Annotated in this window: 54 protein-coding genes (1 of these 54 only partly in view); 32 read left to right on the top strand and 22 right to left on the bottom strand. The window is 62.5% G+C overall.

Annotated features, from left to right (window positions below; genetic code table 11):
• Positions 1-309: 309 nt before the first annotated feature.
• Positions 310-786 (bottom strand): Lrp/AsnC family transcriptional regulator, encoded by a 477-nt coding sequence (locus tag NKI25_RS22010; protein WP_023678347.1) that lies wholly within the window; start codon positions 784-786, stop codon positions 310-312.
• Positions 787-1,041: 255 nt separating this feature from the next.
• Between NKI25_RS22010 and trxB the strand changes: the two genes are divergently transcribed.
• Both trxB and NKI25_RS22020 read left to right on the top strand, forming a co-directional pair.
• The gene (trxB, locus tag NKI25_RS22015; protein WP_352586850.1) at positions 1,042-2,016 is read left to right on the top strand and encodes a thioredoxin-disulfide reductase; all 975 of its coding nucleotides are present in this window, start codon (positions 1,042-1,044) and stop codon (positions 2,014-2,016) included.
• 97 nt (positions 2,017-2,113) lie between these two features.
• Positions 2,114-3,010: a LysR family transcriptional regulator gene (locus NKI25_RS22020; protein ID WP_023719100.1), complete on the top strand. Its 897-nt coding sequence runs from the start codon at positions 2,114-2,116 to the stop codon at positions 3,008-3,010.
• Between the two features lie 104 nt (positions 3,011-3,114).
• On the opposite strand, the gene NKI25_RS22025 is transcribed toward NKI25_RS22020, so the two are convergent.
• Entirely contained in the window at positions 3,115-3,759 is a 645-nt protein-coding gene (locus NKI25_RS22025; RefSeq protein WP_023678344.1) for a TetR/AcrR family transcriptional regulator, read from the bottom strand.
• A gap of 121 nt (positions 3,760-3,880) precedes the next feature.
• Between NKI25_RS22025 and NKI25_RS22030 the strand changes: the two genes are divergently transcribed.
• Complete coding sequence (locus NKI25_RS22030; RefSeq protein WP_352586852.1) at positions 3,881-4,633, top strand: SDR family oxidoreductase; 753 nt, start codon at positions 3,881-3,883, stop codon at positions 4,631-4,633.
• A gap of 19 nt (positions 4,634-4,652) precedes the next feature.
• Here the strand turns inward: NKI25_RS22030 and NKI25_RS22035 are convergent, their stop codons facing one another.
• The 3 genes from NKI25_RS22035 to NKI25_RS22045 all read right to left on the bottom strand — a co-directional run bounded on the left by NKI25_RS22035 (position 4,653) and on the right by NKI25_RS22045 (position 9,044).
• Positions 4,653-5,093, bottom strand: coding sequence for a methyltransferase family protein (locus tag NKI25_RS22035; protein WP_352999358.1), 441 nt, complete (start codon positions 5,091-5,093; stop codon positions 4,653-4,655).
• Between the two features lie 869 nt (positions 5,094-5,962).
• Positions 5,963-8,014: an elongation factor G gene (locus NKI25_RS22040; protein ID WP_023678341.1), complete on the bottom strand. Its 2,052-nt coding sequence runs from the start codon at positions 8,012-8,014 to the stop codon at positions 5,963-5,965.
• A 163-nt stretch (positions 8,015-8,177) separates the two neighbouring features.
• Positions 8,178-9,044 carry an alpha/beta fold hydrolase gene (locus tag NKI25_RS22045; protein ID WP_023678340.1) on the bottom strand — a complete coding sequence of 289 codons (867 nt, stop codon included), beginning with the start codon at positions 9,042-9,044 and terminating at the stop codon, positions 8,178-8,180.
• 144 nt (positions 9,045-9,188) lie between these two features.
• Here NKI25_RS22045 and NKI25_RS22050 point away from each other — a divergent pair, with 144 nt between their 5' ends.
• Both NKI25_RS22050 and NKI25_RS22055 read left to right on the top strand, forming a co-directional pair.
• A complete protein-coding gene (locus tag NKI25_RS22050) occupies positions 9,189-9,788 on the top strand; it encodes a methyltransferase family protein (RefSeq protein WP_352644987.1) in 600 nt (199 codons plus the stop codon).
• Positions 9,789-9,818: 30 nt separating this feature from the next.
• Positions 9,819-10,214 (top strand): (R)-mandelonitrile lyase, encoded by a 396-nt coding sequence (locus NKI25_RS22055; protein ID WP_023678338.1) that lies wholly within the window; start codon positions 9,819-9,821, stop codon positions 10,212-10,214.
• 6 nt (positions 10,215-10,220) lie between these two features.
• Here the strand turns inward: NKI25_RS22055 and NKI25_RS22060 are convergent, their stop codons facing one another.
• Complete coding sequence (locus tag NKI25_RS22060; RefSeq protein WP_352644985.1) at positions 10,221-11,423, bottom strand: pyridoxal phosphate-dependent aminotransferase; 1,203 nt, start codon at positions 11,421-11,423, stop codon at positions 10,221-10,223.
• Between the two features lie 203 nt (positions 11,424-11,626).
• Here NKI25_RS22060 and NKI25_RS22065 point away from each other — a divergent pair, with 203 nt between their 5' ends.
• From NKI25_RS22065 to NKI25_RS22075, 3 genes are all read left to right on the top strand, one after another.
• Entirely contained in the window at positions 11,627-12,520 is an 894-nt protein-coding gene (locus NKI25_RS22065) for an EAL domain-containing protein (protein WP_352458412.1), read from the top strand.
• Positions 12,517-13,371 (top strand): EAL domain-containing protein, encoded by an 855-nt coding sequence (locus NKI25_RS22070; protein ID WP_352622192.1) that lies wholly within the window; start codon positions 12,517-12,519, stop codon positions 13,369-13,371. Before NKI25_RS22065 ends, NKI25_RS22070 begins: the two co-directional genes overlap by 4 nt.
• A gap of 117 nt (positions 13,372-13,488) precedes the next feature.
• Positions 13,489-14,097, top strand: a complete 609-nt coding sequence (locus tag NKI25_RS22075; protein ID WP_352644982.1) for a glutathione S-transferase family protein — start codon at positions 13,489-13,491, stop codon at positions 14,095-14,097.
• A gap of 470 nt (positions 14,098-14,567) precedes the next feature.
• Here NKI25_RS22075 and NKI25_RS22080 read toward each other — a convergent pair whose 3' ends face one another.
• The gene (locus NKI25_RS22080; protein ID WP_023678332.1) at positions 14,568-14,780 is read right to left on the bottom strand and encodes a cold-shock protein; all 213 of its coding nucleotides are present in this window, start codon (positions 14,778-14,780) and stop codon (positions 14,568-14,570) included.
• A gap of 299 nt (positions 14,781-15,079) precedes the next feature.
• On the opposite strand from NKI25_RS22080, the gene NKI25_RS22085 reads away from it, so the two are divergent.
• Positions 15,080-15,406, top strand: coding sequence for a hypothetical protein (locus NKI25_RS22085; protein ID WP_352649072.1), 327 nt, complete (start codon positions 15,080-15,082; stop codon positions 15,404-15,406).
• Positions 15,407-15,458: 52 nt separating this feature from the next.
• On the opposite strand, the gene NKI25_RS22090 is transcribed toward NKI25_RS22085, so the two are convergent.
• On the bottom strand, positions 15,459-16,028 hold the full coding sequence (locus NKI25_RS22090) for a methylated-DNA--[protein]-cysteine S-methyltransferase (RefSeq protein ID WP_352649074.1): 570 nt from the start codon (positions 16,026-16,028) through the stop codon (positions 15,459-15,461).
• Positions 16,029-16,190: 162 nt separating this feature from the next.
• Here NKI25_RS22090 and NKI25_RS22095 point away from each other — a divergent pair, with 162 nt between their 5' ends.
• The 7 genes from NKI25_RS22095 to NKI25_RS22125 all read left to right on the top strand — a co-directional run bounded on the left by NKI25_RS22095 (position 16,191) and on the right by NKI25_RS22125 (position 21,014).
• Positions 16,191-17,012 (top strand): transglycosylase SLT domain-containing protein, encoded by an 822-nt coding sequence (locus NKI25_RS22095; RefSeq protein WP_352649076.1) that lies wholly within the window; start codon positions 16,191-16,193, stop codon positions 17,010-17,012.
• Complete coding sequence (locus NKI25_RS22100; RefSeq protein WP_352757095.1) at positions 17,005-17,493, top strand: GNAT family N-acetyltransferase; 489 nt, start codon at positions 17,005-17,007, stop codon at positions 17,491-17,493. The genes NKI25_RS22095 and NKI25_RS22100 overlap by 8 nt, the downstream gene beginning before the upstream one ends.
• A gap of 351 nt (positions 17,494-17,844) precedes the next feature.
• A complete protein-coding gene (locus NKI25_RS22105) occupies positions 17,845-18,234 on the top strand; it encodes a DUF6152 family protein (protein WP_352757097.1) in 390 nt (129 codons plus the stop codon).
• On the top strand, positions 18,235-18,696 hold the full coding sequence (locus NKI25_RS22110) for a DUF6644 family protein (protein ID WP_352757099.1): 462 nt from the start codon (positions 18,235-18,237) through the stop codon (positions 18,694-18,696).
• 113 nt (positions 18,697-18,809) lie between these two features.
• A complete protein-coding gene (locus NKI25_RS22115; RefSeq protein ID WP_352757100.1) occupies positions 18,810-19,043 on the top strand; it encodes a hypothetical protein in 234 nt (77 codons plus the stop codon).
• 79 nt (positions 19,044-19,122) lie between these two features.
• A complete protein-coding gene (locus NKI25_RS22120; RefSeq protein ID WP_352757101.1) occupies positions 19,123-20,244 on the top strand; it encodes an AAA family ATPase in 1,122 nt (373 codons plus the stop codon).
• Positions 20,245-20,246: 2 nt separating this feature from the next.
• Positions 20,247-21,014 carry a hypothetical protein gene (locus NKI25_RS22125; RefSeq protein ID WP_352999365.1) on the top strand — a complete coding sequence of 256 codons (768 nt, stop codon included), beginning with the start codon at positions 20,247-20,249 and terminating at the stop codon, positions 21,012-21,014.
• Between the two features lie 23 nt (positions 21,015-21,037).
• Here the strand turns inward: NKI25_RS22125 and carB are convergent, their stop codons facing one another.
• Both carB and NKI25_RS22135 read right to left on the bottom strand, forming a co-directional pair.
• Positions 21,038-24,538, bottom strand: a complete 3,501-nt coding sequence (gene carB, locus NKI25_RS22130; RefSeq protein ID WP_352999366.1) for a carbamoyl-phosphate synthase large subunit — start codon at positions 24,536-24,538, stop codon at positions 21,038-21,040.
• Positions 24,539-24,761: 223 nt separating this feature from the next.
• Positions 24,762-25,652: an SH3 domain-containing protein gene (locus NKI25_RS22135; protein WP_352586878.1), complete on the bottom strand. Its 891-nt coding sequence runs from the start codon at positions 25,650-25,652 to the stop codon at positions 24,762-24,764.
• Positions 25,653-25,915: 263 nt separating this feature from the next.
• Here NKI25_RS22135 and NKI25_RS22140 point away from each other — a divergent pair, with 263 nt between their 5' ends.
• A complete protein-coding gene (locus NKI25_RS22140) occupies positions 25,916-28,342 on the top strand; it encodes a DNA/RNA non-specific endonuclease (RefSeq protein ID WP_352999369.1) in 2,427 nt (808 codons plus the stop codon).
• 86 nt (positions 28,343-28,428) lie between these two features.
• Here the strand turns inward: NKI25_RS22140 and NKI25_RS22145 are convergent, their stop codons facing one another.
• Together NKI25_RS22145 and NKI25_RS22150 are read right to left on the bottom strand one after the other, a co-directional pair.
• On the bottom strand, positions 28,429-29,175 hold the full coding sequence (locus NKI25_RS22145; RefSeq protein WP_352648573.1) for a metallophosphoesterase family protein: 747 nt from the start codon (positions 29,173-29,175) through the stop codon (positions 28,429-28,431).
• Positions 29,176-29,269: 94 nt separating this feature from the next.
• Entirely contained in the window at positions 29,270-29,623 is a 354-nt protein-coding gene (locus NKI25_RS22150) for an ArsR/SmtB family transcription factor (protein ID WP_352457526.1), read from the bottom strand.
• A gap of 193 nt (positions 29,624-29,816) precedes the next feature.
• On the opposite strand from NKI25_RS22150, the gene NKI25_RS22155 reads away from it, so the two are divergent.
• Positions 29,817-30,995, top strand: a complete 1,179-nt coding sequence (locus NKI25_RS22155) for an MFS transporter (protein ID WP_352586884.1) — start codon at positions 29,817-29,819, stop codon at positions 30,993-30,995.
• Positions 30,996-31,032: 37 nt separating this feature from the next.
• Here the strand turns inward: NKI25_RS22155 and NKI25_RS22160 are convergent, their stop codons facing one another.
• Positions 31,033-31,491 carry a MarR family winged helix-turn-helix transcriptional regulator gene (locus NKI25_RS22160; protein ID WP_023678314.1) on the bottom strand — a complete coding sequence of 153 codons (459 nt, stop codon included), beginning with the start codon at positions 31,489-31,491 and terminating at the stop codon, positions 31,033-31,035.
• Between the two features lie 197 nt (positions 31,492-31,688).
• Between NKI25_RS22160 and NKI25_RS22165 the strand changes: the two genes are divergently transcribed.
• A complete protein-coding gene (locus tag NKI25_RS22165) occupies positions 31,689-32,480 on the top strand; it encodes an SDR family NAD(P)-dependent oxidoreductase (RefSeq protein ID WP_023678313.1) in 792 nt (263 codons plus the stop codon).
• 11 nt (positions 32,481-32,491) lie between these two features.
• Here NKI25_RS22165 and NKI25_RS22170 read toward each other — a convergent pair whose 3' ends face one another.
• Positions 32,492-33,091, bottom strand: coding sequence for a LysE family translocator (locus NKI25_RS22170; RefSeq protein WP_352648575.1), 600 nt, complete (start codon positions 33,089-33,091; stop codon positions 32,492-32,494).
• Positions 33,092-33,183: 92 nt separating this feature from the next.
• On the opposite strand from NKI25_RS22170, the gene NKI25_RS22175 reads away from it, so the two are divergent.
• A complete protein-coding gene (locus tag NKI25_RS22175; protein WP_352648577.1) occupies positions 33,184-34,053 on the top strand; it encodes a LysR family transcriptional regulator in 870 nt (289 codons plus the stop codon).
• A gap of 53 nt (positions 34,054-34,106) precedes the next feature.
• Here NKI25_RS22175 and NKI25_RS22180 read toward each other — a convergent pair whose 3' ends face one another.
• Positions 34,107-34,760: a dihydrofolate reductase family protein gene (locus NKI25_RS22180; protein ID WP_023678310.1), complete on the bottom strand. Its 654-nt coding sequence runs from the start codon at positions 34,758-34,760 to the stop codon at positions 34,107-34,109.
• 151 nt (positions 34,761-34,911) lie between these two features.
• Complete coding sequence (locus NKI25_RS22185) at positions 34,912-36,279, bottom strand: Nramp family divalent metal transporter (RefSeq protein ID WP_352999372.1); 1,368 nt, start codon at positions 36,277-36,279, stop codon at positions 34,912-34,914.
• Positions 36,280-36,515: 236 nt separating this feature from the next.
• Here NKI25_RS22185 and mntR point away from each other — a divergent pair, with 236 nt between their 5' ends.
• The 3 genes from mntR to NKI25_RS22200 all read left to right on the top strand — a co-directional run bounded on the left by mntR (position 36,516) and on the right by NKI25_RS22200 (position 39,533).
• Positions 36,516-36,971 carry a manganese-binding transcriptional regulator MntR gene (mntR, locus tag NKI25_RS22190; RefSeq protein ID WP_023678308.1) on the top strand — a complete coding sequence of 152 codons (456 nt, stop codon included), beginning with the start codon at positions 36,516-36,518 and terminating at the stop codon, positions 36,969-36,971.
• Positions 36,972-37,196: 225 nt separating this feature from the next.
• The gene (ypfJ, locus tag NKI25_RS22195) at positions 37,197-38,114 is read left to right on the top strand and encodes a KPN_02809 family neutral zinc metallopeptidase (protein ID WP_352567930.1); all 918 of its coding nucleotides are present in this window, start codon (positions 37,197-37,199) and stop codon (positions 38,112-38,114) included.
• Positions 38,115-38,264: 150 nt separating this feature from the next.
• Positions 38,265-39,533 carry a TCR/Tet family MFS transporter gene (locus NKI25_RS22200; RefSeq protein WP_352567929.1) on the top strand — a complete coding sequence of 423 codons (1,269 nt, stop codon included), beginning with the start codon at positions 38,265-38,267 and terminating at the stop codon, positions 39,531-39,533.
• 54 nt (positions 39,534-39,587) lie between these two features.
• Here the strand turns inward: NKI25_RS22200 and carA are convergent, their stop codons facing one another.
• Entirely contained in the window at positions 39,588-40,805 is a 1,218-nt protein-coding gene (gene carA / locus NKI25_RS22205) for a glutamine-hydrolyzing carbamoyl-phosphate synthase small subunit (protein ID WP_352567928.1), read from the bottom strand.
• A 318-nt stretch (positions 40,806-41,123) separates the two neighbouring features.
• Here carA and NKI25_RS22210 point away from each other — a divergent pair, with 318 nt between their 5' ends.
• Both NKI25_RS22210 and NKI25_RS22215 read left to right on the top strand, forming a co-directional pair.
• Complete coding sequence (locus NKI25_RS22210; RefSeq protein WP_352999375.1) at positions 41,124-41,573, top strand: GatB/YqeY domain-containing protein; 450 nt, start codon at positions 41,124-41,126, stop codon at positions 41,571-41,573.
• 56 nt (positions 41,574-41,629) lie between these two features.
• The gene (locus NKI25_RS22215; protein WP_352567926.1) at positions 41,630-42,187 is read left to right on the top strand and encodes a GNAT family N-acetyltransferase; all 558 of its coding nucleotides are present in this window, start codon (positions 41,630-41,632) and stop codon (positions 42,185-42,187) included.
• Between the two features lie 2 nt (positions 42,188-42,189).
• Here the strand turns inward: NKI25_RS22215 and NKI25_RS22220 are convergent, their stop codons facing one another.
• The 3 genes from NKI25_RS22220 to NKI25_RS22230 all read right to left on the bottom strand — a co-directional run bounded on the left by NKI25_RS22220 (position 42,190) and on the right by NKI25_RS22230 (position 45,506).
• Positions 42,190-43,371 carry an MFS transporter gene (locus NKI25_RS22220; RefSeq protein WP_352567925.1) on the bottom strand — a complete coding sequence of 394 codons (1,182 nt, stop codon included), beginning with the start codon at positions 43,369-43,371 and terminating at the stop codon, positions 42,190-42,192.
• A 128-nt stretch (positions 43,372-43,499) separates the two neighbouring features.
• Entirely contained in the window at positions 43,500-43,709 is a 210-nt protein-coding gene (locus NKI25_RS22225; protein ID WP_023678301.1) for a DUF2061 domain-containing protein, read from the bottom strand.
• A 132-nt stretch (positions 43,710-43,841) separates the two neighbouring features.
• Positions 43,842-45,506 (bottom strand): Na/Pi cotransporter family protein, encoded by a 1,665-nt coding sequence (locus NKI25_RS22230; RefSeq protein WP_023678300.1) that lies wholly within the window; start codon positions 45,504-45,506, stop codon positions 43,842-43,844.
• Positions 45,507-45,884: 378 nt separating this feature from the next.
• Here NKI25_RS22230 and NKI25_RS22235 point away from each other — a divergent pair, with 378 nt between their 5' ends.
• The 5 genes from NKI25_RS22235 to NKI25_RS22255 all read left to right on the top strand — a co-directional run bounded on the left by NKI25_RS22235 (position 45,885) and on the right by NKI25_RS22255 (position 51,841).
• Positions 45,885-46,256, top strand: a complete 372-nt coding sequence (locus NKI25_RS22235) for an RcnB family protein (RefSeq protein WP_352450718.1) — start codon at positions 45,885-45,887, stop codon at positions 46,254-46,256.
• Between the two features lie 156 nt (positions 46,257-46,412).
• Positions 46,413-48,374, top strand: coding sequence for a DNA primase (dnaG, locus tag NKI25_RS22240; RefSeq protein ID WP_352683776.1), 1,962 nt, complete (start codon positions 46,413-46,415; stop codon positions 48,372-48,374).
• A gap of 374 nt (positions 48,375-48,748) precedes the next feature.
• A complete protein-coding gene (gene rpoD, locus NKI25_RS22245) occupies positions 48,749-50,770 on the top strand; it encodes an RNA polymerase sigma factor RpoD (protein WP_023678297.1) in 2,022 nt (673 codons plus the stop codon).
• Between the two features lie 207 nt (positions 50,771-50,977).
• The gene (locus NKI25_RS22250; protein WP_352450720.1) at positions 50,978-51,271 is read left to right on the top strand and encodes a GYD domain-containing protein; all 294 of its coding nucleotides are present in this window, start codon (positions 50,978-50,980) and stop codon (positions 51,269-51,271) included.
• Between the two features lie 210 nt (positions 51,272-51,481).
• The gene (locus NKI25_RS22255; protein ID WP_352999378.1) at positions 51,482-51,841 is read left to right on the top strand and encodes a DCC1-like thiol-disulfide oxidoreductase family protein; all 360 of its coding nucleotides are present in this window, start codon (positions 51,482-51,484) and stop codon (positions 51,839-51,841) included.
• Here NKI25_RS22255 and NKI25_RS22260 read toward each other — a convergent pair.
• Positions 51,807-52,064, bottom strand: coding sequence for a DUF2798 domain-containing protein (locus NKI25_RS22260; RefSeq protein ID WP_352683771.1), 258 nt, complete (start codon positions 52,062-52,064; stop codon positions 51,807-51,809). The two genes, NKI25_RS22255 and NKI25_RS22260, sit on opposite strands and share 35 nt — an antisense overlap.
• A 270-nt stretch (positions 52,065-52,334) precedes the next feature.
• On the opposite strand from NKI25_RS22260, the gene NKI25_RS22265 reads away from it, so the two are divergent.
• Together NKI25_RS22265 and NKI25_RS22270 are read left to right on the top strand one after the other, a co-directional pair.
• Positions 52,335-53,015, top strand: a complete 681-nt coding sequence (locus NKI25_RS22265) for a PadR family transcriptional regulator (RefSeq protein WP_352683770.1) — start codon at positions 52,335-52,337, stop codon at positions 53,013-53,015.
• Positions 53,016-53,128: 113 nt separating this feature from the next.
• Positions 53,129-53,419 (top strand): HlyU family transcriptional regulator, encoded by a 291-nt coding sequence (locus NKI25_RS22270; RefSeq protein ID WP_023678291.1) that lies wholly within the window; start codon positions 53,129-53,131, stop codon positions 53,417-53,419.
• An 8-nt stretch (positions 53,420-53,427) separates the two neighbouring features.
• Here the strand turns inward: NKI25_RS22270 and NKI25_RS22275 are convergent, their stop codons facing one another.
• Positions 53,428-55,983, bottom strand: the 3' portion of a protein-coding gene (locus tag NKI25_RS22275; RefSeq protein ID WP_352683768.1) for a polynucleotide kinase-phosphatase. The gene runs 21 nt beyond the window's last position; 2,556 of the gene's 2,577 nt are visible here — the last part of the coding sequence; the start codon falls outside the window, past its right edge; its stop codon occupies positions 53,428-53,430.

Consider the following 55,983-nt stretch of genomic DNA (forward strand, 5'->3'; position numbering starts at 1 on the left):
CGACGCCTCCCTCAGTACGTCGCCTACAGAATCACACACCAACCCGACGCCGCAACTCACAGATGAGTCATCGACGCAACGAAAAGATGTGTGCATCCCCTAGCGTCCTTCACGGGGAGAGGGTAAGGTGAGGGGCAGCCCTAGCCTGTAGCGATTATTATTTGACGCATAGCCACATTTTGTTCTTGCTTTGTGCCGGCAGCTATGCTACTAATTTGGGTATGGTGATGATTTCCACCGACGATCCCGCCCGCCGAGGCGGGTTTTTTGTTTCCGGTTTTTTGTTTCGCAGCCGCTTTGCCTGCTCTCTTAAGCCGAAAACGCCACCAGCCCTTCGTCTTTGACCCGGCGGATGGTCAGCGCGGTTCGCACCGTATCGACATTGGGGGCCGAGGCCAGTTCCTCGATGACGAAGGTCTGGAAGGTGCCGAGATCGCTCGCCACGCAATGTAGCAGGAAATCGGACTCGCCCGACACCATCCAGGCGTCGCGCACGATCGGCCAGCCGCGGGTGCGCTCGGCAAAGGTCTTGAGTTCGGCGTCGGCCTGGTGATGCAGGCCGATCAGACAGAAGGCGACGACGTCGAGGCCGAGCGCCGGAGCGTTGAGCAAAGCGCGGTAGCCGCGGATGATGCCGGCCTCTTCCAGCCGCCTGACGCGGCGCAGGCACGGCGGCGCCGAAATGCCGACGCGGCTCGACAGTTCGACATTGGTCATGCGTCCGTCCTGCTGAAGCTCGCGCAGGATCTTCCAGTCGATGGCATCGAGATCGGCCTTGATCGGCATGGTGGCTTCCGTGATGACGCGAAAGAATCTTTCGCGACTTTGTAATTAAACGACTTTGCTGTCTATTCCATCCGCTGGATCGAGGATTTTTGCATCATCTTGCTGCGGGTTGCTTGTCGCCGTCGCCGGCGCCGAAGCTTTCCGGGGACGAACGGCAACTTGCCTTGCTCGCGTCGCAGGCAACACTTACATTACGCGCAACAATCGACGAGAGTTCATGCCACAATCCATGGCTGCTCCCCGCAGAGGTTTTTCATGATCACCAAGCATGCGCCTGTTCTCATCATCGGCTCCGGCCCCGCCGGCTATACGGCGGCGATCTATGCCGCCCGCGCCATGCTCAAGCCGATGCTGGTCGCCGGCCTGCAGCAGGGCGGGCAACTGATGATCACCACCGATGTCGAAAACTATCCGGGCTTCGCCGAACCGATCCAGGGTCCATGGCTGATGAGCGAGATGCTCAGGCAGGCCGAGCATGTCGGCACCGACATCGTTAACGACATCATCACCGAAGTCGACCTCAACGTGCGGCCGTTCCGCGCCAAGGGCGATTCCGGCACGATCTATACCGCCGACGCGCTGATCATCGCCACCGGCGCGCAGGCGAAATGGCTGGGCATCCCGAGCGAACGGACCTTCATGGGATTTGGCGTTTCGGCCTGCGCCACCTGCGACGGCTTCTTCTATCGCGGCAAGGATGTCGCGGTGATCGGCGGCGGCAATTCGGCGGTGGAGGAAGCGCTCTATCTCTCCAACCTGGCCAAGAGCGTCACCGTCATCCACAGGCGCAGCGATTTCCGCGCCGAGCGCATCCTGCGCGAGCGGCTGCTGCGGAAAGATAATATCCGCGTCATCTGGGACGCGGTGGTCGACGAGATCACCGGCAGGCCCGGCAAGGCGCCGCTGCCGCCATCGGTCGAAGGGCTGAAGCTGCGCAACGTGGTGACCGGGCAGGAGATGCATCTGGTGGTCGACGGCGTGTTCGTGGCGATCGGCCACGCGCCGGCGGTCGAGCTGTTTGCCGGCAAGCTGAAGCAAAAGCCGAACGGCTATCTGTGGACGGCGCCGGATTCGACCCGCACCGATATGCCGGGCGTGTTCGCCGCCGGCGACGTGACCGACGATATCTACCGCCAGGCGGTGACGGCGGCCGGGCTCGGCTGCATGGCCGCGCTCGAGGCGGAAAAATATCTGGCGGGGATCGAGGTTCACCGCGAAGCGGCGGAGTGAATGTTGAACAAGCGGCTGAGAAAAGCCGCGCAAAAGCCTGATTTTTCATTCAGACGCCAAAACAGGCGGACGCCAGAAAACAGGACGAGGGGAAATCATGGCGTTGGATTGGGACAAGCTACGCGTGTTTCACGCCGCAGCGGAAGCGGGGTCGTTCACCCATGCCGCGGAAACACTGCATTTGTCGCAATCGGCGATCTCGCGGCAGGTCAGCGCGCTCGAGCATGACGTCGGCGTGCCGCTGTTCAATCGCCATGCCCGCGGCCTGGTGCTGACCGAGCAGGGCGAGATGCTGTTCCGCACGGCACACGACGTGCTGATGAAGCTCGAAACCATCAAATCGCGACTGACCGAAACCAAGGACCGGCCCTCCGGCGTGCTCAGGGTGACGACGACGGTCGGCCTCGGCGCAGGCTGGCTGACCGAGCGCGTGCAAGAGTTCATCGAGCTCTATCCCGAGGTCAGCCTGCAGCTCATCCTGGCCAATGAGGAGCTCGACCTCACCATGCGCCAGGCCGACTGCGCCATCCGGCTGCGCCAGCCGCAGCAGCCCGACCTCATCCAGCGCCGCCTGTTCACCGTGCATTTCCATCTCTACGCGGCGCCCTCCTATGTGAACAAATACGGCAAGCCGAATTCGATTGCCGAGCTGAAGGCCCATCGTATCGTCACCTTCGGCGTGCCGGTGCCGGCGCATCTGTCGGAACTGAACTGGCTGGAAACGGTCGGCGATTTCGAAGGCGGGCAAAGGGTGCCGACGCTGCAGATCAACGACATATTGTCGATCAAGCGGGCGGTGCAGGGCGGCGCCGGCATCGCCATGCTGCCGGATTACGTGGTCAGCAAGGATTCCGGGCTAGTGCAGTTGCTGCCCGAGACCGAAGTGCCGTCCTTCGATACCTATTTCGCCTATCCCGACGCGATGAAGAACCAGGCGAAGCTGCATGTCTTCCGCGATTTCATCATCGCCAAGGCGCGCAGCTGGTCGTTCTGATTTAATGCATGTCGCGCAAAAGTGTGCAGCGGTTTTGCGATAACGACATGCATCAAACAAGAACCTAAAGCGCGTCGCATCAGGTCGGTCGAACGCAACGCGCTTTAGGAACGCGTATCCGCCAGCGTGCTGGCGCCGTAGCGCAAACCGTCGACCAGCAGGGCAACCATGCGCCGCGCCTGGGCAGGGCCGCCGCCATGTGCCGGCATGGCAAGGCTGGCGGCCGCCCCCAACAGATCGCCCGGCTCGATATCGGCGCGCACCTCGCCGGCCGCGGCCGCTGCCTCCAGCAATGTTTGGAGCGCGGGCCGGAGCCGTTGGTTGAAATAGGCAGGCAAAGTGTCGAAGGCCGGATTGCCTGAGTACAAGGCTGCCGCGAGGCCGCGTTTTGCCGTGATGAAATCCACATAGCGCTGCATCCACAGGGCCAGCGCTTCACCGGGCTCATGCTTTCCGGCCAGGATCGGCGCGGCGTCCGCACAGGCGTCAACCTCGTTGCGGAAGACGGCCACGATCAAGTCCGAGCGCTGTGGAAAGTGGCGGTAGACGGTGCCGACGCCGACGCCAGCCTTTTCCGCGATCTCTCGCACCGGAGCCTCCACGCCGGAGGTCGCGAACACCGCCATGGCCGCCCGGAGCAACGCGTCGATGTTGCGCCGTGCGTCGGCGCGCACGTGCCGATCCGCGCGGTCGCGGGGTTCCAGACTATCGCCTTGATCCGTTTTGCCGTTCGGCGTTTTTTCGCCCATCAAATTACCTCTTGCAAACGGAACCTTGTTCCGGATATATGTGGAACGTGGTTCCGTTTGACTTGTATCTAGCACGGCAAGGCGGTGTTGGCCACACATCGGTGCACAAAAGGAGATTACCATGCAGGACAAACCCGTCGCCCTGGTCACCGGGGCCAACAAGGGCATCGGTCTTCAGATCGCCAAGGACCTCGCGGCGAACGGCCTTACCGTGCTCGTAGGATCGCGCAGGCTCGAGCATGCCGAGGCAGCCGCAAAGAGCATCGGAGAGGATGCCCACGCCCTGCAGCTCGACGTCACCGACCAGGCCTCGATCGCCGCCGCGGCAGAGCGCATCCGCATCGAAATCGGCCGCCTCGATGTGCTGGTGAACAATGCCGGCATCTCCCACGCGGGAAAGCCCGGCACGTTGTTCGAGGAGATCATCAACTCGGGCCGCCCGAGTGTTGCCTCTCTCGACGACGTACGCGCGGTGTTCGAGACGAACGTGTTTGGCATCGTCGCCGTCACGCAAGCGATGCTGCGGCTCCTTCGTGAGGCGCCGGCGGCGCGTATCGTCAACGTATCGAGCGGCGCCGGCTCGCTGACATTGAACGCGGATCCGGCCTTTCCGTACCGCACTTCGTTTGGCGCCGTTTACAACCCGTCGAAGACGGCCGTCAACGCGATGACGCTCGCCTTCGCCATCGAGCTCGAGGAGACCGGCATCAAGGTCAACGCTGCGTGCCCGGGCTACACCGCGACGGAGCTGAACAACTTCGAAGGTCCGCGCACCGTCGAACAGGCCGCGCGGGAGCCCGTGCGCCTCGCGCTTCTCGACGCGAGCGGTCCGACGGGCACGTTCTCGAACGAGGACGGCCCGCTGCCGTGGTGACGTAGCGTTGGAGCCTGCTTCAGCCGCGCCAAGGTGTCAGGCGGGGCAGCCAGCCTGGTACGGCACGGCGGTAGGCCTCGTATTCGTCGCCGTAGCGGCGGGCAAGCGTCGGTTCCTCATATAGTCTCACGAAGGAGATCATGGCGGCCGCGGCGATGACTAGATAGGCGGCGACCGTCCAGCTCGAAAACAGCAGTGCCTGGCCGAGGACGATCGACAGCACGGCGACGTACATCGGATTGCGCACATGGCGGTAGATGCCGCCGACGACCAGCCTTTCGGTCGGCGCGACCGGGGCGGGGGTACCCAGGCCCTCTAGGGCAAACCGGGCAAAGGCGTGCAGCAGTATGGCTGTGCCGGCGACAACCAGCAGCCAGCCCACAGGAACGAAACCGGGCAGTCTCGACCAGGGCAGGCGATAGCGATCGGTCAGCAGCCAAGGCAACAGCCCGGCGACCACGCCGGGCGCTACAGCAAGGAAGATGACGCTGCCGGCGATCGCCGAAGTGGCTCGCTCTCCTTACGGGCGCGGCCTTGAACGGTCTCCTGCAACGCGCTTCAGGTCTTGTCCGGCATGTAACCCAAACCGCTGCACCCTCAGGTCAAGCTCGATGGCGGGCTTTTGGGCGGCATGCACCAGCAAGGTCTGGCTGCCGAAAAAACAAACGCGTGCTGCACGATTCCACGTCATCCTGCGTTTTTCGACTTTCCGAGCAGGAATCGCTGCTGATTCGCGGCCGCGGATCGATTTTTGCCTTGCCGTAGGCTGTATTTCAGCGATTCAACTGGTCCTATTGCGCTTCGGGACGGATTAGACCACAGCCGGCGCCTTTTTGCATGTGAGTGTTGCAAAATAGATGCTTGTTTCTTGGGCATGAAGAGCACATATATAGATCATCTCCTGAGCGCGTTCTCCTCCCATTAGCGCTCTCGAGTGTTCCCCTCTGGAGGTTAGCCTTAACAGGCACTTCCAATCAAACTCAGCCGGGTCTTCATTGATCCGGCTTTTTTGTTGCCCGAAACCAACACATCGCCAGAAAATTGGCCGGAGCGGTCGCGTAACAGTGACATGTAACCTCGGGTAACATGCCGCGGGCGCGCCAAATCGATTAAGCAGAGCACAGGACGCGGTGTGGCTCGTCCGGGGGATGGGGGCATCACTCGGACGACCCGGGCTCAGGCAGCTACCGCGTCCGAACCTTCCTCCGCCGCCAGGCACCGGCGGCAAGCATGCGGCGGACCTGCCGTTTCGCCTCCCACGAAGACGGTCCGCAAGAAACGGCCCCCGGAACATCCGGGCGCCGTTTCCTGTTGGGCCGCAAAGGCAGATCAGGCGGCCTTGCCGTTGGCGTTCAGCGCTTCGTCGGCCAACCGGCCGGTGAGTTCGGCCATGTGGTCGAAGACGGCCCGGTAGCTGGCGACACCCGCCGTGGCCGAGCGCAGCTCGATGATGAGGTCGCCGATCTCGGCTTGCGGCATGGTCGCCTCGACGACGTCCCATCCGGGCCAGTCGGGCCGCGCGTCGTAGCCGAGGATCTGGCCGCGCCGCTGCGGGATCAGAGCGATGATCTTCGACGTCGCATCCGACGGCGTGACGATCTCGACCTTCATCACCGGCTCGAGCAGCACCGGCGAGCACGCGGCCATGCCTTCCTTCATCGCCAGCTTCGCTGCCATCTGGAAGGCCATGTCGGAGGAATCGACCGCATGGTAGGAGCCGTCGGAAAGGTTGACGGCAACATCGACGACCGGGAAGCCGAGCGGGCCGGATTTCAGGTAATCGCGCACGCCGGTCTCGACCGACTGGATGTAGGTCTTCGGCACGACGCCGCCGGTGATCGTATCGGTGAACTGGAAGCCTGACCCGCGCGGCAGCGGTTTGATCTCAATCACGACGTCGCCGAACTGGCCGTGGCCGCCTGATTGTTTCTTGTGGCGGCCGCGCTGCTGCGTCGCTTTGCGGATCGTCTCGCGGTAGGGCACGGCCGGCACATGGCCTTCGACCGGGATCTGGTTCTTGCCTTCCAGCCGCTCGCGCACGACGCGCAGATGCATCTCGCCATGGCCGGACAGCACGGTTTCGGCCGAATCCTGGTTGTGATGCAGGTTGAGCGAGGGATCTTCCTCGGCCAGGCGCTGGATGGCCGCCGACATCTTGACCTCGTCCTTGCGCTCTTTCGGCCGCAGCGCGAAGGCGAAGACCGGTTGCGGCGGCGCCAGCGTGACCAGCGGCTGGATGCCGCCCTTGGTCGAGCTCAGCGTCTGGCCGGTCCTGACGGCGTCCAGCTTGCCGAGCGCGACCGTGTCGCCGGCCTTGGCCGAAGTCAGCTTGACCTGGTCCTTGCCGAGCATCTTGTAGATGCCGGAGACCTTTGCCGTTTCGCCATTGGAAAGGAACAGCTCGGCGGCGTCGGCGACCTGGCCGGACAGGATGCGCGACACAGACAGCTTGCCGCCATGCGCGGTGTGGATGGTCTTCATCACCTGGACCACGGTGGCATTGCCATCGAGAGCGCCGAGGCGCTGGCGCGTCGCCTCGATGTCGGGTGCGTCGTGACGGATCGCCTTCAACAGGCGCAGCACGCCATTGCCCTTCTCGGCGGTGCCGATCAGCACCGGCGTCACCATGCCGTCGCGCAGGTCGGCGGCAAGATCGTCGAAGATCGCATCCTTCGGCGGTTCGATCTCGTCCAGCAATTGCTCCATCAGCCGGTCGTCATGGTCGGCGAGCGTCTCCAGCATGGAAAAGCGCGCCTCGAGCTCGCGCGCCTTGTCGTCGCTCGGGATCTGGGCGACCTCGCTCTCGGCATATTCGCGGTAGATGTAGGCACGCTCCAGAGCGAGGTCGATCGAGCCGATGACGACGCCGTCCTTGCGCAGCGGGATCTGGCGCAGCAGCAATGGCACCGAGCTTGCCGGCTGCAGCATCTTCAGCGTGTCGCGCACACCTGCTATCGCCTTGTCGACCTTGTTCAGGAACAGCATGCGCGGCACGCCGAGATCGTCGAGCTTGCGCATGATCAGCTGCAGGGCAGGGATCTTCTTCTCGTCGGCCTCGGCAACGACCACGGCGACGTCGCAGGCGGCCAGCACCGGCTCGGCTTCGAAGGAGAATTCGATGGAGCCGGGACAATCGACGAAGGTGAACGGCTCGCCCATGAAATCGGTGGTGGCGAAGGTCGCCTCGACGCTCATGCCGTGAGCGCGCGCCTCGGGCGAATGATCGGAAACGGTATTTCCGGACGAAACGGGATTCTGGCGGGGAATGGCGCCTGTACGGGCGAGTATGGCTTCGAGAAGTGTCGTCTTACCGCTTGCGAAGGGACCGACTATGGCAATGCATTTCGGTCCCGTGCGTCGTCCTCCGGCGCGAGTACCCATGGCTGACCTCCACTCAGGCGTTTCCCTGTGAGCGGCGGCCGGCCTGTCGGCCGTCGCGGGCGAGGCTTTTTTCAATTTGCCACCTACCCAAAGGGCATCGTCCCACGGGCAGGCCGGGAGGGCAAGGGATTTGAGGTTGAAGGGATTTGAAGTTGGGGCCGGTTCAGCCGGTGCCGGTTAGGCGCGACGCCAGCGAGGGTGCGTCGACGCGCTGCACCGCCACCGTCTCGGCAAAGCGCGCGAGCAACGGATTGAACAGGTCCGCACGCTCCCAGAAAGGCGCATGCCCGGCGCTAGAGATGATGTGGCAATGCTCCCACAGCGAGCCGTATGCGAGTGTCTCAAAATAGCCGAGCCGGACGAACGGATCGTTCTCGCCATTGACGATAGCGACCGGAAACGCGGCTTGCTCGACCACCTGTCTCTGGTCGGCGCCCTTGCCGGTGAGCATGCCGCGCGTCACCGCGGCGCGCAGCCGGCCGTCGGTGCGCAGGATGGCTTGGCGAAAGGACGGATCGGCGGTGTCGCCGAAGCACAGCGTCTCGAAGCGCTCGGCATCGCGTTCGGAATACGTCTTTTTGGACGCCAGCAGCATGTCCCAATGCGCGTGGAAGCCGCGCAGCATGCCGAAAGGACCCTTCGATACCGGCGGCGCGCCGGTCAGCATCAGCCCGCCGACGGCGCGGTGAAAACTTGCGAGTTCGATTGCCACGTGCCCGCCAAGCGACCAGCCGAAGACGACGGCGCGGCCGATCCCCAAAACATCGAGGAGCTGAGCCGCCGATTGGGCAAGGCCGGCGATGGTGTAGTCCGTCGCCGGATCGCGGGCGTCCGACGATTCGCCATGGCCGGGCAGGTCGAAAGCAATCAACCGATGGGCAGCGGCCAACGGGCTGTCGAACTGACGGGCGAATACGGCGCGCGAACTGCCCGAGCCGTGGATCAGGACAAGCGGGATGCCGGGTCCCGACGACTGGCTGAGGCGCAAATCCGCTTGCGGCGTGCGGATCGTGCGGTGGGAAACGGCCATATCTGGTTTGGACCTTGGGATTGTCTCCAGGTCAACATCGCATGCCGAGGTCACCATGTTGTTTAGAACGGTGGTTAAGAAATGATTTCTCGGCTTGCGCCGGGTATGATGAACGAATCCACCACAGCTAACCCCGGGACCCTGATGATGGAATCCACGCTCGACCTTCTCCTCTCGATCAGCAGCATCGCGACGCTCGGGCAATATGCCTGGTCGATGCGCGCGCATTTCCAGTCGCAGACCATGTCTCAAGGCGCGATGATCATTTCGGCCGTCGTGGTCGGCACGGCGCTGTTCTTTCTTGCCCTGCTGTGGATCGAGCGGCAGCCGGTGGCGGCGAAGATCGGCGGGCTCGCCGTCGAACTGGCAAGCTCGGCGCTGTTCTGGTGGGCGATCTCGGTCTCCCGCAAGGCGCGGCTGCGGTTCGCATTCGATCCTGACAATCCCGACAGCCTGGTGACCGAAGGCCCTTATCTCCATGTCCGGCATCCGTTCTACACGTCCTACATCATCTTCTGGATCGGATGGGGTATCGCGACCTGGTCGGTCTGGGCGGTGGTGCCGGTCGCCGGCATCGTTACGATCTACGTGATCGCAGCCTTGGACGAAGAGCGAAAATTTTCGCGGACAAGGTTGGCCGATGCCTACGACGCTTACCGCACGCGGACCGGTCTGTTCTGGCCGCGTTTTGCCCGCAGCCGGCAGGAGATGCAGCCGGCATCGGACGAAAGTGGTAGGGTCTAAGACACTGGATTGAATCGAGGACTTGCGACGATGAAGATTATTGCCTGCGGCAGCGTGCCGACGATTGTTGCGCCGGAAAAATACTTCACTGGCCGGGTTTTGCAGACGCCGATCATCGAGAAAGAGGCGCCGGCGCGGCTCAGAGCCACGCTGGTCAGCTTCGAGCCCGGCGCCCGCACCCACTGGCACACGCATCCGCTCGGCCAGACGCTCTATGTCACATCCGGTGCCGGTCTCGTGCAAAGCTGGGGCGGGCCGCTGCAGGAGATCAGGGCCGGCGACGTCATCTCCTTTGCGGCCGGCGAAAAGCACTGGCACGGCGCCGCGCCCAAATCGGCGATGACCCACATCGCCATGCAGGAGGCGCTCGAGGGTGTGCATGTCGATTGGCTGGAGAAGGTGAACGACGAGCAGTATGGCGGCTGAAACGTCTCAGACCAGCGCGGCGGTAAAGCGCTGGATGCGCGTGCAGGCCTCTTCGAGCAGAGCCTCCGACGTGGCGTAGGAGATGCGGAAGTTCGGGCCGAGGCCAAAGGCCGAGCCGAAAACAACCGCCACGCCCTCCGCCTCGAGCAGTTCCGAGCAGAAGGTTTCGTCGCTGTCGATCACCTTGCCGCTCTTGGTCTTCCTGCCGATCAGCTGGGCACAGGAGGGATAGACGTAGAACGCACCCTCCGGCGACGGACAGGTGATGCCGCGCGCCTGGTTGAGCATCGAGACGACGAGATCGCGCCGGCCCTGGAAGATCGCCTTGTTCTTCGGGATGAAATCCTGCGGGCCGTTCAGCGCTTCGACCGCCGCCCATTGGGCGATGGTGCAGGCGCCGGAGGTCTGCTGGCCCTGGATCATGTCCATCGCCTTGATCAGCGGCACCGGGCCTGCCGCGTAGCCGATGCGCCAGCCGGTCATGGCATAGGCCTTCGACACGCCGTTCATCGTCAGCGTGCGCTCATAGAGCTTAGGCTCGACCTCGGCGATGGTCTTGAAGACGAAGTCGCCATAGGTCAGGTGCTCGTACATGTCGTCGGTCAGCACCCAGACATGGGGATGCTTCAACAGCACGTCGGCCAGGCCCTTGAGTTCCGCTTCGGTGTAGGCGGCGCCCGAGGGGTTCGACGGCGAGTTCATCAACAGCCATTTGGTGCGCGGCGTGATCGCCTTTTCCAGCACGGCCGCCGTCAGCTTGAAGCCGTTGTCGATCGAGGTGTCGGCAAAGGCCGAGGTGCCGCCGCAGATCGCCACCATTTCGGGATAGCTCACCCAGTAGGGCCGCGGGATGATCACCTCGTCGCCGGGGTTCAGCGTCGCCATGAAGGCGTTGAACAGGATCTGCTTGCCGCCGGTGCCGACGATGGTCTGCTCCGGCCGGTAGTCGAGATTGTTCTCGCGCTTGAACTTTTTCACGATCGCCTCGCGCAGCGGCACAATGCCGGATACCGGCGGATACTTCGTCTCGCCGCGGCGGATGGCCTCGATCGCGGCGTTCTTGATGTTGTCGGGGGTGTCGAAGTCCGGTTCGCCGGCGCCCAGCCCGATCACGTCGCGGCCGGCGTTTTTCAGCTCGCGCGCCTTCTGCGTCACCGCGATGGTCGCGGAAGGCTTTACGCGGGAAAGGACGTCGGCAAGAAAGGCCATGACAGATATCTCCAGAAAGGACCGGCGGGCGAAGGCGCCGCGGCGCCTCTCATGTCGCATCGTCTGGTCAAGCGCAAGCCCAGCACAGGCATTGTCGAATGAGCCAGCGCGCAATGCTGGCAACAATAAATTCACCAACGATCGGTAAAAGCTAGAACGGCAGGGACCGTAGCCGGTCCGCCAGTCTCGCACAGCGAGGAACCGTGACGCGCAGCATCGGGCTTGCCCATATCATCCGCCATGATGACGGCACCGCCAGCGGTGTCTGGGGGGTCTATACGCTGCAAAGCGCGTTCCAGCCGATCTTCGCCTTCAACAAGGGCAAGCTTTCCGTCGTCGCGTTCGAGGGGCTGATCCGGCCGTTCCGCGAAGGCGAGCCGCAGCCGCCAATGAGTTTCTTCAACAGCTGTCCGGCGGTCGACCGCCTGCATATCGAGGCGCTGACACGGACGCTGCACCTTCTGAACGCCGGCGCCTGCCTGCCGCGAGACGCCTCCATCTTCATCAATTTCGATCCATCGGTGTTCACCGACCGCAGCATCGCCGACAAGGCGCTGCGCGACATGCGGCTGGTGCTGCACGAGGCCGACATCGATCCGCGCCGCGTCGTCTGCGAGGTCACCGAGCAGAAATCGGCGTCGCAGGAAACGCTCTACAATTTCGTCGAGGCGCTCAGGGGCAATGGTTTGCGCATTGCCGTCGACGATTACGGCGCGGACGAATCCGACATCAATCGCATCAAGGAACTCAGGCCAGACATCGTCAAGTTCGACGCCGACTGGATCATGACGCTGATGGAGTCTGGTGCCGGCTTCGCCTTGCTGACCGCTATGGTGACAAGCTTCGAAGAGCAAGGCATCCGTACGGTATTCGAGGGCATCGAGACGGGCTGGCAGCTCGAGCTTGCCGAAAAGTCGGGCGCCTCGATGGTGCAAGGCTTCGTGCTGGCACGCCCGGAGCTTGCACCTACCAGCTTTCACGTCTTCGACAAGGCCGGGCAAGCATCAGCGGTGTCGCCCGATAAGGACAAAGTTCCCGCGGCCGTTTCGCCATCGCGGCGGCCGATGCGGGCCTTTGGCCGCAGGGTGGCATCGTGACCGGGCGGGCCGACATGCGGCGCAAGGTCGGCGAAGCGATCTTTGCCGACGAGGTCGGCATTGAATATGGCGTCTACGGCGCATTCCGGCTGAGGAGCGCCTACCAGCCGGTCTTCGCGCCGCGCGGCAGGTTTCTCGCCGCCGTCGCGGTCGAGGGACTGATCGAGCCGCATCGTGCAGGCAGGCCGGTGGCGCCGCAAATCTTCTTCGAAGGTGTGCCGGCAGCGGATCGGCTGTTTGTCGAAACCATGTGCCGGGTGCTGCATTTGCGCAACTTCCGCAACATCGGCGTCGACGGGCTCGACCTGTTCTTCAACTACAATCCGCTGATCAACGATGACCCCGCACGGGCGCTGGCCGAAATCAGGCTGATGACCAGGCATCTGACGGATTTCGGCCTGCATCCCGGCATGCTGGTCTGCGAGATTACCGAGCAGGCGGCCGGCGACAAGGTGCTTGTCAGCCTGGCGCGCGAGATGCGGCGCGACGGCGTCCGCATCGCCATCGACGATTTCGGCACCGGGCATTCGACCGAAGAAAGGGTAGCGCTGGTGCAGCCCGACATCGTCAAGATCGACGGCACCTGGTTCGCAGAATTCTGCCGCCATGCCGCCGCCGAGCGGTTTTTCCGGCCGCTGGTTTCGACGCTGCACGACCGTGGCGCCAAGGTGCTGGTCGAAGGCGTCGAGAACGCCACGCATCTGCGTGTCGCGCTGGATGGCGGCGTCGACCTGCTGCAGGGCTTTTACCTTGCCCGGCCGGCGCTGGCCGGTACGCTGTTTGACGAAGAGCCTCTGTCGATCGACAGGCTGCTTGGCAGGGATAACAACGTCATCCCCTTGTTCGGCTGAATGCATCAGCGGCGCTGATGGTTACGCCAAAACAAATCACTGGATGAAGCCGCCGCTGCCGCGATAGAGGCTGGATCAATCCCTGAGACGGGTGGTTGCGAGCAAGGGGGAGCACCGATGATACTCTATGGAATGATCGACAGCGGCAATTGCTACAAGCCGCGCCTATTGATGGCCAAGCTCGGCATCGCTTTCACCAATGTCGAGGTCAGCTCGCACACCGGCGACACGCGCAAACCCGACTATGTCGCGAAAAATCCGAACGCCATGGTGCCGCTGCTCGAACTCGACGACGGCCGCCGGCTGGCCGAATCCAATGCCATCCTGCTCCATCTCGCCGAAGGCACGCGGTTTCTGCCGGCGGACAAATACGAACGCGCGCTGGCCTATCAGTGGCTGTTCTTCGAGCAATACAGCCACGAGCCTTATATCGCCGTGCGCAGGGCGCTGCTGACCTTCCCTGAAAGAGCCAAGGACGCAACGCCCGAGCGGCTGGCGCTGACGCTGGAGCGCGGCAACAAGGCGCTCGGCGTCATGGACAAGCACCTGGCCGGGAGCAGCTTCTTCGCTGGCAATGCGCTCAGCGTCGCCGACATCGCGCTCTATGCCTATACGCATACCGCCGAGACGGGCGGGTTTCAGCTCGACGCCTATCCGGCGGTGGCCGCCTGGCTGAAAAGGGTCGAGGCCGATCCGGGGCACGTGCCGCTGGAGTGGGTGGGTTGAGTGCAACTCGCCGACTTTGCTGAGCAACGTTGACAATTGGCGAAAGCTTCGGCGAAAGCGTCCTTCTCCCCGTCACTGTACGGGGAGAAGATGGCGGCAGCCAGATGAGGGGCGGCGCCAGCCTTTGTTGTGATGTCGTGCTTGGCCTGGCGAAGGGCAGTCCTGATGCGTCGCGCTGCCCCTCATCGCCCTGCCGGGCACTTCTCCCCGTATAGAGACGGGGAGAAGGAGCTGTATCGCCGGTTTCGCCAATTGTCGGCGTTTAAAATCCAGACAGCAAAAAGGCGGGACAAAATCCCGCCTTCCCATGCTTGGTAGCCTGATCGGGAGCGTTTTGGCCGGGCCGGCAGCAATCTGCTGCTTCGGCTTGTCGGGGTCTTTCGCTCCGGCGCGCTTCTCGCGCGACCGCCAGTACATCCGTGACTTGCCGCGCGCCCCGGGCTATCGCCCGGCGCGCGCCATTCGCAAAATCAGGCTGCCTTGCTCAGAGATCCAGCGGACGACTTGCCAGTGCGGCGGTCCTGCTCGATCTCGAAGTTGATCTTCTGGCCTTCAACCAGGGTCGACAGTCCAGCACGCTCGACTGCGGAGATGTGAACGAAAACGTCCGCGCCGCCGCTGTCAGGCTGAATGAAGCCGAAACCCTTGGTGGAATTAAACCACTTGACCGTACCTGTTGCCATTTCGATAGTCCTTTACGTTTGCTTTAGTTTGACTGGACCGAAACCCAGCCGGTTTGTATCGAGATTTTGGAGATAGAACGTCAGCAAACGCGAATATCGCGAGGCCCGGATCGATCGGCCGAAATATCAATGGACCGCATATAATATGCTTTCGCGCAAAAAACAAGACGGGGCGGAAATGGCGCCGCGGCAACGCCGCCCAACGGCCGCCCCAATCGCGTGAGAGCGTCGTCGCTGCGCGCCTGACGCGGGAGGATCGCGCCGGCTTCGGGCGCGACCGGGTTTTGGGGAGAGGGGCCATGAAAATCGTTCTGCTTGCCGCGTGCCTGACGCTGGTGGCCGCCGAGGCGCAGGCGGTCTCGCGCTACGACCCGACCCGTATGAGCTGCGGTAAGGTGCAGGCGACGATAGCGCGCGAGGGTGCGGTCATCCTGCGCTACAGATCGGCGCGCGTGCCGGGGCTGGCGCTCTACGACCGTTACGTGCGGAGCCAGCAATTCTGCGACATCGGCGAGGTCAGGGCGCGGGCCTCGGTGCCGAGCACCGACACGAATTCCTGCACCGTCTACAAATGCAAGCGGGTGGAGATCGACCGGCGTTTTCGCCGGCGCCTGCTTCCGGATTAGAGTGGGACGAAATGGTGCGCCGGGTGCCGGCCTCGCCTGAATATCAGCACCCCTAAAACCCGAACGACACCTGCGCCGGGGGCGGCGGGCCGACGCGTACGCCTTCCATGGCCAGCATCTTTTCCTTAGTGGCCGAGCCGCCAGGGGCGGAAAAGCCGCCGATCTTGCCGCCGGCGGCAAGGATGCGATGGCAAGGGATGACCAGCGGCACCGGGTTGGCGCCGAGTGCGGCACCGGTTTCGCGCGCCAGCCCGGCATGGCCGGCGCGTTTGGCCAGTTCGCCATAGGTGGTGGTTTCGCCGAAGGCGAGTTTTCGCGCCGCGTCATAGATCGCCAGGCGGAACTCGTCGACGCCGCTGAGATCGACCGGCACGTTGGAGAAATCGATATCCTCGCCGGCGGCGTAGGCCTTGATCGACGCGATCAGCTCGGCAACCCATTGCGGCTCGGGCTTCGCAGGCTGCTCGGCGGCGGCATGGCGTAGCAGCCGGCGCTCGACCGTGTCGCGATTGCGCTGCGGCAGGCAGAGCCGGGTCAGCCCGGCTTCGCTCCAGGCGATACCCATGAAGCCGAGCACGGTTTCGAAGACCGCGTGGCCGGCGGTGGCATGAGAGGCGTGCATGGCGTGCTCCTTTCCGGAATCCTGCGAAGTACAAATCCAGAACAATATCGCATTTCCCGGCCCGGCTCGCCACCCGAAAACCGCCGGCTACCGCGGATTGCCCGAGGAAAGATGCTGGTGTAAGGACTTCTTAACACCCGACGAACCGGACCCGAGCGCCGCTTGCCAGCAAAATTCCTCTTTCCCGTCCTTGCGGCGGTGTTGGCCGTGGCCGCTCTCAGCGGTTGCACCTCGACTTCGCCGGCGACCCCGGCGCCAGCCTTCACCGAAAATACGGCCAATACCGATGCCGGCTTTACGTTGGCGCTGCCCGATACAGTTTCGGTGCTGCCGGAGCCGTCCGGCATCGCCCAGACAGCGGCGCTGCCGATCGAGCCGGCCGCCGCCTTTGCCGGGCCGACGCCGCTGGCGGCAACTACCCCCGCCGTCATGACCGCCAATGCCCAGCCTGTTACCGCGACGGCCGCCGTCGCCATGCCGGTCACCGAACAGACCGCCGCCATGCCCGGCGTTCAGCCGGTCTCCTATACGGTGCCGCAGAACCCGGCCGCACTGGCCGCGATCGATCCCACAGAGGGGCAGTCGAACGCCGGCGGCCGCAGCGAGATCGAGCGGCTGATCGAGAAATATTCCGCGCTTTACCAGGTGCCGGTCGATCTGGTGCGCAGCGTCGTCAACCGCGAGAGCACCTTCAACCCGAAAGCCTATAATCACGGCCATTGGGGGCTGATGCAGATCAAGCACGCGACGGCGCGCGGCATGGGCTATGACGGGCCGGCAAGCGGCCTGTTCGACGCCGAGACCAATCTGAAATATGCGGTGAAATATCTGCGCGGCGCCTGGCTGGTCTCAGGCGGCAACCCCAAGCGCGCCGACCGGCTCTACCAGAGCGGCTATTATTACGACGCCAAGCGCAAGGGGATGCTGGGCGAAACCGGCCTCGGCAGCGATAGCCTGCGCCGCCGCATGCAGCCCGATGCCTGAGCCGCGCCCGCCGGCGCCAAACGACATCCGCCTGCGCAAGATCTTCGACGACACGCTTCTGGCGCCGCGCTGGCCCGAAGGTTTTTTCATGCGCGGCTTCGAAGCCGCCGATGCGCTTGCTCTGCATGCGCTTTTGACCGCGGTGTTCGACGACGGCGCCGATGGACCGTTCGACGAATGGTGGCCGCGCATTTCGGCCGACGCGGAATTCGATCCCGCTTTGTGTTTCCTGGTCATCGACGGCAAGGGCCGGCTGGCGGGCGCGGCGCTCTGCTGGACGAGGGCTTTCGTCAAGGACCTTGCCGTCCATCCCGAGGCGCGCGGCAACGGCATTGCCGAGGCACTGATGCGGCACGCGTTTGCGGTGTTTCAGGCAAGGGGCGCGGCGCATGTCGATCTCAAGACCAATACGGTGGAGAACGCCGCCGCCGTCCGGCTCTATCAGCGGCTGGGGATGGTCGAGGTGGATTGGGCGGGGTGAAGGCGGGGCAAAGCTGGCTTCGGATAAGTGTGTTGATATTCAGCTGAGGCTGCGACGCTCAAAGGTAACGGCATGGATCCTAGGGTCTCCGCGACGTCGCTTCGCTCCTGCTCCGCCCTAGGATGACGAAGGGCACAGTGGCATAAAGGCCAATCGCGGACGTTGGAGATTGGCTGGAAACCTCCCCTCGCTTCGTCGTCCTAGGGCGGAGCGAACGCGAAGCGGGAGCGCAGGCCCTAGGATCCATGCCGTTACCATGGCTGTGGAGCGCAGCGACCCAAAAGGCCTCATGTGATTTGACGCTGCCGCGCGCTGACCTACTCTCCAATGCCGGAACCGAGGAGACGAGCGATGCCGTCGCCTTTCAACAAGATGCGAAGCATCACGCTGGCAGCGGCGGTGATCCTTGTCGCCGTCAGTGCGGCCTATGCCCATCACGGCTGGTCGTGGACGCAGGACGGGTTTTTCGAACTCCGGGGCAAGATCACGGCCATCTACATCGGCAATCCGCACGCCACGCTGGACGTCGACGCGGAGGGCGAGGCCTGGCGGGTGGAGATGGCGCCGCCGTCCCGCACGATCGCCGCCGGCTTCACCGAGGAGGTCGCCAAGATCGGCGACGAGGTGACCGCGATCGGCAACCGCTCGCGCGACGAGAGCGAAAAACGTATGAAGGCAGTCCGCGTCATCGTCGGCGGCAAGACCTACGATGTCTATCCCGACCGCGTGCCGCCGGCCTGAATGGACGGGTTTTTCGCCGGCATCGAGCAACTCGCCTTCGCGCGGGGACTGAAGGCCTCCTTCGTCGCCTACCCCATCGTCAATGCGCTCCACATCCTGTCGATCGGCGCTCTGCTGACCACCATCTGGCTCATGGACCTCAGGATCCTGGGCGCCTTCCGCTCGCTGCCGCAGGCGCCGTTCGTGGCGCTGCTGCGCCGCACCGCATTGGCCGCGTTCGGCGGTGCGCTAGTTACTGGGTCGCTGCTCTTTTCAGTCAGGGCGAGCGAATATGCGGCAATGCCGATCTTCCTCGCCAAGATGACACTCATCCTGCTCGCCGGCGTCAACTTCCTTATCTTCGTGCGCCGCGTAAAAGGCAATGACGAGCCGGCTGGCGGGGCCGTCACCCTCCTGGCGGTGCTCTCGCTGGCGCTGTGGACGTCCGTGCTGTTCGCCGGACGGTTTATTGGGTTTCTCTGACTAGACCGAGCGTCGACGGGATCGCGGGAGGTAGCGAACGAGATGATAATTTCCGCTTGATCTTTCAAATAAACTCGGCCTCAAATCCCGCAGGGGATAGGGAGGGCGAGTCCTTGAATAAACTTCCGAAGAAATTCGTCGGACGAATTGCGCCGAATCTCAGTAAATATCAACGGATTGCGCTGGCTCACCAAAAATCTGAGGTGGTCGAGGATTACACGGTTACCTTGGTCAAGGACATCGTGGTCTGGGTGTTTGGCTACGACAAATACGATGAGCTTACGTCGGAACATCAGATGAAGGTCGCATACAAGGCATTCACTGGGCCGACCAGCGCTGTCGAATGAAATGTGTTTTTGAACAAAATTTGTTGGATGTGGGACGTTGCCTGCGCGATGAAACGAAAACTGTTTTGGGGTTGAACAAATGAAAATAGAGAGCTGCGAGATAGTTGGCCTATTTGACAGAGAAAATAAAATATTATGTAACTTTAACGACGACATAAATATTTTAACTGGTAGGAATGGCGCCGGAAAGACGACTATATTGAAGTTGGTTTGGTACATTGTTAGCGGAAATATTCTTTTTGCTCTTAATGAGATCCCATTCCAAAAGGTTACCGTTGTAACTAATGAATATGAGTGTACTGTCTATCGACTTGGCAGAAATATTTGTAAGATTGAGTTGACAATAGATGGAGTCAAGTCATTTTATGAAGACGGAACCGATGAAGACGATATGACGTATAGTAACGCAGAGGACCACGTAAACCCACTTCTTATCCCAAGAGGAAGCTCTGTATTCTTCCCAACCTTCCGACGAATCGAAGGAGGATTCACGTTAGATTCTCCAAGAGGCGGAGCCTCGAATAATCGCCTAGTCCGTTCGAGAAGCGACGTAGAAGATGCTCTAGTTGCCCTATCGAGGAAGTTGACAAACGAGCCACACGTTTTTGTTTCGGCGATTTCGACCGTAGATATTGTAGGGATATTGCTCCGGCAATACGCCGATTTGTCTGAGATTTCGAACAAGCTGCAGCAAGAAATGTCGCAGGGGATTATCGAAACTATCAAGGATTTTAAATCTGATAAGGCTGACGCTCAACAGATTGACAGCGCGAATAATGTGATTGATCAGATAAGATTAAAAATAGAAGAAATGGAGATAGATCGTGAGAGTATAATGACACCCATTGCAGCGGTTCGCACTCTCGTAGAGCGTCTTTTTCGACATACTGGAATCAAAATAGGAGCTAGATTGAGTTTTGGCGATGCGGCTAGGGCTGTGAACTCGGATGCCTTATCCGCCGGCGAGAAGCAACTTCTCAGCTTTATATGTTATAATGCCTTCTACAAGAATAGTATAATATTCATCGATGAACCTGAGCTAAGCCTTCATGTCGATTGGCAAAGACAATTATTTTCTATACTTGAGAATCAACAGTCTTCTAACCAGTTTATTATTGCTACACATTCTCCATTTATATACAGTAAGTACCCAGATAGAGAAATAAACGTCAATCCTGACCGTGGCGATCTTGGAGCTTAGTGATGACCTCCAAGGCTGCCGGCAATGATATGACTGTAGATGAGCTTATCGCTACCTTGAAGCGCAGTTCTTTGCCAACTGTTCTTACCGAGGGAGGCGATGATATAATTGTTTTTCGATGGATGGAGAAGTCGTTCACCAACATAGGTTTGTCTGTATTGGCGGTTGGAGGGCGCGATAAGCTGCTCCAGCTCTTTTCAAGAAGAAATGAGTACGAGAATGAAACGGGCGTGGCGTTTATTGCCGACAAGGATTCGTGGGTGTTTGGTGCGGTTCCTGCTGAGTATGAGATAGACAATCTTATTTTTACTTGGGGGTATTCAATTGAGAACGATCTTTACAGCGACGGCGATGTTGAAAGGATACTGTCCAACGATGAGCGCCATAATTATAAGATCGAATTGCAGAAATATCTGAAGTGGTATGCTCTTGCGATAAGCAGATTCTTGGCGGGTCTAGATCAAGGGCTTGGGATTCATCCAAATGAGATATTGGATAACGATGCTAGAATGCAACAAGGGTGTGAGTTGTTACAAAATGAGATTTACCCCGATGAGCTTTTTGGAAAAATTTCTGATAATTACGCTGAGATGGTAAGAGGAAAGTCCTTGTTTGCGCTTTTGATGCGTCACCTGTCTTACGCGGGCAGACCGGTTCGACACAATCATAAGTCAATCATTGAAATTGTTGCGTCGGCCGAAGGCCCGCTTATGAAAGCGATTTACGGTCGAATCGGTGATATTTTTGGAGCTGCATCTAACACAGCTTAGGCCTTTGAGAGAGGATGCCGTCATCAAATATACTCCTGCAGCGGCCTGACCTCGAGGCTGCCCGCCCTCAGCGCCGCAATCGCCTCGGCCACCGCAGCCGCGCCCGACAGCGTCGTGTAATACGGCACTTTTTGCATCAGCGTCGCCCGGCGCAGCGATTTTGAGTCCGATACCGCCTTCTGGCCGTCCGTGGTGTTGAAGACGATCTGCACCTGGCGGTTGCGGATGGCGTCCTCGATGTGGGGGCGGCCTTCCAGCACCTTGTTTATTTTCTCGGCGACGACACCGTTCTCGGCGAGGAAGCGGGCGGTGCCGGAGGTGGCCAGCACTTTAAAGCCTTGGCCGGCGAGGCGCTTGACCGCCGGCAGGATGCCCTTCTTGTCCTCGTCGCGCACCGAGACGAACAGCGTGCCGGCGCGGGGAAGATCAACACCCGCGCCGAGCTGGCTCTTGGCGAAGGCGAGCGCGAAGTCGCGGTCGAGGCCCATGACCTCTCCGGTCGAGCGCATTTCCGGGCCGAGCAAAATGTCGACGCCGGGGAAGCGGGCGAACGGGAATACCGCTTCCTTGACGGCGATGTGGCCGGGATTGCGCGGGTCGGGCATGGCGCCGTAATGGGCGAAGGCGTCTTCCAGGCTTTCGCCGGCCATGATGCGGGCAGCAATCTTCGCGATAGGCCGCCCGATGGTCTTGGCGACGAAAGGCACGGTGCGCGACGCGCGCGGGTTGACCTCCAGCACATAGACGGTGCCGTCCTTGATCGCGTACTGCACGTTCATCAGCCCGCCGACATTGAGCGCGCGGGCCAGCGCCGCCGTCTGGCGCTCCAGCTCATCGACGAGTTCCGAGGGCAGCGAGTGCACCGGCAGCGAGCAGGCACTGTCGCCGGAATGGATGCCGGCCTCCTCGATGTGCTCCAATATGCCGGAGACGTAGGTCGACCTGCCGTCGCAGAGGCAATCGACATCGACCTCGATGGCGCCCGAGAGATAGGTGTCGAACAGAAGCGGGTTCTTGCCGAGCAGCGTGTTGATCTGGCCGGTCTTGTCGTTGGGGTATTTCTGCTTGATGTCCTCCGGCACCAGGCCGGGCACGGTGTCGAGCAGATAGGATTGCAGCATGCTCTCGTCGTGGATGATCTGCATGGCGCGGCCGCCGAGCACATAGGACGGGCGCACGACCAGCGGGAAGCCGAGCTCGCCGGCGACGAGGCGGGCCTGCTCGACCGAATAGGCGATGCCGTTCTTCGGCTGGCTGAGGCCGAGCTTGTGCAAGAGCTTCTGGAAGCGGTCGCGGTCTTCGGCGAGATCGATCATGTCGGGCGAGGTGCCGAGGATCGGGATGCCGGCCTTTTCCAGCGCATCCGCCAGCTTTAGCGGCGTCTGGCCGCCGAACTGGACGATGACGCCGACCAGCTCGCCGGCCGCCTGTTCGGCGCGCAATATCTCCAGCACGTCCTCCGGCGTCAGCGGCTCGAAATAGAGCCGGTCGGAGGTGTCGTAATCGGTCGAGACGGTCTCCGGGTTGCAGTTGATCATGATCGCCTCGAAGCCGGCGTCGCGCAGCGCAAAGGCGGCATGGCAGCAGCAATAGTCGAACTCGATGCCCTGGCCGATGCGGTTGGGGCCGCCGCCGAGGATGACGACCTTTTTGCGCGATGAGACCTGCGCCTCGTTCGCGAGCGCGCCGGCAAAGGGGACCTCATAGGTCGAATACATGTAGGCGGTGGGCGAAGCAAACTCGGCGGCGCAGGTGTCGATGCGCTTGTAGACGGGATGAACGTCGAGCTTGTCGCGAATCTTCTGGATCTCTTCGACGTCCTTCCTGACCAGGGATGCGAGGCGGGCGTCGGAAAAACCCATCGCCTTCAACATGCGCAGATTGGCGGCGTCCTCGGGGATGCCGTGCTCGCGGATGCGATCCTCCATGGCGAGGATGCCGGCGATCTGCTCGAGGAACCACGGGTCGATCTTGCACATGGCGTGCACGTCTTCCAGCGAGGTGCCCATGCGGATCGCCTGCGCCACCATGCGCAGCCGGTCCGGCGTCGGCGTGCCCAAGGCGGCGCGGATGGCGTTGCGGTCATCGACATGGCTGGCCGGCGCGTTCCCGTGGCCGATGCCGGGGATCTCGATTTCGTCCAGCCCGGTCAGGCCGGTTTCCAGCCCGCGTAGCGCCTTCTGCAGCGATTCCTGGAAAGTGCGGCCGATGGCCATGACCTCGCCGACCGACTTCATCGAGGTGGTCAGCACCGGCTCGGCGCCGGGGAATTTCTCGAAGGCAAAGCGCGGGATCTTGGTCACGACATAGTCGATGCTCGGCTCGAACGAGGCCGGCGTTGCTCCGCCGGTGATGTCGTTCTCGAGCTCGTCCAGCGTGTAGCCGACGGCGAGCTTGGCGGCGATCTTGGCGATCGGAAAACCGGTCGCCTTGGAGGCGAGCGCGGAGCTGCGCGAGACGCGCGGGTTCATCTCGATCACCACCAGACGGCCGTCGGCCGGGTTGACGGCGAACTGGACGTTGGAGCCGCCGGTCTCGACGCCGATCTCGCGCAGCACCGCGATCGAGGCGTTGCGCATCATCTGGTATTCCTTGTCGGTCAGCGTGAGCGCTGGGGCGACGGTGATCGAATCGCCGGTATGCACGCCCATCGGGTCGATGTTCTCGATCGAGCAGATGATGATGCAATTGTCGGCCTTGTCGCGGACAACCTCCATCTCATACTCCTTCCAGCCGAGCACGCTCTCCTCGATCAGCACTTCGGTGGTCGGCGAGGCGTCGAGGCCGGACTGGACGATCTCGAAGAATTCGGCGCGGTTGTAGGCGATGCCGCCGCCTGTGCCGCCCATGGTGAAGGAGGGGCGGATAATTGCGGGCAGGCCGACATGGTCGAGCGCTTGTGCTGCAATCGCCATGGCATGGCTGATATAGCGCTGCTTGCGGTCGCCCTCACCGAGGTTCCAGCGCGTTTCCAGAGCATCGAGCGCGGCGTCGAGATTTTCGGGCTTTTCCGCCTTCAGCGCGGCGCGCTCGGCCTCGTGCGTCTTGCGGTCGGCATTCTTGACGTCGGTGGCGTTGGCCAGCATCGACTTCGGCGTTTCCAGGCCGATCTTGTTCATCGCCTCGCGAAACAGCGCGCGGTCCTCGGCCTTGTCTATTGCGGTGGCGTCGGCGCCGATCATCTCGACATTGTAGCGGTCGAGAACGCCCATGCGGCGCAGCGACAGAGCGGTGTTGAGCGCGGTCTGGCCGCCCATGGTCGGCAGCAGCGCGTCCGGCCGCTCCTTGGCGATGATCTTGGCCACCACTTCGGGCGTGATCGGCTCGATGTACGTGGCGTCGGCCAGTTCCGGATCGGTCATGATGGTGGCCGGATTGGAATTGACCAGGATAACGCGAAAACCCTCTTCCTTCAGCGCCTTGCAGGCCTGGGTGCCGGAATAGTCGAACTCGCAGGCCTGGCCGATGACAATGGGGCCGGCCCCGATGATCAGGATCGACTTGATGTCGGTGCGTCTTGGCATGTCGAGGGTCCGTTCGGCGGGCGGCTTGCACAAAAAGCCGGACGGGATGACCCGGCCGGTTGTGCTCGCGATTCTGGTATCAGGCTAGGAGGGCCTTATAGGGAAGAGTTTTGCCGGATGTAACCCCCTAAAATGCGGGTAGGGCAGTAGGGCAGTAGGGCAGTAGGGCAGTAGGGCAGTAGGGCAGTAGGGCAGAGGTTCGAGCGCCCTTAAGCATATTGCCCTACTGCCCTACTGCCTTATTCCCCTTACCACTATCCCCCAGCGCCAACTGGTCCGTGATCTCGAAGCGTTCGGAAGCACCGACGCGGATCATGTTCAGGCTGCCCTCGCGGGTGAAGCGGAATTCGCCGGGTGCGTCCGCACCGGCCGGCTTGCCGGCCTTGAAGCTGATGATGCGCGTGCCGCCATCGGGCCAGGTCACGGTCACGTCGGTCTTGTCGCCGGTGCGCACCACGCCTGCCTTGCAGCTGGTCATCGGCTGGCCGAGATAGCGCGCGCAGGGGATGGCGTTGCCGGCACCGGGTACCGGTGTCCCCGGCGGCTGAAGCCGCGCAACGGTCTGTGCGTCGGCCGGGGGCGCCGCGTTGGCCGCGCCGAAATTCCGGACGGGGTCGGCAGCCACGGGCGGCGATCCATCAACCTGTGCAGTCGAGGGGTTTCCAGCGGTCAGGGCCAAGCGGTAAGCGTCCTCGATCGCCACCCTGCCGATTGCGTCAGCGGAGTTCAGCGTTGTTTCGGGACCGGTTGCGCCGAGGCGCGTTGTCAGATCGGGCAGCGGTTGAGAGGCAGGGTTCTCCGTATCGGCCGCCGCCTGGGGCGTCACTTGCTGGGGATTGATGGGGTCGAGGTAGCGTGCGGGAGCCCATCCGCTCAGCTTCGGGTCGTCAATGTCTTGGACTTTGCACCACTTGTAGCCGCTGACGTCGCCGCAGCCGAGGTTTTTCACGCTCGATCCACTCGGCAGCCGCGCCTCGACCTTGCCCATGGCCGACGCCGTGGCGCGCACGTTCAGGAGATCATCCGGAGCAAGACCCGTCACAATCGAGATGATGGGCTCCGGCTCCTGGCCGTTGGCCGGCAACTCCGCCAGCATCAGCGGAGCAGCAACCATCGCAAGCAGCGTCGTCGGGAGTGTTACTGTGCGCCTAATCATCTGCCATGGGCGGTAGGTTCAATTGCCGAAGGCGCGGCCAGGCACGAAAGCGCCATCGCACGCCAGCCGGTTTTTATAGGCGACGAGGCGGCGCTGTGTAAGCCCGAAAAGGTGCCGCGTGTTGAATCGCGACCAGGCCACTTCCGTGAACTAACAGCCGGCAAAATATTGCACATTTCATGTAAATATGCACTCTCTCAAGTAAGGTTGAGGAGGGCAATATGGTCGACCTTGAAATATTTGCGCAGGTGGAAAACATAGTTCGCCAGCGTATCAAGAAAACGCGCGCCGAGATTGAGGCTTCACTTGGTCACATCGCCAACGGCAATCCGCTGGCCGCCGAACAGACCCTCTCCAGGCGCCTCGACAGGTTGCAGGTAAAGGCGTCGCTCAGCCGCACCGAAGCGGAGATGATATCGGCAGCGATCGACATGAGGTCTGCCGGGGAAAGAAAGGCCGCCGCCAAGCAGCCAGGGCCGGAGGCAATTCTCGGCCCAACGCTCGATTTCATCGGGATCGCATTCCTCGAGCGTGGGCGCCGTGCTGCCGATGCGGTTGGCCGCGTTGCCTTTCTCAACGGCAATCCACAAGGATCGGGTTTTCTGGTCGGGCCAAGGCTGTTCCTCACAAACAACCATGTGATTTCGTCGCCGGCGGATTCCCGGCGCTTCCAGGTTCAGTTCGATTATGAGCAGGACGGTGCGAATGCCGTGCGTACGCCGACGACGTTCCTGTTCGATCCTGAATCCTGTTTCGTGACCGATAGCATAGAGGGTCTGGACTACACGCTGATCGGAGTCGGCGAGCGGCGTTCCGGTCCAAAGGAACTGGGGGAGTTCGGTTTTATCTCGCTGTCGGATGCGCGCGACAAGCATATGCTCGGCGAAATCGCCAACATCGTTCAGCATCCCGATGGCCGCTTCAAGGAACTGGTGTTGCGTGAAAACCGGCTGGTGGCCCGCGACGAAACGGTGCAAGTGCTGCACTATGTCGCCGACACCGAACAGGGTTCGTCCGGTTCACCGGTCTTCAACAATGAATGGGAACCTATTGCCCTGCACCATTGGGCTGGCCCGTTCCACGAGGTGACGGGCATAGGTGGCTATGCGCTTGCGCGCGAGATCAACGAAGGCATACGGATCAGCGCCATCGTTGACGATCTGGGTGCTAGAAAGTCCAAGCTGCCGGGCTCCTCGGCATCGGCGGTTTCGCAAGCTCTGGCGATTTGGGCCGGCATGCCGCGCATGATGGACGAGACAGTTCGGCTGAACGCCGATATTCGCGAAGATGTGCCGGACAAGCCGGTGCAGCGGCCGGAACCGGATCGCAATCCGCCGGCGACGAGACACAATGCCGATGGCTCGGTCACCTGGACTTTTCCCGTCGAGATAAATGTCCGGGCGCCGCTGATCGACCGCGACGGAGGCGATGCGAGACGAAGCGACGGCAAAGGCCCGGCAAGCGAACCCGGGAAGGTGGCCATCGCCGAGGCCGCGGGTTGGAAAACAGAGGATTTCGACGATCGTGGAGGGTATGAGCCCGGCTTCATACCGGGCTTTGTCCTGGCAATGCCGACGGTTGCCAATTCACCCTACCGGTTGGCCAAAAACCTTCTTGCCAAACCGGGAGAGGACCCACACGAATTGCGCTACCATCATTTTTCGATCTTGATGAACGCCGATCGCAGGCTTGCCTTCGTCACCGCCTGCAATATCGATGGATCCCGCACCAAGGCGGTCAATCGTGAGGACAAGACGGTCATCGACAACCCGTCGCTTGTCGAATTGGGGGTGGAGTCGATTTCCGGTTCGGAAGCCAGCGATGCTTTCCGGCCGGATCGGCGCATCGACCTTGGCGAGCAGATGAACCAGGAATTCTATTCGAGCCAGAATGTGCCTGGATTTCCCGTCGCAAAATCCAAGGAACGAATCGCTCGAATGTTCCAGAAGGGCCATATTACACTTCGCGGCGACCCCGCCTGGGGCGTCGATCAGGAGGCGGTCGCGGCAGAACGCGACACGTTCTTTTATACCAATGCTGCGCCGCAAGTCGGCTTCTTCAATCAAGGAAGCTCGCTTGACCATCCCGGCTCCAAAGGGAAGTTGAGATGGCGCGCGGTAGAAACCTATGTGCTGCGCAACGCCTATACGACGCGAGGCCGTGTCACGGTGTTTGCCGGGCCAGTGTTCGGCGAGGACGATCCTCCCTACCGCTTCGACAGCCATGTTCCGCTGAAGTTCTGGAAGATCGCGCTGTGGTCCGATCAAGCTGGCCTGCGCGCCATCGCGCTGCTGGCGGACCAGAAGCCGGTTTTGGAAGTGATGCCCGAAGCGTTCGGCGAGCGTGCCGAGGCATTCGATGACCCGCTTGAAATTGCCAGGGTATCGGAGTTCCTTTCGACGGTGGCCGAGATTGAAGAGCTGACCGGCCTGAACTTTGGCCGGCAGGTGCGCGACGCCGACATTCGGGCCGGTTCCGAATCCGCCCCAGCACAGACTTTCAACCCAACGCAACTAGCGCCCAAGACGTCACGGCCAAAGCCTTCGGCGACCAAGACTTCGACGTCCAAGACTTCGACGTCCAAGACTTCGGCGGCCAGCACCCGACGTCCTGCCAAGCGATCGAAGCGATCGGCGTCTGACGACTGAAGATTGGACCGGTCGCGACTTCTGCCGCTCGAAGGCGGTCATCCGTTCAGCTAGGGATGAGCGAGCTCAGCCTGGGATGAGCAAGCTCAGCCCGACATAAAGCCGGTGCGCAGCGCGTGAGCCCATTCGGGCCGTCCCGCCTGCTCGGCCTGGCGCGCCGCCGCCTCGTGGTCATAATCGACGGCGATGGCTTCGAAACGATCGGGGTGCAGTTCGACGATGCCATAGCGGGCGTGCGGTGAGCCCTGCTCGGAGACATGCGCCGGCGGCGTATCGTCGTGATAGGCCGGGCAGCCGATGCTGCCTGGGTTGAAAATGATCGGACCGCCGGCAATGCGGATCAGCTCGCTGCGGTGGCTGTGGCCACAAAGAATAATACGGCAGGCGGCATCAATCGCGCCGAGCCGCCGCTCGATGGCGGCCAGCGGCGCGCGCACCAGCCGGCCGTCGACGATCGCGTCAGTCAGGTATTTTTCGTCGTGGTCGGGTCGGGCGTGGAAGGCGAGTACGCCGGGCGCCACGTCCAGCGTTAGCGGCAGCGCGAACAGCGCCTCGCGCTGGGCTGCCGTCAGCCTTTCGTACGCGTAGCGGTCGGAAGGCCACATGGCGTCGTCCAGTGGGTCGCGGGCAACGCGGCGGTCGTGGTTGCCGCGCACCGTCGGCAGGTCGAGCCTCTCGAGCCGCTCCATGGTCTCGCGCGGCCAGAGCGGGCCGGAAACGCAATCGCCGAGATTGACGATGAGGTCGGCGCCGCCGCGCTGCCGCAGATCGTTGAGCACGGCGTCGAGCGCCAGGACATTGCCGTGGATGTCGGCGAGGACGGCAATGCGCATGGCAGGCTCCGTTAATTGGAATGGCTGGAGGGCGGGTGAAGCTACTTTGCTCGCCTCGCGAGGCGGGCGAGAGCGGAACCCAGCTTCGGGTCGTTCAGGCGCGGACTTCGATCTCGTGGCCGCCGACCGCCGGCAACGATGCGTCGCCGGCCGCGGCAATAACACTGTCGAGCAGGCCCGGGAAGCGGCGGTCGAGATCGTCACGGCGCAGCGTGATCAGCCGGCTGGTTCCAACCGCCTCGGTGCGGGTGACGCCGGCCTCACGCAGCTTGGCCAAATGGTAGCTCAGATTGGTCTTCGAGCAGAGATCGAGGAACCGGCTGCAATTCAGCGGCACGCCCTCTTTGCTGGCGAGATAGCGCACGATGGCCAGTCGCGTCGGGTCGCCGAGCACGGCAAGCACGTTCGGCAGGCTGATCTGGTCGGCGGTGGGATGGGGCAAGGTCATGCCCAGGAATTAAGCACATTCGGAGCCGATTTCAATGCATCTCCTCTCGTGGCTAATGGACACATAGTTTCGTCCCGTCGCCCCGTCCTGACACCGGGCTGTCAGGATGGTTCGGCTATTTTGCAGCGGGTTTATTGACATCATGCCCTGTTATGTCCAATTGTTCAATAACCTTTGAACTAAGGAAATTGCCATGGATAAGCGCCTCATCTGGCTTGCGCTCGGATCGTTCACGATTTCGACCGAAGGTTTCGTCATCTCCAGCCTTTTGCCCGACATTGCAAAGGATGCCGCCATCTCCGTTCCGCTCGCCGGCACGCTGATCACCGCGTTTGCGCTCGCCTATGCGATCGGCACGCCGATCCTGGCAACGCTGACCGGCGAATGGGACCGGCGCCGCGTCATCCTGTGGACGCTGGTGTTCTTCGTGGTGGGCAACGTCGCCGCGGCGCTAAGCTCCTCCTTCGAATTGCTGTTGATCGCGCGCATCGTCATGGCGCTGTCGTCAGGCTTGTTCGCGGCGACCGCACAGGGAACGGCCGTTGCGCTTGTCGACGATCATCACCGCGCCCGCGCCATTGCCGTGGTCGTCGGCGGCACTACGGTTGCGGTCGCGGTCGGAGCACCGCTCGGCGCGCTCGTTGCGACGGTTGCCGGCTGGCGCGGCACCTTCTTTGCCATTGCCGGCCTTGGTGCGCTCGCCGGCGCGATCCTGTGGTACCGGCTGCCGCGCGGCATCGTCGGCACCAGGCTGCCGCTCCGGATGCGGCTGGCAGCGGCACTTCGCCCCGGCGTCATGCCTATCCTGGTGACGACCATCCTGGCCCTGATCGGCGCCTTCACCGTCTTTGCCTTTGTCGCGCCGCTCGCGATCGAAGGCGGCGGACTGAACCCGATCGCGCTTCCCGGAATGCTGCTCGCTTTCGGCGTTGGCGCGGTCATCGGCAATATCGGCGGCGGTCAGGCCGCCGACCGTTTCGGCGCGACGCGCACCGTCTGCTGGTCACTGGCGCTGAGTGCCGCGATGCTGGTCACGTTTTCGCTGATCCCGATGTTCCTGCCGCGCGAGATCGCCGGGCCGGCATTGATGGCCATGATGGTGCCGTGGGGCATCGTCGGCTGGGCATTCCCGCCGGCGCAGGCCAGCCGCATCATCAAGCTGGCGCCCGATGCCGCGCCAATCGTGCTGTCGCTGAACGCTTCGGCGCTCTATCTCGGCGTGGCACTGGGCGCCGTGGTCGGCGCCGCGGTGCTGCGCTATGGCGCACCGGCCGACCTCGGTGTGGTCGCGGCGGCATTCCCGATCGTCGGTCTGGGCGTCGTGCTGGCGGGCCACCTGGCGGCGCGACCGGTGGCGATGCCGGCCGAATAAGGCTGTCAGTGGAGCTTGGCTGCCGGCCGCCGATAGTTCAAGTCGCGGCCGGCGGTGCGTCAAAATTCAGCGCGGCGATTTCGTCCAGCGCCGCTCGCAGGCTTGCCGCCTGCTCTTTGCCAAACATCTCCTCGAAGCGCTGCTGAGCGACTTGCCACAGCTTCAGGGCTTCTTCGAGCTTGGTCCGGCCCTGCGGTGTCAGCCTGACGCGCCTGATGCGGCGGTCGGCAGGGTCGGCGAAGGTCTCGACATAACCGTCGCGGATCAGCGGCTTCAGCGTATGACCGAGGGCCGACAGGTCCATGACGAGGGCCGCGGCAATGGCACCCATCGTCGGTTCGTTGCCGACGTGGATTTGATAAAGCAGGCCCTGCTGCGTGGCCTTCAGACCCGATGGGGCCAGCACATCGTCATAGAACTGGCCGAGTTTCCGCGTCGCGCGGCGCAGCATGGCGTTATTGCAAAGCGCCAGGCCGGGCAGGGTGGTTTGGGACATTGGCGGATTTCCGATGAGGGACCGGAAGGGACCCCTCGATGCAAACCAGAAATAGTCCTTGCTCCCCGGATTGACAAGATGGTGGCATATGCCTAGGTTCGAATAGTGGCATATGCCAATAATTCGTGTGCCAGTCGAAGCAGGGTGTGTTGCCGTGCGGCACTGGCATTTGGAATCGAACCAGAAGGAGCAAGACAATGAGCAATCAGGACAAAGGTACAGCGGTCGTCACCGGCGCCTCGTCCGGCATCGGCGCGGTCTATGCCGACCGGCTCGCCGGCCTAGGTTATGATCTGGTGCTGGTGGCGCGGCGCGCCGATCGGTTGGAGGAATTGGCGGAGAGGCTCCGCTACGCGTATGGCATCAAGGTCGGCGTCATCAGCGCCGACCTGGCCGACGACGGCGATCTGCGACGGGTCGAGCAGGCGATATCAACCGACGACAGCGTGACGCTGCTGGTCAACAATGCCGGCCTTGGCGGCGCGCAGATGGTGGCAACGGCCGACGCTGATGTGGCCGAGCGCATGATCAAGGTCAATGTCGTGGCTTTGACTCGTTTGACCCGCGCGGTCCTGCCGGAGCTGCTGGCGCGCAACCGCGGTGCCATCGTTAACATCGCGTCGGTGCTGGCCTTCGACACCTCGTTCGGCGGCATCTACAGCGGCACAAAGGCTTATGTCGTCAACTTCACCGAGGCCTTGCAGCGGGAAGTCGCCGACAGCAAGGTCGCCATACAGGTCGTGCTGCCGGGGGCTACGCGGACCGAGTTCTGGGAAGTTGCCGGAAGCGATATTGCCGACCTGCCGGCAGAGATCGTTATGACTGCCGACGATCTGGTCGATGCAGCGCTTGTCGGCCTGGCCAAGGGCGAAACCGTCACCGCGCCCGGGCTCTCCGATCCGGCTGGGTTGGAATCCTATCTTGGTGCGCGGCAAGGTTTCTTCGGCAGCCTGCTGGCCGGCAAGCCGGCGGCACGCTACGCTGCCTGAAATAACTGATCTTACGCTGTCCGCCACATAGGAATGATCGAGGCGGCCAGCAGCAGGCCAAGCACGGCGTTGAGCATGCGCCACTGCCGCTCGGTTCGCAGCAACCGGGCGAGCAGCGTGCCCGCCACGCACCACGCCGCCAGCGATAGGGCCGCTGCAAGACCGAAGACCGTGCCGAGCAGCACGGCGAGCTGCAGCGGCCCGTTGGCGAGCGCGGCAAAGGATGCCGCCGCTCCCAGCCCCATGGCCCAGCCCTTTGGGTTCATCCATTGCAGGCCGGCGCCGCCCAAAAAGCTGTTCGGCTTTGCCATGGCCACGTCCAGGTTGGGCGGACCGCTGCGGCCGATCTTGAGGGCAAGCCACGTCAGATAGAGGGTACCGGCCATTTTCATTGCCACTTGCAGCGAAGGAGCGGCGGCCAGCAGACCGGCGAGCCCGGCAGCGCCTGCCGCAGCCACCGTGGCCAGGCCGGCCGCACTCCCGGCCATCAGCGGGATAGAGCGGCGAAAGCCGAACTGCGCGCCGGACGCCGTCGATAAGGTCGTGGCCATGCCGGGCGTTGAGGTTGAGACCAGCGCGAACAGGGCGAGGGGAAGGACGGTTTCAAACATGCTGCTTCCTTTGAAGCCTGCACGGTAGGCTGTTTGGCTCATCAGCAAATGCAATGTTTGCTATGATCTGTATTAGCAAATATAATGGTTAGATGCTCCGCAATCTCGATACTGCCCTGATCCGAACCTTCGTCACCGTTGCCGATAAGGCCAGCATGACGGCAGCAGCCAATGCGTTGCATCTGACGCAAGGCGCCGTCAGCCAGCAGATCAAGCGCTTGGAAGAGGTTCTCGGCTGCAGCCTGTTCGATCGCGATCGGCGCGGATTGCGATTGACCCGCTCCGGCGAGCGATTATTCGGCAAGGGTAAGCGCCTGCTTTCCCTCAATGACGAGATCCTGGCGGAGATGGCGGGCGATGCAGTTGCCGGTCAGGTGCGGCTTGGCGTGCCGTACGACCTTGTCGGCACCTTGCTTGCGCCGGTGCTCAAGGCCTATGCCGAGGCGTATCCGCAGGTCGAGATCTCGCTTGTCTGCGCCTCGTCGCCGGAGCTGGCTGCGGCCTTGGCGGCTGGCACGATAGAGCTCGCGGTGATCGAGGAGCCGATCGGTCGGTCGGCCGGCGAATGCCTTGTTGTCGACCGGCTGGTCTGGGTCGGCGCCAAAGGCGGCGCCGCCCGCGGCAAGCGGCCCTTGCCGGTTTCGATGGTCGCCGAGACCTGTGCGTTCCGCCCGGTGGTGCTGGAGGCGCTTAACGAGCATGGGCTGGAATGGCGCACCGTATTCGAAAACGGCAGCATCGACGCGACGACGGCGACGGTGCGTTCGGACTTGGCCGTCACCACCTGGTTGGCGTCGACCGTGCCTGTCGACCTTGACATTTTGGCCAACGATCCGGAGCTGCCGTCATTGCCGAATTTTTCGATCAATCTGCATTTGCCGAAGCACGACGTCGCGCCGGCTGCACTGGCATTCGCGGGCCACCTCCGCGATGGGTTGGCAGGGCGACGAGAGGCGGCTTAAAAACAGCAAAAAAGACGGCCAGTGTTCAGCCGTCCTTGATCGCCCCGCGGCATTTACTTCCAGTTCTTGCGTCGCTCGATCTCGGCTTCGGACGGCTGCTCCGTGGCAAATGACCCGGTCTTGATCTCGCCGGAGCGTTCATAGCTCGCCATGAGGACGCCGGTGGTCGATGCCTGCGAACGGGTCAGCTTGAAGGCGGCAGGTATCGTGCCGCTGCCGAACAGTTTTTTGCCCTTGCCCAGCACCAGCGGGAAGATCAGCAAGCTGATCTCGTCGATCAGGTCATTGGCGAGCAAGGTCTGGATCAGCTCGCTCGATCCCTGAATGAGCAGGTCGGGGCCGTCCTCCTGCTTCATCCGGCGCAATGTCGCCACGACATCGCTGCCGAGCGGCTGGCTGTTTTGCCAGGACAGCGAATCCGGCCTGTGCGTCGCCACATATTTGGTGACGGCGTTGAAGCTGTCGGCGATCGGATCATTCTTCTGATAAGGCCAGTGGGCGGCGAAGATGTCGTAAGTCTTGCGGCCGAGAAGCAGCGCGAACGGTTTTGAAAACGTCTCGCCCATCGCGGCGCCCATCACATCGTCCCAGTAGTGAAACGTCCAGCCGCCGAATTTGAAGCCGCCGACAGGGTCCTCTTGCGGGCCGCCAGGCGCCTGCATGACGCCGTCGAGGCTGACGAATGTTGCGGCGATGATCTTCCTCATTGGAGCTCCCTTTCCCTGGTCCGTGCCGTCATGGCCGGAGTTCGAGCCAAGGACGGGCGAACGGACATTTGTCCGACAGCGGCCGGCAAATTTCTAGGACCGGGGGCAGGTGACTGCCGACCTTATCGTCTCAGCTTGGAGCCGAGAACGCTCAGCCCAAGCCAACGACCGTATCGTAGAGCAGCTTGAAGTTGAGCACCAGGATGAGCGCGGCAACCACCCAGGCCAGCACGGCAACAGCGCGGGAAATGGCGAAATTGCCCATCTTGCGCTTGTCCGAGACGAACTGCACCAGCGGTACGACAGCGAAGGGGAGCTGCATCGACAGGATTACCTGGCTGAAGACCAGCAACTGGCCGGTTCCCTTCTCGCCATAGAGCGCGGTGACCACCACCACCGGAATGATGGCGATGCCGCGCGTCAGCAGGCGGCGCGCCCATTGCGGGATGCGCAGCCGCAGGAACCCTTCCATCACGATCTGGCCGGCGAGCGTCGCCGTCACCGTCGAGTTCAGGCCGGAGGCGAGCAGCGCTACGGCAAACAGGATGGAAGCGATGCCGAGGCCAAGCAGCGGCGACAGAAGCTCGAAGGCCTGGCCGATCTCGGCAACGTCATGATGACCGGTGCCGTGGAACGCCACCGCCGACACGATCAGGATGGAAGCATTGACGAACAACGCCAGTATCAGCGCGATGGTCGAGTCGGTCGTCGCCCATTTGATGGCGTCGCGCTTACCGCGATCGGTGCGCTCATAGGCGCGGGTCTGCACGATCGAGGAATGCAGATAGAGATTGTGCGGCATCACCGTGGCGCCGATGATGCCGATGGCGATGTAGAGCATGGCCGGATTGGTGACGATCTCGGACGACGGCACGAACATCGAATGCAGGATGGAGCCGACCGGCGGGGCGGCGGCAAAGATCTGGATGGCGAAGCAGCCGAAGATGATAATCAAAAGCGCTATGATGAAGGCCTCGAGGAAACGGAAGCCCTTGTTCATCAGCAACAGCAGCAGGAAGGCATCGAGCGCGGTGATAATAGCGCCGCCGATCAGCGGAATCCCGAACAGCAGTTGCAAGGCGATCGCCGTGCCAATGACCTCGGCCAGGTCGCAGGCGATGATGGCCAATTCGCAAGCGACCCAAAGCATGAAATTGACCGGTCGCGGATAATAGGCGCGGCACGCCTGCGCAAGGTCGCGGCCGGTGGCGATGCCGAGCCGGGCGGCGAGTGCCTGCAGCAGGATCGCCATCAGGTTCGACAACATGATGATGAAAAGCAGCGTGTAGCCGAATTGGGCCCCGCCGGCGAGGTCGGTCGCCCAATTGCCCGGATCCATATAGCCGACCGAAACCATGTAGCCCGGCCCCATGAAGGCGAACAGCCGGCGAAGCCAGATCCCCGAGTGCGGCACCGCGATCGTTGCGTTGACTTCGCGAAGGCTGGGCTGCTCGTCGTCCTCCGGGCGGGCAAATCGCCACATGGACCGGGGGGCTGAGGTGGCTTCGGCTTCCGACATGAAATGGCTTTCCGCTGGAACGATCGATGTTGTCTCCTTATCTATGCCACGGCTGAACATTATGCAATATGCTATATTTCATTGTCTGAGCTTTTTCTTGTGGCCGCTTGGCCGTGCGGCCGGAACGGCAGTGAACGCCGGTTGCGCCGGCCACCGAATGGAAATAAACGGCCAGAACCAATAGGGTTCCGTGTTATGACCGCAATGTCGATTCAAACTGCCGGGAGGAGCGCGTATTGGCGCTGAAGAAAAGACCGGTTCCTCGCGAAAAGCCGCTGCCTGACGCAGAAATCCACTCGGAAGGCTTCAGGCAGACGCGTGAAGCGCGCCGCAGCGCGCTGGTCGAGGATTATGTCGAGCTCATCGCCGACCTGATCGAGGATGGCAACGAGGCGCGCCAGGTCGATATCGCGGCACGGCTCGGCGTCGCTCAGCCGACGGTGGCGAAAATGCTGACGCGGCTGTGCGCCGACGGGCTGGTCTCCCGGAAGCCTTATCGCGGCGTGTTCCTGACCGATGCCGGCCGCAAGGTTGCGGAAGAGAGCCGCATTCGCCACCAGACCGTCGAGGCCTTCCTGCGCTCGCTCGGGGTCAGCGCCGAGACGGCGCGCATCGACGCCGAGGGCATCGAGCATCATGTCAGCGCCGAGACGCTCGAAGCCTTTCGCAAGGCAATAATCGCCGCCCGCTGAAAAGCACGGCCAGCGTATCTCTTCGCGCGACTCTCGCTTCCCATGAGCAGGGTGAACGGCACAGACCTTGCGATGTCTCGGCCAGAGCAGGCAAGCGTCAGCAAGCATTGCTTGTTCGCACGAAAAATACTGTGACTTGGCGTAACCGTTGAGATAATTGTTGTCGTGTCCGATCGAACCGGGACACGGCCCGATCGGCCGGAAAATTGCATCACGGGGGTTGCCATGCTCTGGAAGGGCCGTCGTCAGAGTGACAATGTCGAGGACGAGCGCGGCCAGAGCGGCGGGCTTGGCGGCGGGCCGGGGCAGTTTCGCATCCCGATCGGCGGTCGCGCCGGCGGCGGCGGCATGTCGGGCATTATCATCGTAGGGTTGATTTTCCTGGCAGGGTGGTATTTCGGCTTCGACCCGAGTCAGATCCTCGATAACAGCGGCTTGCAGCCCGGCGGCGGTCAGATCACCGACAATAGCGGTGCGCAAGGCGGCGGCACCGGTGCGCCCGCCTCCGACGAGATGAAGCAGTTCGTGTCGACTGTGCTGGCCGAGACCGAGGACACGTGGACCGGTATTTTTCAGTCCGAGGGCCTGACCTATCAAGATCCAAAACTGGTCCTGTTCAGCGGACGGATCGGCTCTGCTTGCGGCTCTGCCTCGTCAGCGGCCGGACCATTCTACTGTCCCAACGATCGCAAAGTCTATCTCGACACCACCTTCTTCCAGCAGCTCGATCAGCAGTTCGGTGCCTCGGGCGATTTCGCACAGGCCTATGTGATCGCGCATGAGGTCGGCCACCACGTGCAGAACCTGGTCGGCATCCTGCCCAAATTCAACCAGATGCGGCAGAATATGAGCGAAGCCGACGCCAACCACATGTCGGTGCAGGTCGAGTTGCAGGCCGACTGCTTTGCCGGCATCTGGGCGCATTTCACCGGTCAGAAGGGCATTTTGGAGCAGGGCGACATGGCGGAGGCACTGAACGCCGCCAAGCAGATCGGCGACGACACGCTGCAGAAGAAGATGCAGGGCTACGTCGTGCCGGAAAGCTTCAACCACGGCACGTCGCAGCAGCGGCAGACCTGGCTGGCGCGAGGCTTCCAGAACGGCAAGCTTTCGGACTGCGACACGTTCAACAACCCGATCTGAGCCGCCGGTTTTCTCGTAATCCGAGAGACTGGATCGCAGTCAGGGGATGTCAGGATGAAAGCACTCGGCCCGTTCCCTCATTGTTCCCAGCGATGTGCTCGCCTATAAGGTGTGTTCCCGTTCGCTCGGGCGGCCCGAGGAGATACCATCATGATAGACCCCAAAACCGCCAGGCGGGGCCTTGCGCTTGTTTTCACCACCCTGCTGCTCGACGTCATCGGCTTCGGCATCATTATGCCGGTGCTGCCGGCCTATCTCAGGGAATTGACCGGCGTCGGCATCAGCGAGGCGGCTATCGAGGGCGGCTGGCTGTTCTTCGTCTATGCGGCAATGCAGTTCGTTTTCGCACCAGTGATGGGCGGGTTGAGCGACCGGTTCGGGCGGCGGCCAATTCTGCTCGCCTCGGTGCTGACGTTCGCTATCGACAATCTGATCTGCGCTATCGCCTGGTCCTATCCGATGCTGTTCATCGGCCGCGTGCTGGCCGGCATTTCCGGCGCCAGTTATTCCACGACATCGGCGTTCATTGCCGATATCTCGACCGACGAAAATCGTGCGAAGAATTTCGGGCTGCTCGGCATTGCTTTCGGCGTCGGCTTCGTCATAGGGCCGGTTCTGGGCGGGTTGCTCGGCACGTTCGGGCCGCGTGTGCCGTTCTATTTCGCTGCCGGGCTTGCTTTCGCAAACTTTCTGATCGCGCTGTTTCTGTTGCCGGAAACACTTGATAACAAGCACCGTCGCCGCTTCGAGTGGAAACGCGCGAACCCGGTCGGCACGCTCGTCCAGATGCGCAACTACGAAGGTATCGGCTGGATCGGACTTGTCTTCTTTCTGATGACGCTGGGGCACATGATGTATCCTGCGGTCTGGTCGTTCGTCTCCAGTTATCGCTATGGCTGGAGCGAACAACAGATCGGCTTCTCGCTCGGCGCCTTCGGCCTGTGCGGGGCGATCGTCATGGCGACAGTCCTGCCGCGCGTGATCCCTAAGCTTGGCGAGTGGAAGACGGCGGTAATCGGTCTGGCATTTACCGCACTCAGCGCCTTCGGCTACGCCTTCGCGTCACAAGGCTGGATGATCTATGCAGTGATCGTCGTCGGATGTCTCGAGGCGTTGGCCGACCCGCCGCTCAGAAGCCTTGCGGCCGCCAAGGTGCCACCTTCCGCCCAGGGCGAACTCCAGGGCGCAATGACCTCGATCTTCTCGATCACCTCGATCATCACACCGCTGCTTTATACGGCGATCTTTTCCTGGTTCACGGGGCCGAGCGCGCCCGTAGCTTTCGGCGGTGCCCCGTATCTGCTCGGCGCGATTTTCCTCACGCTGGCGCTCGTCGTCTTCGTCACCAGGGTGGCCAAGCCGACGCCGAAGGAAGTCAAACGCATGCACGCGCAGGAAGCGGTGACGGACGGGGCTTGATCGGCGCCGGGAGCCCGGCCGGCGCCGTCAATCAAATCCGTTTTTGCGCATGCGCTAAACACGCTCGGCCAGTGCCGGCTCGCCGCGCTTTTCGCGGATGAGATTGACGAAGCGGCGAAACAGATAGTGCGAATCCTGCGGGCCGGGCGAGGCTTCGGGATGATGCTGGACCGAGAAGACCGGCCTGCCGGTGAGCGCAATGCCGCAATTCGAACCGTCGAACAGCGAGACATGCGTTTCCTCGACGCCGCTCGGCAATGAGTCGGCGTCGACGGCAAAGCCATGGTTCATCGAGACGATCTCGACCTTGCCGGTGGTGTGGTCCTTGACAGGATGATTGGCGCCGTGGTGGCCCTGATGCATTTTTGCGGTCTTGCCGCCCAGCGCCAGCGCCAGCATCTGGTGGCCGAGGCAGATGCCGAAAAGCGGGATTTCGGTCTTCAACAGATCCTGGATGACCGGAACGGCGTAGTCGCCGGTGGCTTCCGGATCGCCGGGGCCGTTGGATAGAAAAATGCCGTCGGGCCGCATCGCCAGGATCTCCTCGGCGCCGGTTTTTGCCGGCACCACAGTGACCTTGGCGCCGAGGCCGGCCAGCAGGCGCAATATGTTGCGCTTGACGCCGTAGTCGACGGCAACGACGTGCATCGACGGATCAGCCTGTTCGCCAAAGCCCTCGTTCCAGACCCAGGGCGTCTCGCGCCAGACCGATGACTGGCCGGAGGTCACCTCCTTGGCGAGATCAAGCCCGATAAGCCCTGACCATGCGGCGGCGCGGCGCTTGAGGTCATCGACGTCGAAGATACCGTCGGGCGCGTGCGCGATGACGGCATTGGGCATGCCCTTTTCGCGGATCAGCGCGGTCAGCGCCCGCGTGTCGATGCCCGAAAGTGCGACGATGCCGCGCTTCTTCAGCCACTGGTCGAGACCGGTTCCGGCGCGGTAATTCGACGGGTTGGTGACATCGGCCTTGAACACGGCGCCGACGGCGCCGGCGCGGGCCAGCGGGTTGAGGTCCTCGATGTCTTCGTCATTGGTGCCGATATTGCCGATATGCGGAAAGGTGAAAGTGACGATCTGGCCGGCATAGGATGGGTCGGTGAGTATCTCCTGGTAGCCGGTCAGCGCGGTGTTGAAGCAGACCTCGGCGACGGCGGAGCCGGTGGCGCCCAGACCGCGGCCCTCTATGACAGTGCCGTCGGCCAGCACCAGCAGGGCTGTCGGCCTCTCGCTGGCCCAAGGGGGGGTCGACGCGGCTGTCTTCGTTGCCATGGCGGCACTCCTAAAGGTTGCGCCCTCAGTCGGCGCAACAAAAGGCGCGAAGCGGCGATCTCACAGCCTCGGCGCGCTAAGTTTTCATTTGTGCCTGTCGTTGCCAAAACCGCTACGCATTTTTGGGCGACGTGCACTAGAATTCAATTCATGCAAGGCCCAGTACATAGGGGAAGGCGCCAAGGCGGTCAATGATGCCGCGCCGTGCGTGCCTGGATTTATTTCGTCGAATAATATCAGCGGTTTGCCGGACGCTATCGAATTTGCCTTGAGCTATCGGCACGACTATTGTCCGCGGCATTCGAAGGAGAAAGCACCATGCGAGGCAAAATCGCCGAATCCCTGAAGAGTGCGATGAAGGCGCAGGACAAGCGCCGGCTGCCGACATTGCGGCTGATCCAGGCGGCCATTCATGATCGCGACATCGCCAATCGCGGCGCCGGCAAGGAGCCGGCCAGCGACGACGAAATCCTGCAGATCCTGGCCAAGATGGTGAAGCAGCGCGAAGAATCGGCCAAGGCGTTCGATGACGGCAAGCGGCCGGAGCTTGCAGCGCAGGAGCGCGACGAGATGGCCATCATCCGCGACTTCCTGCCGAAACAACTGGGTCAGGCCGAGACGGAAAGCGCCGTCCGTTCCGCCATCGCCGAGACCGGCGCCAGCGGCGTCAAGGATATGGGCAAGGTGATGGCGGCGCTCAAGGAGAAATACGCCGGTCAGATGGATTTTTCCGAGGCGAGCGGCATCGTCAAGAGCCTGCTTCAGTAAGCTGCCGAAGGCCCTTGCCGTCGCGCCCGCAATCCGGCAGCCAAAAGCTCGCGCCCGTGATCAAACTCGTCAAACCGGCGCTTGAACACCTGCCGTCCTACAAGGCGGCCCTCGAGCGCGGCTGGTCGCCGGACAATGTGCGGCTGCTCGACGCGACGCGCGAGCAGCTTGCGGCTATCGAAAAGGATCCAGCGACTTTCCTTGGCGATCTCGACGATTCCGATGGCAAGGGACCGCCGATCACCTTGCCCGACGGTTCGACGGTGCCGCGGCTGCCCGGATTCCGGCGCTGGATCTGGGACGGGGAAGTCGCAGGCTCAATCGGCCTGCGCTGGCAGCACGGCACCGCGGCGCTGCCGTCGCATGTGCTCGGCCACATCGGCTATGCGGTGGTGCCGTGGAAACGGGGACGCGGCTATGCGACCGAGGCGCTGCGGCTGATGCTGGTGGAGGCGAGGGCGGTTGGCCTGCCCTTCGTCGAAATCACCTGCAAGCCTCACAATGTGCCCTCGCAGAAGGTCGTTCTGGCCAATGGCGGCCGGCTCGTCGGGCGTTTCTTCGAGGACGCCGCCTATGGCGGCGCGGAAAGCCTGCGCTACCGGATCGATCTGTAGCCCTATTCGGCGGCAGCCGGCAGCGGCGGCGCAGCCCGGCTTCGCCATTCCCAGACATGCGAGGCAAGCGCAACCGCGACCGCGACCAGCATGGCGATCGCGCCAACCACCGGCAGGCTGCGATAGCCATAGCCGGCATTGAGCATCGCCGCGCCGAGCGATGCGGCGAGCGCGATGCCGACATTGAAGCCCGACGGGATGAGCGACGAGGCAAGGTTGGAGGCGTCTGCGGTCCAGGTCAGGATGCGGGTCTGGATCGGCGTGCCGATGGCAAAGTTGAGGCCGCCCCAGACGAAGATCGCTATCACCATCGGCAGCGGGTAAGGGCTGACAGCGTAGATCAAGGCGAGCATTGCCGCCTGTAGGAAAAGCATGGCGATGAGCGACGGCATCAGCTTCCAGTCGGCGAGCCGCCCGCCGACGAAGACGCCGATCGTTGCGCCGACCCCATTGAGCAAGAGCACCCAAGGTATCCATTTCTCGTCGAGGCCTGTGACCTCAAGCAGCGTCGGCGTGATGTAGGTGAACAGGCCGAACTGGCCGATCATCAGCATCAGCATAATAATGAGCGAGGTCCAGACCTGCTGGCGTGCGAGCACGCGGACCTCGCTTCCAAGGCTCGCCGACGGGCTCGACGATCCCGTCTTGCGCGGCAGCAGGGCGCCGATTGTCGTGAAGGCCACCACACCGAGCGCGCACATCACCCAGAATGTCGCACGCCATCCCCAGATGTTGCCGATTGCCGTGCCGGCCGGAACGCCGATTACGTTCGATACGGTGAGGCCGGACAGGATCAGCGCCACCGCCATGCCGCGCTGGTCTTCGCGCACGAGGCCGACGGCCACCACCATGGCAACGCCGAAATAGGCGCCATGCGCCACGGCCACCGCTATCCGCAACAGCAGCATCGAGGCGAAGTCGGGCGCCAGCGCGCAGGCGGCCTGGCCGATGGTGAAGGCTGCAGTCAGTCCAAGCAGCAGGGCCTTGCGGGAGAACCTTTTGGTGGCGAGCGCCAGCAGCGGGCCGCCGACTGCAATGCCGCCGGCATAGCCGGAAACGAGATAGCCGGCGGTCGGGATCGCGACGCCAAGGCCCTCCGCCACCTGCGGCAGCACGCCGGCGATGACGAATTCGGTGGTGCCGAAGGCGAAGGCGGCAATGAACAGGGCAATGAGGGGGAGCATGGCGGAAAGGCGATCCTCGGATAAGGTGGCCTCAAACCACGGATGAGGGCAGCGGGCAATCCAGAAATTGTCGACGCCGCTTTAGCTTTTCTTGATCGCCGGTCAGGCGCCCGCCGCGGAGGCAAGAGCTAGGCGGCTGCCTTCCTTCCATAAGGAATTTTCAGCCACGCTCGCTCGTGAAGATAGTAGAGCAGCGACTTGGTGACGACCTCGGTCAGGCCGATGGCCGCGGCGAGCTTGATGCTTCCGGTCACGACGAGCGAAATGATCATCGTGTCGATGGTGCCGGTGACGCGCCAGGAAAGCGCTTTGGCGAAGCTGCGAGAATGGGTGTCCATCGACTTTCCTTGCGGTAGATGCGGCGATCTTTAGCCGACAGACAGGAGGTGGCGCAAAGATAATTTTTGCGCATTGGCCCACAGCAATTTTCATAGGCGATGTTCTGAAGCTACCCGGCCTGTGGACGCAATCTATCCAGCCTTCAGCCGCGAACCGGTGAGCAGGCCGCGCTCCTCAAGCACGGGATAGGCCATCGAGGCGAGCAGCGAGTTGATCTGCTTGAGGTCGCGAATGGTGTCTAGATGAATGGAGCTGGTCTCGACGCTCTTGGGGGTGCCGTCGCGCAGCCGCACGAAATGGCTCTGGCTGGTTTCCTTCTCGCGGTCGCGCAGCCGGTCCTTTTCCAGCACCAACTGGCGAGCGGTCTCCGGATCGCGGGATACCAGCACGTTGAAGGCAAGCCTGGCATTGGCAAGCACCAAGCCATGGAAGGCGCAAAGCTCACGCCAGCCTTCCGGCGTGAACTCCAGCCCGCGCTCGAATTTCTTCTTCACGTGGACCAGCATGTTGCGCACGATGATGTCGCCGACCTGCTCCAGCTTGACGCAGGCGCCGATCAGCTCCTGGCAACGCAGCGCCTCGTCCTCGCTCAACGGGTTCTTGGTGACCTTGGCCAGATAGAGCTTGATCGCAGCGTGCTTCCTGTCGACACGGTCGTCGAGTGCGGCCAACGCGCCGATCTTGTCGGCATCGGCGCTCTCATAGAGCTCGATGATCCGTTTCAGCATGATCTCGACCGTTTCGCAGACCCGCACCACCTCGCGGGTGGCGTTGGCCAATGCCTGGCTCGGCACGTCGAGCGCACTTTCGTTGAGCGCCGAAAGCTCGACGACGTCGAGCGCGTTAGCTTCCTGGGGCTTGGTGCCCAACGCCACGATCCTTTCCGAGGCGCGATAGACCAGGCTCGCCAGCGGTAGGCCGGCGATCAGGATCAGGATGTTGAAGACAATGTGGGCATTGACGATCTGCTCGGGCACCGTGCTGCCCAAGAAGGCGACCGGCGGCTTGAACGTCAGGAACAGGATCAGCATGATCAGCGAACCCATGCCGCGCATCAGGAGATTGCCGATCGGCACGATACGAACGCCGGGTTCTGCGTTGCGGGTTAGAAGCGGCGCGATGATCGAAGAGCCGAGATTGACACCGAGCACCAGCACGATGCCGAGTTCGGGCGGGATGAAGCCGCGGCCGGCCAGCGTCACCATCAGCAGCACCGCGGCGATCGAGGAATGGAACAGCCAGGTGACCAACGCCGCCAGAAGATAGGCGGTGACCGGATCGCCGGAGAAGTAATCGACGATGAGCGGCATCAGCGTGCTCTGGCGCAGTGGCTCCGACGCCTGGCCGATCATCTCCAGCGACAGAAGCAGCAGGCCGATGCCGACCAGGATGCGGCCGAACTGGCGCCAGTCGCGCCGCTCGGTGGCCATGAACATGACAGTGCCGGCGACCAGGCAGATCGGCACCAGCAGCGACAGATCGAAGGTGAGCAGCTTGACCACCAGTGCCGAGCCGATCTCGGCGCCGCGCACCGCAAGCTGGCCCGACATGCCGCTGACAATACCGGAGCCGGCGAATGAGCCGACCAGCAAGGTGACGGCGGTCGAGCTTTGCAGCGCGACAGCCAGGCCGCAGCCGGCCAGAACCGCCATGAACGGATTGCGCATTGTCGCGCGCAGTTTGTGGCGCAGCACATCGCCATAGGCGCGCTCGACGCCGGTCTTCACCAAACGGGTGGCAAACAGCATCAATGCGACCGCACCGGCAAGGTGCAGCAAAACGACAGAGCCACTCATGCCCGACCCCGCAACCCAACAGATACCAGCGACGCGGGCGCCGTGACGTCAAGGGTGCAAAAGTGGGCGCGAATCGTGGACATTGCAGAGGTTGATATTACTCCGATTTATTTTAGCCGAATAATAAATTTTGCCCGGTTCCGACGCCTGTTGGCACGCGACGGAGCGTGTCGGAAATGGATGGCCGACAAAATGGTTGCATAGACTGCGGAGTTGCGGCGGGTCATGCGTCCATTCTCGGACGCCCGCTTTAAAGGTAACGCTGAATTAGTCGTTCTAAATGTAGGAAATCATTACGAAAACGTAATCTCGGTGTTCAGTTTCGGTTCATCCTCCCGGCTCTATTCCGTAGGCATCGACAACCAAGGAGTACCCGCCATGAAACGTATCGTTCTTTCCGCCATTGCCTTCTCGATGCTGGCTGCAACCACCTGGCAGGGCCAGACTGCACCTCTGAACACACCAAACGCGTCGCAGTCGAACTACAGCCAGGTCGACTGGCAAAGGCCCGGCAGGCATGTCGACGTGAACAAGCGCGTCGTAGTGAAGAAAAAGATCGTCGTGAAGCGCAGCCATTGGCGCAACGGCCAGAGATATTCCAGCTGGAAGCGTCACCAGCCGATCCGCGACTATCGCCACTATGGCCTGCGCCGTCCGGGTCCCGGGCAGGAATGGATCCGGGTCGGCAACGACTATCTGCTGGTCAGCGTTCTCTCCGGCCTGATCTTCGGCGCCATCGCCGCGCAGTGAGCCCGGAACGGCTGACCGCGCTGCGTCGGTTTAGATCGAGAAGGCGGCCCGCGGGCCGCCTTCTCTTTTTGGCCTGTGAAAACCGGGTATGATCGCCATTAGGAGTCGTCGGGCTTCGACCGTGTGATTATATGGAGGCCAAACGAGCTGTCCCCCATGCGCTTTCCGCCTGCTTTCCTCGACGAGATCCGCGACCGCGTGCCGATTTCTTCGGTGATCGGCCAGCGCGTCGCGTGGGACAGGAAGAAGACTAACGCGCCGCGCGGCGACTATTGGGCGTGCTGTCCCTTCCATGGCGAGAAGAGCCCGTCCTTCCACTGCGAGGACAAGAAGGGCCGCTACCATTGCTTCGGCTGCTCGGTTTCGGGCGACCATTTCAAGTTCCTGACCGAACTTGACGGGATGAGCTTTCCTGAAGCGGTCGAGAAGATCGCCGACATGGCCGGCGTGCCGATGCCGGTTCGCGATGCCCAGGAGGAGCGGCGCGAAAAGGAACGCGCCAGCCTGACTGACGTCATGGAGATGGCGACGGCGTTCTTCCAGGAACGGCTGCAGGGACCGGAAGGGGCAAAGGCCCGCGCCTATCTGCGCGACCGAGGGCTGACACCGGCGACGCAGCAGTCTTTCCGCCTCGGCTATGCCCCCGACGGCCGCAATGCGCTGAAGGAGCATCTTGCCGCCAGGGGTGTCCCCAAGGCCGACATCGAGGCGTGCGGGCTGGTGCGCCATGGCGACGACGTCCCGGTTTCCTACGATTGGTTCCGCGACCGCATCATGTTCCCGATCCCGGATTCCAGGGGCAAGATCATCGCCTTCGGCGGGCGGGCACTGGCGCCGGATGCGCTGGCCAAATATATGAACTCGCCCGATACGGAGCTCTTCCACAAGGGCAACGTGCTCTACAATTTCGCCCGTGCGCGCCAAGTGCTGGGAAAGGGGGCGCTGGCCAAGAGCGGCACCGTCATTGCCGTCGAAGGCTACATGGATGTGATCGCGCTGGCGCAGGCCGGCTTCGAAAACGTGGTGGCGCCGCTCGGCACCGCGTTGACTGAAAACCAGCTCGAACTTCTATGGCGCATGGCTGGCGAGCCGGTGCTGTGCTTCGACGGCGACCAGGCCGGGTTGAAGGCAGCGTGGCGCGCCGCCGACATGGCGCTGCCGGCGGTCCAGGCAGGCCGCTCCGTGCGCTTCGCCCTGCTGCCGGAGGGCAAGGATCCCGACGATCTGGTCAAGGGTGACGGGCCGGATGCGTTCCGCGCCGTGCTTTCTGAGGCACGGCCGCTGGCCGACCTCTTGTGGATGCGCGAGACCGCCGGCGGCATCTTCGACACGCCGGAACGGCGGGCGGAGCTCGAAAAGACGCTACGCGAACTGACCAGCCGCATCCGCGACGAGAGCCTTCGCTATCACTACCAACAGGAAATGCGCGAGCGCGTGCAGAGCTTCTTCGGTGCCCAGCGCGGACGCCAGCGACGTCAGGACGGACGGCCCGGTGAGCGCTTCCCGGGCAGGGTCTCAGCACCCGGCGGACAGTTTGCACGTGGCGGCGGTGCCGGTGGGCGCACCGCGATCACCGAAAGCCTCGGCCGCTCGGCGCTGGTCAAACGCGGCGGCGAGGGCATGTCGGTGCGCGAGGCGACGATCATTGCGGCCCTCGTCAACCATCCCGTGCTGATCGACGAGAATTTCGCCCATGTCGAGTTCCTCGATCTCGCCAATTCCGATCTGAAGCGGCTGCATGCGGCCATCCTCGACGCCATGGCGCACGATATGGCCAACAACCGCGAGGCTGTAATCGCGACGATCGAGCGGGCCGGCTGCGGTGAGATCTGGCAGCGCGCGGTGGCGCTGATCAAACGTGCGCGGCAATGGCCGGCGCTGGAAACAGCAGCACTCGACGATGCTCGCGATGCGTTCAGCCAAGCTCTCCACTTGCAGCGCAGCGCGCGCACCTTACATAAGGAACTGAAGCAGGCGGAAGCAGCGCTCGCCAGCGATCCCACGGACGAAAATTACCGGCACCTGGTCGAAATCCAGGCGCAATTTCGTGATGTGCAGGCAACGGAAGCGCTGATCGAAGGGTTTGGCGTATCGTCGGGCAGAGCTGGGCGCGTTTAGATCGAAGCCTCCAGAAGACTGAAATGTAAGGACGTGCTTGCGCGTTGAATCAAGCGTGCAGTGCTCTAAGTCGGGTAATTGATTCGCTTTTTTCATGCGAATCATGCGAGAGGCGCTTGACCTTCCGCCAGAATGGCGGAATCAGGTCGATTCGAAACGTTAACCCGCCCCGGCATCGACGGGAATGCAGCGATGTAAGGTACTGATCACTGGACAGGCAGTCAGCTTGCCACAGATATCAGGGTTAATCTGGACTTAACGAGAGATGCAGTTACTGGCCCGGTAAAGCGCGTTCTGGAAGGAGCGCATCCAATTTGACCGGACCGGCAGCTTACGCGGCTTTGATACTCAGCCGCTTGGAGAAAATAAAGACTATGGCGACAAAAGAAAAGGAAGAAGTCGAGACCGAACGCGAGGCCGCGACCGATGGCCCTCTGCTCGACCTTTCCGACGATGCTGTCAAGAAGATGATCAAGGCCGCCAAGAAGCGCGGTTATGTCACCATGGACGAGCTGAATTCGGTGCTGCCCTCGGAGGAAGTGACCTCCGAGCAGATCGAGGACACGATGGCCATGCTTTCCGACATGGGCATCAACGTGGTCGAGGACGACGAGCAGGGCGAGGAGCCCGAAGCCGCCGATACCGCCGCTGACGCCGAGGAAGACGCCAACGAGCTGGCCGAGCAGACCGGCACTGCCGTCGCCGCCACCACGACCAAGAAAGAGCCGACCGACCGAACCGACGATCCGGTCCGCATGTATCTGCGCGAGATGGGCTCAGTCGAGCTTCTGTCGCGCGAGGGCGAAATCGCGATCGCCAAGCGCATCGAGGCCGGCCGCGAGACGATGATCGCGGGCCTGTGCGAAAGCCCGCTGACTTTCCAGGCCATCATCATCTGGCGTGACGAGCTCAACGAATCGAAGATCCTGCTGCGCGAGATCATCGACCTCGAGGCGACCTATGCCGGGCCGGAGGCCAAGCAGGCGCCGGTTGTCGAGCGTATCGAGGAAGCCAAGACCGAGGAAAAGTCGCGCCGTTCGCGCGAGGACGAGGACGACATCACCAATGTCGGCGGCGACACCCGTGGCCTGGTGGACGACGACGAGGAAGACGATGACGAGGCGAGCCTGTCGCTGGCGGCGATGGAAGCGGAACTGCGCCCGCAGGTGATGGAGACGCTCGACGTCATTGCCGACACCTACAAGAAACTGCGCAAGCTGCAGGACCAGCAGGTCGAGAACCGGCTGGCTGCCGCGGGCACGCTGTCGCCCAGCCAGGACCGCCGGCTGAAGGAATTGAAGGACCAGCTGATCAAGGCGGTGAAGTCGCTGTCCTTGAACACGGCGCGCATCGAGGCGCTGGTCGAGCAGCTCTACGACATCAACAAGCGACTGGTGCAGAACGAAGGCAAGCTGCTCAGGCTGGCCGAAAGCTATGGCGTGCGCCGCGAGGAGTTCCTCAAGGAATATCAGGGCTCGGAGCTCGATCCCAACTGGACGCGCTCGATCGGCAATCTGACCTCGCGCGGCTGGAAGGAATTCACCAAGAACGAGAAGGACGCCATCCGCGACCTGCGCGCCGAAATCCAGAACCTCGCCACCGAGACGGCGATTTCGATCCAGGAATTCCGCAAGATCGTCAACCAGGTGCAGAAGGGCGAGCGCGAAGCCGCGATCGCCAAGAAGGAAATGGTCGAGGCCAATCTGCGCCTCGTCATCTCCATCGCCAAGAAATACACCAATCGCGGCCTGCAGTTCCTCGACCTGATCCAGGAAGGCAATATCGGCCTGATGAAGGCGGTCGACAAATTCGAATACCGCCGCGGCTACAAGTTCTCGACGTACGCGACGTGGTGGATCCGGCAGGCGATCACCCGTTCGATCGCCGACCAGGCGCGCACCATCCGCATTCCGGTGCACATGATCGAAACGATCAACAAGATCGTGCGCACCTCGCGCCAGATGCTGCATGAGATCGGCCGCGAGCCGACGCCGGAAGAACTGGCGGAAAAGCTCGCCATGCCGCTGGAAAAAGTGCGCAAGGTGCTGAAGATCGCCAAGGAGCCGATCTCGCTCGAAACGCCGGTCGGCGACGAGGAGGATTCGCATCTGGGCGACTTCATCGAGGACAAGATGGCGATCCTGCCGATCGACGCAGCGATCCAGGCCAATTTGCGCGAGACGACGACGCGCGTATTGGCCTCGCTGACGCCGCGCGAAGAGCGCGTGCTCAGAATGCGCTTCGGTATCGGCATGAACACCGACCACACGCTTGAAGAGGTCGGCCAGCAATTCTCGGTCACCCGCGAGCGTATCCGCCAAATCGAAGCCAAGGCGCTGCGCAAGCTCAAGCACCCGAGCCGGTCGCGCAAGCTCAGAAGCTTCCTCGACAGCTGAGGCCGGGTGACGGATGAGCAGTTTCAAGGGCGCCGGTGGCGCCCTTTTCCGTTTGGGCACAGGCGATCACGATTGAACGCGCCGCTCTTGCGGGTCGTGCCCTATGAGAGGATAATTCCGCGACGGACGCATTCTCTGGGCGACAAACCCGGATGCCCGCCCCGGCGGTTGGACGCCGTGCTCCGTGGCACCGGAGGGAGGTGTGCCATGACAACTTACATCGTGCTGATCAACTGGACGGAGCAAGGCGCCAAAAACGTGCGCGAGTCGCCGAAACGGCTCGATGCCGCCAAGAAGCTGTTGGGAGACATGGGCGGGTCCTTCAAGGCATTTTATCTCACCATGGGGGATTGCGACATGGTGGCCGTGCTCGAAGCGCCCGACGATGCCGTCCTGGCTCGTTTCTCGTTAATGCTGGCGACGGCTGGCAACGTCAGGACTCGGACGCTCAAGGCTTTCCCGGAGGATGCCTATCGCGAGATCATCACCTCGCTCGGCTGAGCCGCGGCGCCTGAAGCGCGTCGCGCTGAACGGCCTTTGCGACGCGCTTTAAGCTCTTCTTTTTATGCATGTCGTTATCGCAAAACCGCTGCGTACCCTTTGGGCGACCTGGATCAGCGAAACCGGCCATTCCGCCGGTATCGTGTCACGTTGCGGCGCAACGGCATTTCTCGGATAATCCGTGCGTGTCCTCTGGTGCCGTTTCGAAACATGAGCAAGCCTCTGCTGACCGTCTGGTATAATACGCGCTGTCCGGTCTGTGATGCCGGTATCAGCCGGCAGAAGCGGCGGCTGATCGAGGCGGTCAAGGCCGGCCGGATCGAATTTCGCGACATCAATGCCGAACCGGCGGCGCTGGCCGGATACGGCATCGGGCTGGAGGACATCCGGCGCCGGCTGCATGCGATCGACGCCGACGGCAAATTGCTGGCCGGCGTCGTCCGCCATACAGCAATGGCAACATCGGCTGCCGAACAGCGTTGCGAGCCAGCCTTCGCCGGGCGGGAGATTGTTTCCAGGCCTTTCGCGTGCCCTGCTATCGAGCCACGGGCTCGCAAAGCCAGCCAATGATGCAGCGCACCGCCGGCAGCACCAGCAGCAGCGTCGGAAAGGCCACCAGCCAGGACAGGCCCCAAGCCGTCAGCCAGGTGGCCAGCATGTCAGGCTGGAAGCCAAGGCTTTTCAGTGTCGAGATGAACGACACGATGAACGTCATCAGCAACGACAGCACCAGCGGGCCGAGCACGGCGGCATAGCGCGCAGGCAGCTTGCTGCGCGGGGTTTTCATGGTCATTTGGATTTCCCTGAAGCATCCGGTTCGTCGCCTTGCATCCATTCGCCGGTATTGTCGGCGTAACTGCCCGGAACGACCGGGGTGGATGCGTTGCTTCACGTCAGACGCTTACGGAGCGGCCTTCGGCCCTCATGCACCCTCTAGCTGCCCTCGCTGGCGAAATCAATCCTGCTGGTGCCATTTTCAGATACATCGTAAGATATATCTTGACTCAACCGTGGCGGGCACTTAGGTGAGATATATCGTAAGACATAACTCAAGGAGCAGACAATGCACAAAGACAATCATTTCGGGCGTCATCGTTTTGGCGAACATGCCGAGCGTGTTTTCATGCATATGGCCGGCAAATTCGGCGGACGCGGCGGCTTCGGCCCGTTCGGGCATGGCATGAGAGGCGGCGGACGCGGCGGGCCGGGCGACATGTTCCGCGCCGGGCGCATGCTGGCCGACGGCGACCTCAAGCTGATCACGCTGTCGCTGCTGGCCGAGGCGCCGCGGCACGGCTACGACATCATCAAGGCGCTGGAGGAGCGCACCAGCGGCTTCTACAGCCCGAGCCCCGGCGTGGTCTACCCGACGCTGACCTTCCTGGAAGAGGCCGGCTACGCCGTTTCTGCGGCGGAAGGCAACAAGAAGGTGTTTTCAATCACCGAGGCTGGGCAGGCGCACCTCAACGAAAATCGCGAGATGATCGACCACGTGCTCGAACATCTCGAGCGCTTCGGCCGCAAGATGGCGAAGGCGCGCGACTGGTTCGGCTGGAACGATGACGGCGACGGTGGCCGGCGCGGCCGCGGCCGCTCGGAAAAGCGCGACGAGTTTCGCGCCGTGCGCCACCGGCTGCGCGCCGCGCTCGGCGAGATCGTCGATGCGCCTGAAGCAAAGCAGGCCGAGGCAATCAGCATATTGGAAGCTGCCGCAGAGGCCTTGGAAGCGTTGTCGCGCGACTGATCTCTGGCTGCCAAGCCAGCTGCGGCCCTTGCCCGCTCGGCCAAGGACCGGTACTGAAAATCATCCTGCACCGCGCTATGTAGTGCAGGATGATTGCCGTTGGAGGATACCCCATGTCTTTTCTGAAGCGTCTTTTCGGCGGAGGCAACGAAGCCGCCGAGCCAAAGACAGCGGCGCCGGCAAAGCAGATCGAGCACAAGGGATTTTTGATCAGCGCCACGCCCTACAAGGCGGAGGGCCAGTACCAGACCTGCGGCGTGGTTTCGAAGGAGATCGACGGCGTGATGAAGGAGCACAAATTCATCCGCGCCGACCGCTTTGCCGGGCTTGATGACGCTGTCGACATCTCGATCAAAAAGGGCATCCAGCTGGTCGACGAGCAAGGCGAGAAGATCTTCGGATAGATCGGCTACTACAGCCTTGGGTCGATTGGCTCGCTTTCCAACGCCAGCACGGCGAAGACACACTCGTGAACCCGGCGTAGCGGCTGCTTGGCGACAAATCGCGTTAGCGCTTCGTGGCCAAGCGCGAACTCTCTGAGCGCCAGGCTGCGCTTGCCGGCCAGGCCGCGTTCTCGGAGGCGGACGAGATTGTCGGGCGCGTCATATTCGGGACCATAGATGATGCGCAAATATTCCGGGCCGCGGACCTTCAGCGCCGGCTGGATGAGCCCCTTCTTGCCACGGCTGACGAAGTCGCGTGGTTTGACCACCATGCCTTCGCCGCCTACGCCAGTCAGCGCTTCCCACCAGGCGACGGCCTCGGCACACGCGCTGCCGTCGGCCAGATCAACCATACGGCATCGAGTCGGCGTGACCACGCCGCCACGGGCGGCCAGACGGTCCGCGAGCGACATGTGCCAGACATGGTCCTGGTCAAACCAAACACGTCCCTCGCTGGCCAGCAGGTGGAAAGGCGCGGCCTTAAGGTCCTCGACGCCCGAAACCGGCCATACGTAGGGCGCCCAGGCGGTGGCGTATTTGGCTGCGCGGACGGCCCGGTCTTCAAGGCGTGCGTTCAGGCCGGCTGCATCGACGCCTCGCGCCATCGCACGGGCCAGCGCCTCGCTGCTGGCCTTGAGACCGGCGGCAGAGGATGTGGCCACAGGCGCATACTGGCTTTCGATCAGACTGCCGGCTTTGGCCGACCAAGGCATTATCTCGGCGTCCAGCAGCAGCCAGTCGCTGTTCAATTCTTTCCACAGATCCGCCGTGTCGACCTCGGCGCGGAGACGGGCGAGCAGGCCCTCCGTCATGGCACTGTCGTTGAAAAAGGAGCGTCCGGTGCGGGTCCAGATTGCGCCGGTTTCGTCGCCAGGGACCCCGAAGCGGCTGCGTGCCGCCTGCGCGTTCCGGCAGAGCGCGATCACTGCCCGCGAACCCATGTGCTTCTCCTCGCACACGATCTGCGCAACGCCGCGCTCGCGGAAGTAAGCGAAGGCATCCTCCGGACGTTCCAGCCAGCCGTCCTGGCTGCTGGTCTCGGACGGCGACATGGTCGGCGGCAGATAGATCAGCCATTGCGGCGAGAGCGCGAAGCGGCTCATCACCTCCAGTGCTGCCGACGCGTTCTCCTCGGCCACGACAATCCGGCCCCTCAGTCCGGTCTCGATCCAACGGCGACCGGAGACATCCTGATAATCGAGCACGCCGTCGGCGTCGGCCTGTGCCGATTTACCGGGACCGGACCCGCCCAGCGGACGTATCGGCTCCGACCAGGTCTGGATTGCCGGCACCTCGACCAGTTCGCGTTCCGGCCAGCGCAAGGCCGTCAGCTTGCCGCCGAATACGCATCCGGTGTCGATGCACAGGGTGTTGTTGACCCATTCGGCCGATAGCGTGGGCGTATGTCCATAGATAATGGCCGTCTTGCCACGATAGGCCGCAGCCCAGTCGGCACGGACGGGCAGCCCGAACTCGTCGGTCTCGCCTGTGGTCTCGCCGTACAGAGCGAACTCGCGCACAGCGCCGGAACCGCGTCCGATCATCTCTTCCTTGAGGCCGGCATGGGCGACGGCGAGGCCTCCGCCATCGAGCCAGACATGGCTGCGCAGGGCGTCGAGAAAGGCCGGCAGCGCCTCGCGCAGGCCTCGGTCCTGTGCACTTAGCTGATCGACAGTCTGCTGGAGGCCGTGAGCGACCGTGACCTTGCGGCCTTCTAGCCAGCGGCTGAGTTTGCGTTCATGGTTGCCCTGGACACAGTATGCGGTTCCAGCCGCGACCATGCTCATGGCAATGCGGAGCACGTCGGGCGAGTTGGGGCCGCGATCGACGAGGTCGCCGACAAAGACGATCTTGCGGCCCTCTGGTGGGACCACGGTGACCGTTCGGTCGCCCTGATGCTCAGACCAGACGACGCAGTAGCCCAATCGAGCGAGCAGGATATGAAGCTCATCCGAACAGCCGTGGATGTCGCCAATGATATCGAACGGGCCATGGTCGTCGCGCTTATCTGTCCACAGCGGCTGTCGCGACACCTCGGCCGCGTCGATGCTGGCCTCGCTGGTAAGCTTCCAGACTTGGCGGAAGCCCTCGCGTTGGAGGCCGCCAAGACCCTTGCGGATCTCGGTTGTCATGCGCTGGGCGACCCCGGCGCCGAACTGCCGGTCGGCTCGCACCGCATTGCGTGCGACGCACACCTCGACGCCTGGATCGAGGACCACGGCGACGGGCAAAGCGTGCCACTTGCGCGCCAGCTCAATCCAAGGCTTGCGGTCGGCGGCTCGCACATTGGTGGCATCGATGACGGCCAGCCTGCGGTGTTTGAGCCGCTTGCCGGCTATTTCGCGAACCAGATCGAAGGCATCCGCAGAGACGTCCTGGTCGGTTTCGTCATCGGAGATCAGCGCCCGGCACTGGTCCGAGGAGATAATCTCGGTCGTCAGGAAATGCTTGGTGGCGAAAGTCGACTTGCCCGATCCGGTCGAGCCGATCAGCACGACGAGGGCGAAGTCAGGAATGGTGAGGTT

The organism is Mesorhizobium sp. M0808 (assembly GCF_040320025.1).
GTDB lineage: Bacteria > Pseudomonadota > Alphaproteobacteria > Rhizobiales > Rhizobiaceae > Mesorhizobium.

Excerpts from the sequence above, each read along its gene's own strand:
- NKI25_RS22010 (WP_023678347.1), bottom strand. The coding sequence starts at position 786 with ATGCCGATCAAGGCCGATCTCGATGCCATCGACTGGAAGATCCTGCGC.
- trxB (WP_352586850.1), top strand. The coding sequence starts at position 1,042 with ATGATCACCAAGCATGCGCCTGTTCTCATCATCGGCTCCGGCCCCGCC.
- NKI25_RS22020 (WP_023719100.1), top strand. The coding sequence starts at position 2,114 with ATGGCGTTGGATTGGGACAAGCTACGCGTGTTTCACGCCGCAGCGGAA.
- NKI25_RS22025 (WP_023678344.1), bottom strand. The coding sequence starts at position 3,759 with ATGGGCGAAAAAACGCCGAACGGCAAAACGGATCAAGGCGATAGTCTG.
- NKI25_RS22030 (WP_352586852.1), top strand. The coding sequence starts at position 3,881 with ATGCAGGACAAACCCGTCGCCCTGGTCACCGGGGCCAACAAGGGCATC.
- NKI25_RS22040 (WP_023678341.1), bottom strand. The coding sequence starts at position 8,014 with ATGGGTACTCGCGCCGGAGGACGACGCACGGGACCGAAATGCATTGCC.
- NKI25_RS22045 (WP_023678340.1), bottom strand. The coding sequence starts at position 9,044 with ATGGCCGTTTCCCACCGCACGATCCGCACGCCGCAAGCGGATTTGCGC.
- NKI25_RS22050 (WP_352644987.1), top strand. The coding sequence starts at position 9,189 with ATGATGGAATCCACGCTCGACCTTCTCCTCTCGATCAGCAGCATCGCG.
- NKI25_RS22055 (WP_023678338.1), top strand. The coding sequence starts at position 9,819 with ATGAAGATTATTGCCTGCGGCAGCGTGCCGACGATTGTTGCGCCGGAA.
- NKI25_RS22060 (WP_352644985.1), bottom strand. The coding sequence starts at position 11,423 with ATGGCCTTTCTTGCCGACGTCCTTTCCCGCGTAAAGCCTTCCGCGACC.
- NKI25_RS22075 (WP_352644982.1), top strand. The coding sequence starts at position 13,489 with ATGATACTCTATGGAATGATCGACAGCGGCAATTGCTACAAGCCGCGC.
- NKI25_RS22080 (WP_023678332.1), bottom strand. The coding sequence starts at position 14,780 with ATGGCAACAGGTACGGTCAAGTGGTTTAATTCCACCAAGGGTTTCGGC.
- NKI25_RS22085 (WP_352649072.1), top strand. The coding sequence starts at position 15,080 with ATGAAAATCGTTCTGCTTGCCGCGTGCCTGACGCTGGTGGCCGCCGAG.
- NKI25_RS22090 (WP_352649074.1), bottom strand. The coding sequence starts at position 16,028 with ATGCACGCCTCTCATGCCACCGCCGGCCACGCGGTCTTCGAAACCGTG.
- NKI25_RS22100 (WP_352757095.1), top strand. The coding sequence starts at position 17,005 with ATGCCTGAGCCGCGCCCGCCGGCGCCAAACGACATCCGCCTGCGCAAG.
- NKI25_RS22105 (WP_352757097.1), top strand. The coding sequence starts at position 17,845 with ATGCCGTCGCCTTTCAACAAGATGCGAAGCATCACGCTGGCAGCGGCG.
- NKI25_RS22110 (WP_352757099.1), top strand. The coding sequence starts at position 18,235 with ATGGACGGGTTTTTCGCCGGCATCGAGCAACTCGCCTTCGCGCGGGGA.
- NKI25_RS22120 (WP_352757101.1), top strand. The coding sequence starts at position 19,123 with ATGAAAATAGAGAGCTGCGAGATAGTTGGCCTATTTGACAGAGAAAAT.
- NKI25_RS22125 (WP_352999365.1), top strand. The coding sequence starts at position 20,247 with ATGACCTCCAAGGCTGCCGGCAATGATATGACTGTAGATGAGCTTATC.
- carB (WP_352999366.1), bottom strand. The coding sequence starts at position 24,538 with ATGCCAAGACGCACCGACATCAAGTCGATCCTGATCATCGGGGCCGGC.
- NKI25_RS22135 (WP_352586878.1), bottom strand. The coding sequence starts at position 25,652 with ATGGTTGCTGCTCCGCTGATGCTGGCGGAGTTGCCGGCCAACGGCCAG.
- NKI25_RS22140 (WP_352999369.1), top strand. The coding sequence starts at position 25,916 with ATGGTCGACCTTGAAATATTTGCGCAGGTGGAAAACATAGTTCGCCAG.
- NKI25_RS22145 (WP_352648573.1), bottom strand. The coding sequence starts at position 29,175 with ATGCGCATTGCCGTCCTCGCCGACATCCACGGCAATGTCCTGGCGCTC.
- NKI25_RS22150 (WP_352457526.1), bottom strand. The coding sequence starts at position 29,623 with ATGACCTTGCCCCATCCCACCGCCGACCAGATCAGCCTGCCGAACGTG.
- NKI25_RS22155 (WP_352586884.1), top strand. The coding sequence starts at position 29,817 with ATGGATAAGCGCCTCATCTGGCTTGCGCTCGGATCGTTCACGATTTCG.
- NKI25_RS22160 (WP_023678314.1), bottom strand. The coding sequence starts at position 31,491 with ATGTCCCAAACCACCCTGCCCGGCCTGGCGCTTTGCAATAACGCCATG.
- NKI25_RS22165 (WP_023678313.1), top strand. The coding sequence starts at position 31,689 with ATGAGCAATCAGGACAAAGGTACAGCGGTCGTCACCGGCGCCTCGTCC.
- NKI25_RS22170 (WP_352648575.1), bottom strand. The coding sequence starts at position 33,091 with ATGTTTGAAACCGTCCTTCCCCTCGCCCTGTTCGCGCTGGTCTCAACC.
- NKI25_RS22175 (WP_352648577.1), top strand. The coding sequence starts at position 33,184 with ATGCTCCGCAATCTCGATACTGCCCTGATCCGAACCTTCGTCACCGTT.
- NKI25_RS22180 (WP_023678310.1), bottom strand. The coding sequence starts at position 34,760 with ATGAGGAAGATCATCGCCGCAACATTCGTCAGCCTCGACGGCGTCATG.
- NKI25_RS22185 (WP_352999372.1), bottom strand. The coding sequence starts at position 36,279 with ATGTCGGAAGCCGAAGCCACCTCAGCCCCCCGGTCCATGTGGCGATTT.
- ypfJ (WP_352567930.1), top strand. The coding sequence starts at position 37,197 with ATGCTCTGGAAGGGCCGTCGTCAGAGTGACAATGTCGAGGACGAGCGC.
- NKI25_RS22200 (WP_352567929.1), top strand. The coding sequence starts at position 38,265 with ATGATAGACCCCAAAACCGCCAGGCGGGGCCTTGCGCTTGTTTTCACC.
- carA (WP_352567928.1), bottom strand. The coding sequence starts at position 40,805 with ATGGCAACGAAGACAGCCGCGTCGACCCCCCCTTGGGCCAGCGAGAGG.
- NKI25_RS22210 (WP_352999375.1), top strand. The coding sequence starts at position 41,124 with ATGCGAGGCAAAATCGCCGAATCCCTGAAGAGTGCGATGAAGGCGCAG.
- NKI25_RS22220 (WP_352567925.1), bottom strand. The coding sequence starts at position 43,371 with ATGCTCCCCCTCATTGCCCTGTTCATTGCCGCCTTCGCCTTCGGCACC.
- NKI25_RS22225 (WP_023678301.1), bottom strand. The coding sequence starts at position 43,709 with ATGGACACCCATTCTCGCAGCTTCGCCAAAGCGCTTTCCTGGCGCGTC.
- NKI25_RS22230 (WP_023678300.1), bottom strand. The coding sequence starts at position 45,506 with ATGAGTGGCTCTGTCGTTTTGCTGCACCTTGCCGGTGCGGTCGCATTG.
- NKI25_RS22235 (WP_352450718.1), top strand. The coding sequence starts at position 45,885 with ATGAAACGTATCGTTCTTTCCGCCATTGCCTTCTCGATGCTGGCTGCA.
- dnaG (WP_352683776.1), top strand. The coding sequence starts at position 46,413 with ATGCGCTTTCCGCCTGCTTTCCTCGACGAGATCCGCGACCGCGTGCCG.
- rpoD (WP_023678297.1), top strand. The coding sequence starts at position 48,749 with ATGGCGACAAAAGAAAAGGAAGAAGTCGAGACCGAACGCGAGGCCGCG.
- NKI25_RS22250 (WP_352450720.1), top strand. The coding sequence starts at position 50,978 with ATGACAACTTACATCGTGCTGATCAACTGGACGGAGCAAGGCGCCAAA.
- NKI25_RS22255 (WP_352999378.1), top strand. The coding sequence starts at position 51,482 with ATGAGCAAGCCTCTGCTGACCGTCTGGTATAATACGCGCTGTCCGGTC.
- NKI25_RS22260 (WP_352683771.1), bottom strand. The coding sequence starts at position 52,064 with ATGACCATGAAAACCCCGCGCAGCAAGCTGCCTGCGCGCTATGCCGCC.
- NKI25_RS22265 (WP_352683770.1), top strand. The coding sequence starts at position 52,335 with ATGCACAAAGACAATCATTTCGGGCGTCATCGTTTTGGCGAACATGCC.
- NKI25_RS22270 (WP_023678291.1), top strand. The coding sequence starts at position 53,129 with ATGTCTTTTCTGAAGCGTCTTTTCGGCGGAGGCAACGAAGCCGCCGAG.